This is a genomic window from Streptomyces sp. Root1310 (assembly GCF_001426425.1).
Lineage (GTDB): Bacteria > Actinomycetota > Actinomycetes > Streptomycetales > Streptomycetaceae > Streptomyces.
Window position 1 is genome coordinate 46741 of the sequence record NZ_LMEQ01000009.1, and the last position, 55654, is coordinate 102394.

At 72.4% G+C, this 55654-nt stretch carries 56 protein-coding genes and 3 pseudogenes (1 of these 59 cut by a window edge); 22 read left to right on the forward strand and 37 right to left on the reverse strand.

Annotated elements, in window-relative coordinates:
• The 4 genes and pseudogenes from ASD48_RS45195 to ASD48_RS16830 all read left to right on the forward strand — a co-directional run.
• Positions 1–386: glycoside hydrolase family 48 protein (locus tag ASD48_RS45195; protein ID WP_282438193.1), on the forward strand; the 386-nt coding region annotated here is incomplete at both ends.
• Between the two features lies 1 nt (position 387).
• A pseudogene (locus ASD48_RS45200) lies at positions 388–1733 on the forward strand (glycoside hydrolase family 48 protein); the annotation flags it as partial.
• 214 nt (positions 1734–1947) lie between these two features.
• Positions 1948–4620: a cellulose binding domain-containing protein gene (locus ASD48_RS16825; RefSeq protein ID WP_057602468.1), complete on the forward strand. Its 2673-nt coding sequence runs from the start codon at positions 1948–1950 to the stop codon at positions 4618–4620.
• A 111-nt stretch (positions 4621–4731) separates the two neighbouring features.
• Positions 4732–5079 carry a hypothetical protein gene (locus ASD48_RS16830; protein ID WP_057602469.1) on the forward strand — a complete coding sequence of 116 codons (348 nt, stop codon included), beginning with the start codon at positions 4732–4734 and terminating at the stop codon, positions 5077–5079.
• 60 nt (positions 5080–5139) lie between these two features.
• Here ASD48_RS16830 and ASD48_RS16835 read toward each other — a convergent pair whose 3' ends face one another.
• Both ASD48_RS16835 and ASD48_RS16840 read right to left on the reverse strand, forming a co-directional pair.
• A complete protein-coding gene (locus tag ASD48_RS16835) occupies positions 5140–7071 on the reverse strand; it encodes a rhamnogalacturonan lyase (RefSeq protein WP_079073804.1) in 1932 nt (643 codons plus the stop codon).
• Between the two features lie 39 nt (positions 7072–7110).
• Positions 7111–8079 (reverse strand): YafY family protein, encoded by a 969-nt coding sequence (locus ASD48_RS16840; RefSeq protein WP_057602470.1) that lies wholly within the window; start codon positions 8077–8079, stop codon positions 7111–7113.
• A 40-nt stretch (positions 8080–8119) separates the two neighbouring features.
• Between ASD48_RS16840 and ASD48_RS16845 the strand changes: the two genes are divergently transcribed.
• Together ASD48_RS16845 and ASD48_RS16850 are read left to right on the forward strand one after the other, a co-directional pair.
• Positions 8120–8704: a hypothetical protein gene (locus ASD48_RS16845; protein ID WP_242432621.1), complete on the forward strand. Its 585-nt coding sequence runs from the start codon at positions 8120–8122 to the stop codon at positions 8702–8704.
• Positions 8701–9225, forward strand: a complete 525-nt coding sequence (locus tag ASD48_RS16850) for a hypothetical protein (protein ID WP_057602471.1) — start codon at positions 8701–8703, stop codon at positions 9223–9225. Before ASD48_RS16845 ends, ASD48_RS16850 begins: the two co-directional genes overlap by 4 nt.
• Here ASD48_RS16850 and ASD48_RS16855 read toward each other — a convergent pair.
• The 3 genes from ASD48_RS16855 to ASD48_RS16865 form a co-directional block, all read right to left on the reverse strand.
• On the reverse strand, positions 9173–9937 hold the full coding sequence (locus tag ASD48_RS16855; RefSeq protein WP_057602472.1) for a class I SAM-dependent methyltransferase: 765 nt from the start codon (positions 9935–9937) through the stop codon (positions 9173–9175). The genes ASD48_RS16850 and ASD48_RS16855 overlap by 53 nt on opposite strands.
• A gap of 145 nt (positions 9938–10082) precedes the next feature.
• Positions 10083–10388, reverse strand: coding sequence for a 4a-hydroxytetrahydrobiopterin dehydratase (locus tag ASD48_RS16860; protein WP_057602473.1), 306 nt, complete (start codon positions 10386–10388; stop codon positions 10083–10085).
• An 87-nt stretch (positions 10389–10475) separates the two neighbouring features.
• Positions 10476–11546 carry an ADP-ribosylglycohydrolase family protein gene (locus ASD48_RS16865; protein ID WP_057602474.1) on the reverse strand — a complete coding sequence of 357 codons (1071 nt, stop codon included), beginning with the start codon at positions 11544–11546 and terminating at the stop codon, positions 10476–10478.
• A 29-nt stretch (positions 11547–11575) separates the two neighbouring features.
• Between ASD48_RS16865 and ASD48_RS16870 the strand changes: the two genes are divergently transcribed.
• The 5 genes from ASD48_RS16870 (at position 11576) to ASD48_RS16890 (ending at position 16688) form a co-directional block, all read left to right on the forward strand.
• Positions 11576–12424 carry a helix-turn-helix transcriptional regulator gene (locus tag ASD48_RS16870; protein ID WP_057602475.1) on the forward strand — a complete coding sequence of 283 codons (849 nt, stop codon included), beginning with the start codon at positions 11576–11578 and terminating at the stop codon, positions 12422–12424.
• Positions 12425–12533: 109 nt separating this feature from the next.
• On the forward strand, positions 12534–13397 hold the full coding sequence (locus ASD48_RS16875; protein ID WP_057602476.1) for a helix-turn-helix transcriptional regulator: 864 nt from the start codon (positions 12534–12536) through the stop codon (positions 13395–13397).
• Positions 13398–13550: 153 nt separating this feature from the next.
• Positions 13551–14372 carry an SAM-dependent methyltransferase gene (locus ASD48_RS16880; RefSeq protein WP_057602477.1) on the forward strand — a complete coding sequence of 274 codons (822 nt, stop codon included), beginning with the start codon at positions 13551–13553 and terminating at the stop codon, positions 14370–14372.
• A gap of 142 nt (positions 14373–14514) precedes the next feature.
• Positions 14515–16284, forward strand: coding sequence for a right-handed parallel beta-helix repeat-containing protein (locus ASD48_RS16885; RefSeq protein ID WP_057602478.1), 1770 nt, complete (start codon positions 14515–14517; stop codon positions 16282–16284).
• Positions 16281–16688: a hypothetical protein gene (locus ASD48_RS16890; protein ID WP_057602479.1), complete on the forward strand. Its 408-nt coding sequence runs from the start codon at positions 16281–16283 to the stop codon at positions 16686–16688. The genes ASD48_RS16885 and ASD48_RS16890 overlap by 4 nt, the downstream gene beginning before the upstream one ends.
• A gap of 89 nt (positions 16689–16777) precedes the next feature.
• On the opposite strand, the gene ASD48_RS16895 is transcribed toward ASD48_RS16890, so the two are convergent.
• The 5 genes from ASD48_RS16895 to ASD48_RS16915 all read right to left on the reverse strand — a co-directional run bounded on the left by ASD48_RS16895 (position 16778) and on the right by ASD48_RS16915 (position 22837).
• Positions 16778–17203, reverse strand: a complete 426-nt coding sequence (locus ASD48_RS16895) for an OsmC family peroxiredoxin (RefSeq protein WP_020125610.1) — start codon at positions 17201–17203, stop codon at positions 16778–16780.
• Between the two features lie 77 nt (positions 17204–17280).
• Positions 17281–19077 (reverse strand): hypothetical protein, encoded by a 1797-nt coding sequence (locus ASD48_RS16900; RefSeq protein WP_057602480.1) that lies wholly within the window; start codon positions 19075–19077, stop codon positions 17281–17283.
• Positions 19074–20135, reverse strand: coding sequence for a MoxR family ATPase (locus tag ASD48_RS16905; protein ID WP_057602481.1), 1062 nt, complete (start codon positions 20133–20135; stop codon positions 19074–19076). Before ASD48_RS16905 ends, ASD48_RS16900 begins: the two co-directional genes overlap by 4 nt.
• Before the next feature lie 107 nt (positions 20136–20242).
• The gene (locus ASD48_RS16910; RefSeq protein ID WP_057602482.1) at positions 20243–22354 is read right to left on the reverse strand and encodes a phage holin family protein; all 2112 of its coding nucleotides are present in this window, start codon (positions 22352–22354) and stop codon (positions 20243–20245) included.
• Positions 22355–22435: 81 nt separating this feature from the next.
• Complete coding sequence (locus ASD48_RS16915; RefSeq protein WP_057602483.1) at positions 22436–22837, reverse strand: hypothetical protein; 402 nt, start codon at positions 22835–22837, stop codon at positions 22436–22438.
• An 83-nt stretch (positions 22838–22920) separates the two neighbouring features.
• Here ASD48_RS16915 and ASD48_RS16920 point away from each other — a divergent pair, with 83 nt between their 5' ends.
• Positions 22921–23694 (forward strand): MBL fold metallo-hydrolase, encoded by a 774-nt coding sequence (locus ASD48_RS16920; RefSeq protein WP_057602484.1) that lies wholly within the window; start codon positions 22921–22923, stop codon positions 23692–23694.
• On the forward strand, positions 23691–24320 hold the full coding sequence (locus tag ASD48_RS16925) for a VTT domain-containing protein (protein ID WP_057602485.1): 630 nt from the start codon (positions 23691–23693) through the stop codon (positions 24318–24320). Before ASD48_RS16920 ends, ASD48_RS16925 begins: the two co-directional genes overlap by 4 nt.
• Positions 24321–24625: 305 nt before the next feature.
• Here ASD48_RS16925 and ASD48_RS16930 read toward each other — a convergent pair whose 3' ends face one another.
• The 4 genes from ASD48_RS16930 to ASD48_RS16945 all read right to left on the reverse strand — a co-directional run bounded on the left by ASD48_RS16930 (position 24626) and on the right by ASD48_RS16945 (position 29010).
• Positions 24626–25687, reverse strand: coding sequence for an MBL fold metallo-hydrolase (locus ASD48_RS16930; protein ID WP_057602532.1), 1062 nt, complete (start codon positions 25685–25687; stop codon positions 24626–24628).
• On the reverse strand, positions 25684–26931 hold the full coding sequence (locus ASD48_RS16935) for an aminotransferase class I/II-fold pyridoxal phosphate-dependent enzyme (protein WP_057602486.1): 1248 nt from the start codon (positions 26929–26931) through the stop codon (positions 25684–25686). Before ASD48_RS16935 ends, ASD48_RS16930 begins: the two co-directional genes overlap by 4 nt.
• Before the next feature lie 379 nt (positions 26932–27310).
• Positions 27311–28054: a hypothetical protein gene (locus ASD48_RS16940; protein ID WP_057602487.1), complete on the reverse strand. Its 744-nt coding sequence runs from the start codon at positions 28052–28054 to the stop codon at positions 27311–27313.
• Positions 28055–28215: 161 nt separating this feature from the next.
• Entirely contained in the window at positions 28216–29010 is a 795-nt protein-coding gene (locus tag ASD48_RS16945; RefSeq protein WP_057602488.1) for an RNA polymerase sigma factor SigF, read from the reverse strand.
• A 260-nt stretch (positions 29011–29270) separates the two neighbouring features.
• On the opposite strand from ASD48_RS16945, the gene ASD48_RS16950 reads away from it, so the two are divergent.
• The 3 genes from ASD48_RS16950 (at position 29271) to ASD48_RS16960 (ending at position 32145) form a co-directional block, all read left to right on the forward strand.
• Positions 29271–31067, forward strand: a complete 1797-nt coding sequence (locus ASD48_RS16950) for a thiamine pyrophosphate-requiring protein (RefSeq protein ID WP_057602489.1) — start codon at positions 29271–29273, stop codon at positions 31065–31067.
• A gap of 78 nt (positions 31068–31145) precedes the next feature.
• On the forward strand, positions 31146–31526 hold the full coding sequence (locus ASD48_RS16955; RefSeq protein ID WP_020125596.1) for a DUF2795 domain-containing protein: 381 nt from the start codon (positions 31146–31148) through the stop codon (positions 31524–31526).
• Positions 31527–31602: 76 nt separating this feature from the next.
• Positions 31603–32145 (forward strand): type 1 glutamine amidotransferase domain-containing protein, encoded by a 543-nt coding sequence (locus tag ASD48_RS16960; RefSeq protein WP_057602490.1) that lies wholly within the window; start codon positions 31603–31605, stop codon positions 32143–32145.
• Positions 32146–32458: 313 nt separating this feature from the next.
• Here the strand turns inward: ASD48_RS16960 and ASD48_RS16965 are convergent.
• The 3 genes and pseudogenes from ASD48_RS16965 to ASD48_RS16975 form a co-directional block, all read right to left on the reverse strand.
• A pseudogene (locus tag ASD48_RS16965) lies at positions 32459–32704 on the reverse strand (DUF6158 family protein); the annotation flags it as partial.
• 86 nt (positions 32705–32790) lie between these two features.
• Entirely contained in the window at positions 32791–34410 is a 1620-nt protein-coding gene (locus ASD48_RS16970) for an ATP-binding cassette domain-containing protein (protein WP_057602491.1), read from the reverse strand.
• A 71-nt stretch (positions 34411–34481) separates the two neighbouring features.
• Entirely contained in the window at positions 34482–35141 is a 660-nt protein-coding gene (locus tag ASD48_RS16975; RefSeq protein ID WP_057602492.1) for a histidine phosphatase family protein, read from the reverse strand.
• A 66-nt stretch (positions 35142–35207) separates the two neighbouring features.
• On the opposite strand from ASD48_RS16975, the pseudogene ASD48_RS16980 reads away from it, so the two are divergent.
• The 3 genes and pseudogenes from ASD48_RS16980 to ASD48_RS16990 all read left to right on the forward strand — a co-directional run.
• Positions 35208–35765, forward strand: a pseudogene (locus ASD48_RS16980) (phosphatase PAP2 family protein); the annotation flags it as partial.
• 152 nt (positions 35766–35917) lie between these two features.
• Entirely contained in the window at positions 35918–36739 is an 822-nt protein-coding gene (locus ASD48_RS16985; RefSeq protein ID WP_057602493.1) for a class I SAM-dependent methyltransferase, read from the forward strand.
• A 302-nt stretch (positions 36740–37041) separates the two neighbouring features.
• Positions 37042–37212, forward strand: coding sequence for a hypothetical protein (locus ASD48_RS16990; protein WP_057602533.1), 171 nt, complete (start codon positions 37042–37044; stop codon positions 37210–37212).
• Positions 37213–37272: 60 nt separating this feature from the next.
• Here the strand turns inward: ASD48_RS16990 and ASD48_RS16995 are convergent, their stop codons facing one another.
• The 14 genes from ASD48_RS16995 to ASD48_RS17060 all read right to left on the reverse strand — a co-directional run bounded on the left by ASD48_RS16995 (position 37273) and on the right by ASD48_RS17060 (position 48326).
• A complete protein-coding gene (locus tag ASD48_RS16995) occupies positions 37273–37557 on the reverse strand; it encodes a gas vesicle protein K (protein ID WP_020125588.1) in 285 nt (94 codons plus the stop codon).
• The gene (locus ASD48_RS17000) at positions 37554–37742 is read right to left on the reverse strand and encodes a gas vesicle protein (protein WP_057602494.1); all 189 of its coding nucleotides are present in this window, start codon (positions 37740–37742) and stop codon (positions 37554–37556) included. Before ASD48_RS17000 ends, ASD48_RS16995 begins: the two co-directional genes overlap by 4 nt.
• On the reverse strand, positions 37739–38512 hold the full coding sequence (locus ASD48_RS17005; RefSeq protein ID WP_057602495.1) for a GvpL/GvpF family gas vesicle protein: 774 nt from the start codon (positions 38510–38512) through the stop codon (positions 37739–37741). Before ASD48_RS17005 ends, ASD48_RS17000 begins: the two co-directional genes overlap by 4 nt.
• Positions 38509–38910, reverse strand: a complete 402-nt coding sequence (locus ASD48_RS17010; RefSeq protein WP_057602496.1) for a gas vesicle protein — start codon at positions 38908–38910, stop codon at positions 38509–38511. Before ASD48_RS17010 ends, ASD48_RS17005 begins: the two co-directional genes overlap by 4 nt.
• Positions 38907–40112, reverse strand: coding sequence for an SRPBCC family protein (locus ASD48_RS17015; RefSeq protein ID WP_057602497.1), 1206 nt, complete (start codon positions 40110–40112; stop codon positions 38907–38909). The genes ASD48_RS17010 and ASD48_RS17015 overlap by 4 nt, the downstream gene beginning before the upstream one ends.
• Complete coding sequence (locus ASD48_RS44215) at positions 40109–40885, reverse strand: hypothetical protein (RefSeq protein WP_057602498.1); 777 nt, start codon at positions 40883–40885, stop codon at positions 40109–40111. Before ASD48_RS44215 ends, ASD48_RS17015 begins: the two co-directional genes overlap by 4 nt.
• Complete coding sequence (locus ASD48_RS17025) at positions 40882–41145, reverse strand: gas vesicle protein GvpG (RefSeq protein ID WP_057602499.1); 264 nt, start codon at positions 41143–41145, stop codon at positions 40882–40884. The genes ASD48_RS44215 and ASD48_RS17025 overlap by 4 nt, the downstream gene beginning before the upstream one ends.
• Positions 41146–41152: 7 nt before the next feature.
• Positions 41153–41905: a GvpL/GvpF family gas vesicle protein gene (locus ASD48_RS17030; RefSeq protein WP_057602500.1), complete on the reverse strand. Its 753-nt coding sequence runs from the start codon at positions 41903–41905 to the stop codon at positions 41153–41155.
• Positions 41902–42339, reverse strand: a complete 438-nt coding sequence (locus ASD48_RS17035; protein WP_054241599.1) for a gas vesicle structural protein GvpA — start codon at positions 42337–42339, stop codon at positions 41902–41904. Before ASD48_RS17035 ends, ASD48_RS17030 begins: the two co-directional genes overlap by 4 nt.
• A gap of 58 nt (positions 42340–42397) precedes the next feature.
• A complete protein-coding gene (locus ASD48_RS17040) occupies positions 42398–42682 on the reverse strand; it encodes a gas vesicle protein (protein WP_079073805.1) in 285 nt (94 codons plus the stop codon).
• Positions 42683–42973: 291 nt separating this feature from the next.
• Positions 42974–43906: a non-homologous end-joining DNA ligase gene (ligD, locus tag ASD48_RS17045; protein ID WP_057602502.1), complete on the reverse strand. Its 933-nt coding sequence runs from the start codon at positions 43904–43906 to the stop codon at positions 42974–42976.
• The gene (locus tag ASD48_RS17050; RefSeq protein ID WP_057602503.1) at positions 43903–45759 is read right to left on the reverse strand and encodes a transketolase; all 1857 of its coding nucleotides are present in this window, start codon (positions 45757–45759) and stop codon (positions 43903–43905) included. The genes ligD and ASD48_RS17050 overlap by 4 nt, the downstream gene beginning before the upstream one ends.
• A gap of 4 nt (positions 45760–45763) precedes the next feature.
• Positions 45764–47554, reverse strand: coding sequence for an NAD(P)/FAD-dependent oxidoreductase (locus tag ASD48_RS17055; protein WP_057602504.1), 1791 nt, complete (start codon positions 47552–47554; stop codon positions 45764–45766).
• A gap of 271 nt (positions 47555–47825) precedes the next feature.
• The gene (locus ASD48_RS17060; RefSeq protein WP_057602505.1) at positions 47826–48326 is read right to left on the reverse strand and encodes a phage holin family protein; all 501 of its coding nucleotides are present in this window, start codon (positions 48324–48326) and stop codon (positions 47826–47828) included.
• A gap of 121 nt (positions 48327–48447) precedes the next feature.
• On the opposite strand from ASD48_RS17060, the gene ASD48_RS17065 reads away from it, so the two are divergent.
• Both ASD48_RS17065 and ASD48_RS17070 read left to right on the forward strand, forming a co-directional pair.
• Positions 48448–48798, forward strand: a complete 351-nt coding sequence (locus tag ASD48_RS17065) for a VOC family protein (protein ID WP_057602506.1) — start codon at positions 48448–48450, stop codon at positions 48796–48798.
• Positions 48799–48884: 86 nt separating this feature from the next.
• Complete coding sequence (locus tag ASD48_RS17070; protein WP_057602507.1) at positions 48885–49232, forward strand: DUF6204 family protein; 348 nt, start codon at positions 48885–48887, stop codon at positions 49230–49232.
• On the opposite strand, the gene ASD48_RS17075 is transcribed toward ASD48_RS17070, so the two are convergent.
• The 6 genes from ASD48_RS17075 to ASD48_RS17100 all read right to left on the reverse strand — a co-directional run bounded on the left by ASD48_RS17075 (position 49204) and on the right by ASD48_RS17100 (position 55281).
• The gene (locus ASD48_RS17075) at positions 49204–49755 is read right to left on the reverse strand and encodes a GNAT family protein (protein WP_057602508.1); all 552 of its coding nucleotides are present in this window, start codon (positions 49753–49755) and stop codon (positions 49204–49206) included. The two genes, ASD48_RS17070 and ASD48_RS17075, sit on opposite strands and share 29 nt — an antisense overlap.
• 20 nt (positions 49756–49775) lie before the next feature.
• Positions 49776–50024 (reverse strand): LapA family protein, encoded by a 249-nt coding sequence (locus ASD48_RS17080; protein WP_057602509.1) that lies wholly within the window; start codon positions 50022–50024, stop codon positions 49776–49778.
• Between the two features lie 71 nt (positions 50025–50095).
• The gene (locus ASD48_RS17085) at positions 50096–51019 is read right to left on the reverse strand and encodes an LD-carboxypeptidase (protein WP_057602510.1); all 924 of its coding nucleotides are present in this window, start codon (positions 51017–51019) and stop codon (positions 50096–50098) included.
• Positions 51016–53061 (reverse strand): prolyl oligopeptidase family serine peptidase, encoded by a 2046-nt coding sequence (locus ASD48_RS17090; RefSeq protein ID WP_057602511.1) that lies wholly within the window; start codon positions 53059–53061, stop codon positions 51016–51018. The genes ASD48_RS17085 and ASD48_RS17090 overlap by 4 nt, the downstream gene beginning before the upstream one ends.
• A 13-nt stretch (positions 53062–53074) precedes the next feature.
• On the reverse strand, positions 53075–54379 hold the full coding sequence (locus ASD48_RS17095; protein WP_057602512.1) for a M20/M25/M40 family metallo-hydrolase: 1305 nt from the start codon (positions 54377–54379) through the stop codon (positions 53075–53077).
• Positions 54380–54447: 68 nt separating this feature from the next.
• Positions 54448–55281 (reverse strand): M55 family metallopeptidase, encoded by an 834-nt coding sequence (locus ASD48_RS17100; protein ID WP_057602513.1) that lies wholly within the window; start codon positions 55279–55281, stop codon positions 54448–54450.
• 240 nt (positions 55282–55521) lie between these two features.
• On the opposite strand from ASD48_RS17100, the gene ASD48_RS17105 reads away from it, so the two are divergent.
• Positions 55522–55654, forward strand: the 5' portion of a protein-coding gene (locus ASD48_RS17105; RefSeq protein WP_057602514.1) for a sigma-70 family RNA polymerase sigma factor. It continues 842 nt past the right edge of the window; only the first 133 of its 975 coding nucleotides appear in the window; the start codon lies at positions 55522–55524; its stop codon lies beyond the right edge, outside the window.

A 55654-nucleotide genomic window follows, 5' to 3' on the forward strand; every position in this document is an offset into this window, starting at 1 on the left:
GCCTGGGACATCATGGAGAAGTACATGATCCCCACCCACGCCGACCAGCCGACCAACTCGTTCTACAACGCCTCCAAGCCGGCGACGTACGCACCCGAGCTGGACACTCCGAACGAGTACCCGGCGAAGCTGGACACGGGTGTGTCCGTGGGATCGGATCCGATAGCCGGTGAACTGAAGACCGCATACGGTACGGACGACGTCTACGGTATGCACTGGCTCCAGGACGTCGACAACGTCTACGGCTACGGCAACGCGCCCGGCAAGTGCGAGGCCGGCCCGACCGACACCGGCCCGTCGTACATCAACACCTTCCAGCGCGGCTCGCAGGAGTCGGTGTGGGAGACGGTGCCGCAGCCGACCTGCGACGCCTTCAAGTACGGCGGNACCGGCCCGTCGTACATCAACACCTTCCAGCGCGGCTCGCAGGAGTCGGTGTGGGAGACGGTGCCGCAGCCGACCTGCGACGCCTTCAAGTACGGCGGCACGAACGGGTATCTGGACCTGTTCACCGGCGACGCCTCCTACGCCAAGCAGTGGAAGTTCACCAACGCCCCGGACGCCGACGCGCGGGCCGTGCAGGCCGCGTACTGGGCGGACGTCTGGGCCGAGGCGCAGGGCAAGGGCAGTGATGTCTCCGCGACCGTCGGCAAGGCCGCGAAGATGGGCGACTACCTGCGCTACTCGATGTACGACAAGTACTTCAAGAAGATCGGCAACTGCGTCGGACCGACCGCCTGCGCGGCCGGCACCGGCAAGGACGCCTCGCACTACCTGATGTCCTGGTACTACGCCTGGGGCGGCGCCACGGACACCAGCGCCGGCTGGGCCTGGCGCATCGGGTCCAGTCACACCCACGGCGGCTACCAGAACCCGCTGGCCGCCTACGCGCTCAGCAGTTACGCCGATCTGAAGCCCAAGTCGGCGACGGGCCAGGCGGACTGGGCGAAGTCGCTGTCCCGGCAGCTGGAGTTCTACCGCTGGCTGCAGTCCAGCGAAGGCGCGATCGCGGGCGGGGCGACGAACAGCTGGGCGGGCCGCTACGCGACTCCCCCGACCGGTACGTCGACCTTCTACGGCATGTACTACGACCACAGGCGTGGTCCATGGAGCGGGTCGCCGAGTACTACCAGCAGACGGGGAACGCGAGCGCCAAGGCGGTCCTCGACAAGTGGGTCGACTGGGCGCTGTCCAAGACCACGATCAACCCGGACGGCAGCTTCCTGATCCCCTCCACGCTCCAGTGGTCGGGCCAGCCCGACACCTGGAACGCCTCAAGTCCCGGCGCCAACACGGGACTTCACGTCACCGTCGCCGACTACACCAACGACGTCGGCGTGGCCGCCGCCTACGCCAAGACCCTGACGTACTACGCCGCCAAGTCCGGTGACACGGAGGCGAAGACGACGGCGAAGGCCCTCCTGGACGGTATGTGGGCCAACAACCAGGACGCTCTCGGCATCGCGGTGCCGGAGACCCGCGCCGACTACAACCGCTTCGACGACGGCGTGTACGTCCCGAGCACCTTCAGCGGCAAGATGCCGAACGGCGACGCGATCAACTCCTCCTCGACCTTCGCCTCGCTGCGGTCCTTCTACAAGAACGACCCGGCCTGGTCGAAGATCCAGAGCTACCTCGCGGGCGGAGCCGCGCCCGTGTTCACGTACCACCGCTTCTGGGCCCAGGCGGACATCGCCCTGGCCATGGGCTCGTACGCGGAGCTTCTCGAATAGTCACGCGGCTCCCCGCCCCCTGGCCGCCCCTTCGGGGCCCGGGGGCGCGGGGTGGCACCGGCCGACGACGCGGGCGCTCGAGGTTTCGCGTACGTGGCCCCGTCACCGGACGGCGGGGCCCAGGCCGGGCGGCCCCCTCCGCACAGGGGGCCGCCCGGCAGTCGCACGTCCCGTATCCCCCGCACACATGGTTTCGCGAGGAAGGACCCCCACCGTGCGAAGAACCGGCATCCTCATGGCCCTGTCGGCGCTCGCCGCCGGCCTGATCGCGGGCAGTCCGCCCGTACTGGCAGCGGACGGCAGCTCGCGTACGACGCTGGCCGCAGAGTCGTACACCTGGAAGAACGCCCGGATCGACGGCGGCGGCTTCGTGCCGGGCATCGTCTTCAACCGCAAGGAGAAGAACCTCGCCTACGCCCGTACCGACATCGGCGGCGCGTACCGCTGGCAGGAGTCGAGCAAGACCTGGACGCCGCTGCTGGACTCGGTCGGCTGGGCGGACTGGGGGCACACGGGCGTGGTGAGCCTGGCCTCCGACTCCGTCGACCCGAACAAGGTGTACGCGGCGGTCGGCACGTACACCAACAGCTGGGATCCCGGCAACGGGGCCGTGCTGCGCTCCGCCGACCGGGGCGCGAGCTGGCAGAAGACGGATCTGCCCTACAAGCTGGGCGGCAACATGCCCGGCCGCGGCATGGGTGAGCGCCTGGCGGTCGACCCGAACCGCAACAGCGTGCTGTATCTGGGCGCGCCGAGCGGCAAGGGCCTGTGGCGGTCGACGGACTCGGGGGTCACCTGGTCGCAGGTGACGAACTTCCCCAACGTCGGCAACTACCAGCAGGATCCGACCGACACCAGCGGGTACGCCTCCGACAACCAGGGCATCGTCTGGGTCACCTTCGACGAGTCCACGGGGTCGTCCGGCACCGCGACGAAGACGATCTACGTCGGCGTGGCGGACAAGGACAACGCGGTGTACCGGTCGACGGACGCGGGCGCGACCTGGACACGGCTGGCCGGGCAGCCGACGGGCTACCTGGCGCACAAGGGCGTACTGGATACCGTCAACGGATATCTGTACATCGCATACAGCGACAAGGGAGGACCGTACGACGGCGGCAAGGGCCGGCTGTGGAGGTACGCGACGGCGACCGGGACCTGGACGGACATCAGCCCGGTGGCGGAGGCCGACACGTACTACGGCTTCAGCGGACTGACGATCGACCGGCAGAAGCCCGGCACCGTCATGGCCACCGCCTACAGTTCCTGGTGGCCGGACACCCAGATCTTCCGCTCGACGGACAGCGGTGGCACCTGGACGAAGGCGTGGGACTACACGTCGTATCCCAACCGCGCGAACCGGTACACGATGGATGTCGCGTCGTCGCCCTGGCTGACCTGGGGCGCCAACCCGTCACCGCCGGAACAGTCGCCCAAACTCGGCTGGATGACCGAGGCGCTGGAGATCGACCCGTTCAACTCCAGCCGCATGATGTACGGCACGGGCGCGACGGTGTACGGCACGGAGAACCTGGCCAACTGGGACAGCGGGGGCCAGTTCACCATCAAGCCGATGGTGCAGGGGCTGGAGGAGACGGCGGTCCTGGACATCGCCTCGCCGCCGTCCGGCGCTCCGCTGCTCAGCGCGCTGGGCGACATCGGCGGCTTCCGCCACACGGACCTGACGAAGGTGCCGTCGATGATGTACACCTCCCCGAACTTCACGTCGACGACGAGCCTGGACTACGCCGAGACGAACCCGAACACCGTGGTGCGGGTCGGCAACCTGGACTCGGGTCCGCATGTGGCGTTCTCGACGGACAACGGCGCCAACTGGTTCGCGGGGACGGACCCTTCGGGGGTCAGCGGGGGCGGGACGGTCGCCGCGGCGGCGGACGGCAGCCGCTTCGTCTGGAGCCCGGCGGGCGCCGGTGTGCAGTACACCGCCGGTTTCGGCACCTCGTGGCAGGCGTCGAGCGGGATCCCGGCCGACGCGATCGTCGAGTCCGACCGGGTCGACCCCAAGACCTTCTACGGCTTCAAGTCGGGCAAGTTCTACGTGAGTTCGGACGGCGGGGCTACCTTCACCGGGTCCGCGGCGACCGGCCTGCCCAGTGGGGACAGCGTGCGATTCAAGGCGCTGCCGGGCGCGAAGGGCGATGTCTGGCTGGCGGGCGGGGCGAGCGACGGGGCGTACGGGCTGTGGCATTCCACGGACTCCGGCGCGACCTTCACCAAGCTGTCCGGCGTCGAGCAGGCCGACACGATCGGGTTCGGCAAGGCGGCGACGGGCGCCTCGTACCAGACCCTCTACACGAGCGCGAAGATAGCCGGAGTGCGTGGCATCTTCCGCTCGACGGACAGGGGCGTGACCTGGACCCGTGTCAACGACGATGCCCACCAGTGGGGTTGGACGGGCGCGGCGATCACGGGTGACCCGCGGGTGTACGGACGCGTCTACGTCTCGACGAACGGCCGGGGTGTCCTCTACGGCGACACCTCCGACACCGGCGGCGGGGGTACGGATCCCACGGACCCGACGGACCCCACCGACCCGCCGCCGACCGGCGCCTGCGCGGTGACGTACACCATCACCAACCAGTGGTCGGGGGGCTTCCAGGCGGACGTCAGGCTCGCCAACACGGGCACGAGCGCCTGGTCCGGCTGGAACCTCAACTGGGCTTTCCCGAACGGCCAGACCGTCTCGCAGCTGTGGAACGCCGACTACACGCAGTCGGGTTCGGCGGTGACGGCGAGGAACGTCGGCTGGAACGCCAACGTGGCGGCCGGTTCGTCCGTGAGCTTCGGCTTCACGGGCAGCTGGTCGGGGTCGAACACGAAACCGGCGGCGTTCAAGCTGGGTGAACAGAGCTGCACGGTGAGCTGACCGGTACCGGCCAACCGGATGATCTCGTTCAGCCCACGCCCCGGGTTCTCGCTCATACGATCGATCCGGCCTCCAGGCCGGAGGCAGAAGAGCTGGGAGGGAACCATGGGAGTGTCCAGACGAGCCCTACTGGGTTATTCGAGTTCGGCGGCGGCCGGCGCGGTCCTCGCGTCCGCCGGCCCGGCCCAGGCCGAGGCCGAGGAGGGCGCGGTCGCGGAGCAGGCGGCCGGGTCGACGACGGAATGGCCGTGGGGCGCGGGCATCGAGTTCAGCGGTGTCACCCCGCCGGGCCCGGAGGAGGGGAGCCTTCGGGTGACCTTCAGCCTCACCGCGTTCTCCTCGCCGACGGCGCAGGCCGTCAACGAACGTGACATCGCCGACGCCATCAACGAGCTGCTCATTTCTCGTGGCTGGCCCTCCATCCCGTTCTACGGGGCGTTGACCACACCTCTGAACTGACCAAGCGACACAAGGGGCGAGGCCCCGTCCGATCCCGGGCGGGGCCTCGTCACGCAGCCGTCAGGGGTTGTACACCGTCGGCCTGGGCGCCGTCGCCATGCCGCTGCCCAGGAAGAAGCTCGGGTGCGGGGGCTGGTTGTAGGCCGTGTTCTGCCAGGCGAGCCCGGTGCGGTACATCGTGTCGTGGAGCAGGGTCGTGATGCGCGTCGTCGTCTCGTACGGCGTCGAGTAGATGCGCAGGGCCGTGTTGTCGCTGGTCGGCCAGACGACCTCCTCGCGCCAGTCGCCGAGGATGTCGCCGGACAGCGACGGGGTCGCCTTGGTGCTGTTGTTGGAGTGGACGCCCGAGCCGGTCAGCAGGCGGGTGTCCGAGGACGTGCCGTACTTGTCGATGTGGGTGCCGTCGAGGAGTTCGCGGACGGGGTCGGCGTCCCACCAGGACAGGAAGTTGACGGAGGACGGCTCCCGGCCCTTGGTCGCGCCCGCCTCGTCGCGGATCGAGGTGTCGGAGGCCGACCAGACCTCGGCACCGTCGTTGCCCGCCCAGATGTCACCGGCCACTCCGCGGCCGTTGTCGCAGCAGGCGGCCAGCTTCCAGTTGACGGTGCCGTTCGCCGGGTCGATGTACAGCTCGGCGGGCTGGCCGGTCGACTCCGAGACCTTGAAGTACTCGAGGCCGGCGTGCGAGGGGTCGAGGTCGCCGAGGTGCTGGGCGTCGCCGTGTCCCGTCTTCGTGGTCCACAGGCCGTTTCCGTTGTCGTCGACGGCCATCGCGCCGTAGACGATCTCGTCCTTGCCGTCACCGTCGACGTCCCCGACGGAGAGGCTGTGCGAGCCCTGGCCGTCGTACCCCTTGCCGGTGTTGGTGGAGGAACTGGTGTCGAAGGTCCAGCGCCGGGTGAAGGCGCCGTTGCGCCAGTCCCAGGCGGCGATCACGGTACGCGTGTAGTAACCGCGTGCCATGATCAGCGAGGGACGGGAACCGTCCAGGTAAGCGGTTCCCGCGAGGAAGCGGTCGACGCGGTTGCCGTACGAGTCGCCCCAGGACGAGACCGTGCCGCGGGCCGGGACGTAGTCGACGGAACTCATCGCCTTGCCCGTCTGTCCGTTGAACATGGTCAGGTACTCGGGGCCGGACAGCACATAGCCGCCGGAGTTGCGGTGGTCGGCGGAGGAACTGCCGATCACCGCGCCCGTGCCGTCCACCGTCGCGTCGGCGGTCTTCATGGCGATCTCGGCCTTGCCGTCACCGTCGTAGTCGTACACCTGGAACTGTGTGTAGTGGGCGCCGGAGCGGATGTTGCGGCCCAGGTCGACGCGCCACAGGCGGGTGCCGTCGAGCTTGACGCCGTCGACGATCGTGTTGCCGGTGTAGCCCGACTGGGAGTTGTCCTTCGCGTTGGTCGGCTGCCACTTCAGGACGATGTCCAGGGCCCCGTCGCCGTCGAGGTCGCCGACGGAGGCGTCGTTGGCCTCGTAGGTGTAGGCGACGCCGTCGGGAGTCGTGCCGCCGGCCGGCGGGGTGATGGGGACGTCCTTGTAGCCGGTGCGGAACTGGATCGCGTGGACGGAGTCGGCCTGTTCGACGCCGTTCACGACGGCACGGACCGTGTAGTCGGCCTGGGACGGGGCGCCGGAGTGGAAGTAGTTCGTGGAGCCGGTGACCGGGGACGCGTTGACCTTGGTGCCGGCCCGGTAGACGTTGAAGGAGACGCTGTCGGGGTCGGTGCCGAGCCAGCGCCAGCTGACCAGGTTGCCGCTGTCGGTGTGCACGCTGACGACGCCCCGGTCGAGGGCCTCCACCTGGCGGGCCGTGGCGGCCTCGGCGGTGCCGGCGCCGAGTGCGGTCAGTCCGGCGCCGACCAGGGCCGTGACGGCGGCCAGCGCGGATAGGACGACCCTTCGTCTGCGGTGCCCGCGCGAAGGGGGCTCCGCGTGCGGAAGGGGCTCGGGGTGCGGCCGGGGATGCGGGTGCGGATGCGGGTGCTGCACGAGACGTACCTCCCGGGAGGGACGGACGGGTTCCGTCTCTCAGTCGCCGCCACCCGCAGGCGAGTTGCCGTACACCGCGGCCAGTTCTGTCACCGTCCGGGCGATCCGCCCGCGCAGCTCCGGCGGCTGGAGCACCTCGATGCCCGCGCCCAGACGCAGGAACGCGGCGTGGGCGTGCTCGACGGACTCGATCGGGACCCTGGCCACCGTCCAGCCGTCCGCCCCGGCGGGGCCGTCCAGTCGCACCGCACGGGCGAGGGTCACTCCCGGGGCCAGTCGCACCACCGCCTCCGCCCCGTCGCTGTACAACCGCTCGTGGAAGCCCCGCTGGTACGCCGTCCAGTGGGCGGCCAGGTCGAAGTCGTCCGGCCGGGTGAACACCTCGTCGGAGGAGGTGAGTTCGAGGATCTGGTCGACACGGAAGGTGCGTGGTCCCGGGCCGGCGACGACGTACCAGCGTCCCGCCTTCAGGACCAGGCCGTAGGGCTCGAGCCGGCGTTCGACGTCGGTGGGCTCACGCCAGCGACGGTAGACGGTGTGCAGGATCCTGTTGTTCCACACCGCGTCGGCGACCGCCGCCAGATACGGCGTCTCGTCCGCTTCCGTGTCCGTGTACCAGCCGGGAGCGTCCAGATGGAAGCGGCCGCTGATCCGGTCCGCGTGCGCCCGCAGCTCCGGCGGCAGCGCGGCCCGGACCTTCAGCTGCGCGGCGGCCAGGACCGGACCGAGGCCCAGCTGCGCGGCGGGACCGGGGACGCCCGCCAGGAAGAGCGCCTCCGCCTCGTCGGCGGTCAGTCCGGTCAGACGAGTGCGGTAACCGTCGAGCAGGCGGTAGCCGCCGGCATGACCGGCGTCGCCGTACAGCGGGACACCCGCCGCGCCCAGCGCCTCCACGTCCCGGTAGACGGTACGCACCGACACCTCCAGCTCCTCCGCGAGCTGGGCGGCGGTCATCCGGCCCCGGGTCTGGAGGAGCAGCAGGATCGACACGAGTCGGCTGGACTTCACTGACACATGGTGTCAGTGAAGCGGGCCTAGCGTCCTGCCCATGACCTCTGTTTCCGATGTTTCCGACGCTTCCCACGATCTCCGCCCCCTCGTCCCCTCCCCCGCTCCCTCTCCCGTCCCCTCCCCATCCCCCGCACTCCCCTTCGCGGAGAAACTGCTCACGGTGCCCCCGCCGATCGAGGTGGCGGGGCGGTGGATCAAGCGCTACCACGTCACCTCCGACCCGGCGGGCATCGCGCCCGAGGTGGAGAGAGCGGCGTACGCGATCCTTCCCGAGCTGCTGCCGGCGCCGGACGGGACGCCACCCGCCGGGTTCGTCGTACTGCACCGGGGCGGCGACAACGGCGCCTATCTCAACGTCTACAGCTGGGTGTGGGACAACGTCCTGCACTTCCGGGGCGCGGCCGCGGGCCAGCCGGTGCTCGGTTGCCCGGACGACGACCCGAGCCACTTCGTCGCGACCGACCGGCCCTGGATCGGCTGCGTCTGGGAGCTGCCGCCGATCCTGCACGAACGGGACGCGTGGGTACGGCACCTGCTCATCCCCCGCGCGCCCGAAGTCCCCGATCTCGACGCCTACTTGACCGATTCCCTGCCCGAGGGAACGACGGGGGACCGCTCATGAGCAGCCCGCACGACTTCGACTTCCTGCACGGCGCGTGGGAGGTCCGGCACCGCCGGCGCACCGACTTCCTCGACCCCGGAAGCGACTGGGAGGAGTTCCCGTCCACGGCGCACTGCCGACCGCTGTTCGACGGGGCCGCGAACATCGACGAGATCGACATGCCGCACCTCGGCGCGAAGGGACTGACCCTGAGGCTCTACGACCGGGAGAGCGGCCAGTGGTCGCTGAACTGGTCGTCCAGCCGGAGCGGCAGGCTGTTCCCGCCGATGACCGGCGGCTTCGGCGACGCCGACGGACCCCGCGGCGGCCGTCGCGACCGCGGTGAGTTCTACGGCGACGACACGCACGAGGGCAAGGACGTGCGGGCCCGGTTCGTCTGGTCCGGGGTGTGCGAGACCTCCGCCCGCTGGGAGCAGGCCTTCTCGCTGGACGGCGGGGAGACCTGGCTGACCAACTGGATCATGGACTTCACCCGTCCGGAAGCGAACCGGGAACCGGTTTCCGAAACGCCCTCAGCGTGAACGCGGGGTCCGGGCGGGGCCGGTCCTGGTCGGGCAGCGCCGCGAGGCGGGCGGCGAACCCGTCGGCCAGGGGGTGACCGGGCGGCAGGGTGACGAACCAGCCGCGGCGCAGATCCGCGATGGCCCGGCGTGGGCTGCGGCCCTGCCCCCGCCCGGGGAAACGGGCCTGCCCGGCCGGGACCAGGCCGGCTTCGCCGGCGTACGACGCCACCAGCGCCGCGGTGTCGGAGGCCGGGCGTTGCGGGCGCGAGGACAGCACGACATCGATGTCGCTGCCCACGTTGTGGGAGGCCCCCTTGTCGACGGTGGTGACGTACACCCCGCCGGGCCGCAGCACCCGGGCGCACTCGGCGACGATCCGCCGCGCGTCCGTGGCGTCCTCGACGAGATGCAGCAGCCACACGCTGCTGACGGCGTCGAACTCCCCGTCCCGGAAGGGGAGTCGGCGGCCGTCGGCGAGGACGACCGCTCCGGGCAACCGGGCGGCGGCATGACCGACCATGGCCGGCGCCCGGTCCAGACCCGTCACCCGCAGGCCGGGGCGCCCGGCCGCGAGGCGCCGGGTGACGATGCCCGTGCCGCAGGCCACGTCCAGCAGGCTGCGCGCCCGGGCGGGCACGAGACCGAGGACGCCTTCCGCGGCGGCCGCCGCCCTGGGTTCGCCGCCGCGCCAGGCGTCGTAGCGTTCGGCTTCCTCGTCGTAGTCCAGCACCGCGCCCCCCGTTCCGTGCCACCGTCCAACCGACCACCGACCACCGACCACCGCAGCCCTGCTCGTACGGTCCCGCAGCGCCCGTCCCGCCCGCACCATCCCGTCCGTCGCACAGGTCAGCGCGGATCGGTGCGGTCCGCGCGGGTCAGCGTGCTCCGTGCGCGGGCGCCACGGCCTCCACCCGGCGGGCGAGTTCGAAGTCCAGGTCGGTGACGGCGCCGCCCGCGCTGTGGGTGTTCACGGCGAGGGACACCGTGTGGTAGCCGAGGGTGAGCTCGGAGTGGTGGTCGAGCTCGTCCTGGATCCGCGCGACCTGGACGACCAGGGCGGCCGCGGCGAAGTGGGAGCCGAGCCGGTAGGCGCGGGTGAGGCGGTCGCCGTCCAGGGACCAGCCGGGCAGCTCGGACAGCCGGTCCTCGATCTCCTTCTGCGACAGCGGTTCGACGGCCATGGCACGGCTCCCTTCCTGATGTCGCGTACCTGTCCAGCGTGCCACAGGACGGCCGTGACGGCCCTGGTCACCAGGACGCCTCTCGGCTCAGTCGCGCAGGCATTCCGCCGCCAGGTCGTCCGCCAGCGCGGCGATCACGGCCCGGCCCTCCACCTGCTCCAGCCACTCGTGCGGCAGTCCGCCGTCGCCGTGCCGCGCGCCCAGGATGTTGCCGCAGACCGACCCCGTGGAATCGCTGTCGCCGGAGTGGTTCACGGACAGGAGCAGGGCGTCCTCCACCCGGTGGGTGACCAGCGCCGCGTAGACGCCGATGGCGAGGGCCTCCTCGGCGACCCAGCCGGCGCCCAGCCGCTCCACCTTCTCGGCGCTCGGATCGCCCTCGGCGGCCAGGTCGAGGGCCTGGTTCAGGGCGGCCGAGGTCTCCTCGTGGCCGGGGTGGCGGCCGAGCAGCCGCAGGGCGCGCAGGGTGGCGCCCTCGACGGACTCCCCCCGCGTCAGGTACGCCACGATCGCGGCCAGCGCCCCGGCCGCGTAGTAGCCGGTGGGGTGGCCGTGGGTCGTCTGGGCGCAGCGGGCGGCCATGCCGAAGGCGTGGTCGGCGGAGGGGTGGGCGAGACCGAAGGGCGCCGAGCGCATCACGGTGCCGCAGCCCTTGGATCCGGGGTTGACCGGCCCGGGCGCGCCGCTCAGCTCGGCCCACGGGTCGGGGACGTGGCTCTGGGCGAGCCCGGACAGACAGGCGTTGCCCGGGGCGCGGCGGGCGTACAGCCAGCGTTCGGCGAGGAGGCCGCCCGTGACCCCGTCGGCCGGTGCCGGCCGCTGCTGGGTCTCGAGCCAGCGGCCGTACGCCTGGCGCACCAGCGCGGTCTCCGCCCCGCCGATCCCCTTGAGCCGGGACCTCCTGGCCGCCGTACGGAGGCCCTCGACGGTGAACAGGGTCATCTGGGTGTCGTCGCTGACGCGGCCGACCACACCCTCGCCGTCGGGCACGAGCCCGGTCAGGCCCCGGGGTCCATGGGCCGCGCGGATCCGGTCGAGGGAGGAGAACTCGACCGCGTAGCCGAGGGCGTCGCCGAGGGCCCCGCCGAGGAGGCAGCCCCGCACCCGGGCGCGGTACACCGCCGTCGACTCCAGGGAAGACTTCCGCCAGTCGTTCATCCAAGCGCTCCTCAACTACGGTCTTACGTATGACCATTGTCCCGCCCCTTACGAACGCCGCCTCCGACGCCCCGGCCGGCCGCGGCGTCGGCCCGCTGCTGCGGGGCTGGCGGGAGCGGCGGCGGATGAGTCAGCTGGAGCTGGCCCTGCGCGCCGACTCCTCGGCCCGGCACATCAGTTTCGTCGAGACGGGCCGGTCCCGGCCCAGCGAGGAGATGGTGCTGCGGCTCGCCGAGCACCTCGACGTACCCGTGCGTGAGCGCAACGCCCTGCTGTTGGCGGCCGGTTACGCCCCGCACTACCCGCAGACCCCGCTGGACGACCCCGCGCTGGACGCGCTGCGTGCGGGTCTGGAGCGGCTGCTGCAGGGCTACGAGCCGTATCCGGCGCTGGTGATGGACGCGCGGTACGACGTGGTGGCGGCCAACCGCGGGATCACGATGCTGCTGGAGGGCGTCCCGGAGTCGTTGCTCGCGCCCCCGCTCAACGCGATGCGTCTCACCCTCCACCCGCGGGGTCTCGCACCGCGCATCCGCAACCTGCGTGAGTGGCGCGGTCATCTGCTGGCGCAGATGGAGCGGCAGATCGCCCTGTACCGCTCGGCACCGCTGCGGGAGCTGTACGAGGAGGTCGCCGCGTACCCCGTGGCGGACGGCGGGCCAACGACGGCGGGCGGTCCGGTGGACGAACCGGCGGGTCCCGTGCAGCACTTCGCGCTGCCGATGCGGATCGAGCACGAGGGGCGGGTGCTCTCCTTCATCTCGTCCGTCGCCACCTTCAACACCCCCATGGACGTGACGGTCGCCGAGCTGGCCGTCGAGACGTTCCTCCCGGCGGATCCCGCCACGGTCAAGTACCTCCACGCACTCGTCGTCTGACGGCACCTCGGGCAGACATACAGTTGAATGTTCGACTCCGTTCCCGTGAGAGTGACGCCGGAACGTGGCACACTGGCCCGCGTGCCTCGAGGCGTAGGGGAGACGTGGGGTGAGTGAACGACGGCCCGCACCCACGGTGGGCCAGGTGGTACTGGGCAGGCGGCTCCAGGAGTTGCGTGAGGCGGCCGGCCTCGGCCGCGAGGAGGCGGCCCGCGCCCTGCGCGTGGCCCCGGCGACCGTGCGGCGCATGGAGACGGCCGACGTCGCCCTGAAGGTCCCCTATGTGCAGGTGCTGCTGGAGGCCTACGGTGTCGGCGAGGAGGAGGCCGAGGCCTTCGTCTCGCTGACCGAGGAGGCGAACCGGCCCGGCTGGTGGCAGCGCTACCACGACGTGCTGCCGGAGTGGTTCAGCCTGTACGTGAGCCTGGAGGGCGCGGCCCGGCTGATCCGTTCCTACGAGCCGCACTTCGTACCCGGGCTGCTGCAGACGGAAGGCTACGCGCGCGCCGTACTGGAGGCCGGGACCGTCGGACAGACGACCCCGGAGTCGATCGAACGCCATGTGTCGCTGCGCCTCGCCCGCCAGCGGCTGCTGGAGAGCGACGACCCGCCCCATCTGTGGGTGGTGATGGACGAGACGGTGCTGCGCCGTCCGGTGAGCGTGGACGCCGCCGTGATGTCCGAACAGCTCGACCGGCTGGTGGAGTTCGCGGAGCGCGACCGGGTCACCCTGCAGGTCTCCGAGTTCGCGTCCGGCCCGCATCCGGGGACCTCCGCGCCGTTCTCGCTGTTCCGTTTCGCCGAGCCCGAACTGCCCGACATGGTCGTCACCGAGTACCTGACCGGCGCGCTGTACCTCGACGATCGCAAGGAGGTCTCCGCGCACCTGGAGGTCCTCGACCACATGACGACCCACGCCGCGTCCGCGCACCACACCAAGAAGATCCTGCGGGACGCCCGCGAAAGCCTCTGAACGCGTCCCGTCGCCCCGGGCTGGTGCTGACGTCCGGCCTCTGACCCCTGATCGCTGACCCCTGCTCCCCTACCCCTCACCCACCCCTCACTCCCGACCCTGGCTCCTGACTTCCGACCCCTGGCTCCCCACTCTCCTGGAGGCGAGACCCGCATGACCGGATCCGAGGCCGAGCAGGCACCCGCCCGCATCGACACCAGCAGGCCGCACCCGGCCCGCGTCTACGACTGGTGGCTGGGCGGCAAGGACAACTACCCCGTCGACGAGGAGCTGGCCCGCCGGATCCTCGCGGTGGACGGCACGGTGCTGCGCGGGGCGCGGGCCAACCGACGGTTCATGCAGCGGGCCGTCCGCACGGCCGCCGAGGCCGGGATACGCCAGTTCCTGGACATCGGCACCGGCATCCCCACCGAGCCCAACCTGCATCAGGTGGCGCAGGGGGTCGCCCCGGAGTCCAAGGTCGTGTACGCGGACAACGACCCGATCGTGCTGCGGCACGCGGAGGCCCTGCTGCACGGTTCGGCGGAGGGCTCCACCCGCTACGCGCACGCCGACGTCCGCGACCTCGACACGCTGCTGCACCGGGCCGCCGAAACCCTGGACTTCACGCGGCCGGTCGCGCTGTCGCTGGTGGCGCTCACCCACTACCTGGGCGACGACCCGGCAGGCGACGACGTGCACGGCCTGCTGAAGAAGTACGTCGCCGCGCTCGCACCGGGCAGCTGGCTGATCCTCTCGCAGGTCACGCCCGACCTGAACCCTGTGGCCATCGAGAAGGCCGCCGAGAACTTCCGGCGCAGCGGAACGCCTTTCCACCCGCGTTCCCTGGCCGAGTTCACCCGCTTCTTCGAGGGCCTGGAACTGCTCGGACCGGGCGTGATCCCGGTCTCCGGCTGGCGCCCGGAGCCGGAGGACGTGGCGGTCCAGGCGGAGGGCATCGTGCCGGTGTACGCGGGGGTCGCCCGCAAGCCCTGAGCCGTTACCGGGGCGCGTTCCCGGCCCGGGGAGGTCGGGTGAAGGCCCCCGCCCGCACCCCCTGCGCCGCCGGCCCCTCCGGTAGCATCGGTGACCGGGAGTCGACGATTCGTCACGGGCGGGCGCTGCGGGGGACGCGGGCATGGTCAAGAGGTACGTGGTCGCGCCGCACGGGGGCCGCGGCTCCTACCCCGACATCGGGTCCGCGCTGCGCGCCGCGGCCGCGCGGGGCCGGGCCGCCCGGGTGGAGATCACTCCCGGCCACTACGAGGAACGGCTCTCCGTCCGGGGCGAGATCGAGCTGGCCGCGCTCGGTGAGGCCGGCTCCGTGGTGGTGGGCGTTCCGCGCGGAACCGTGCTCGATGTCTCGGGTTCGGTCGTGGTCCGGGGGCTGACGCTGGTCGGCCGGGACGCCGACGCCGGCGTCGTCGACTGCCACGCGGGAATTCTCACCCTGGACCGGGTGGCGATCCGTGCGCACGACGGGGTCTGTGCGCACGCCCGGCCGGGCACGTCCCTGACGCTGACGGACAGTGAGTTCCGCTACGGCCGGACCGTCTTCGCCGGCGCCGCCGGACACGTCGAGCGGTGCCGGTTCACCGACGCCGCCGACAACGCGGTCGCGGTGATCGAGAACGCCCGGGTGCTGGTCCGGGACAGCCGGTTCGACGGCAGCCGGATCCACGGGGTGCGCGTCAGCGACGCCCGGGCCCACCTCGTCGGGTGCGAGGTCACCGGCGCCGAGCAGGCGGCCGTCATGGCGGACACCCGGGCGGAGTTGACCGTCGAGGGGTGCACGGTCGTCGCCACGCACATGGCGGGTCTGGCCTTCATCGAGCAGTCCCGGGGCTCCGTCCGGGGCACCCGCGTCACCGACGCCGAGAACGGCGTCCTGGTGGCGAGCGGTGCCGACCCGACGGTCCGCGGCTGTGTGTTCGCCGACTGCCGCGACACCGGCATCCATGTCCAGGACTCGGGCCGTGGCACGTTCGAGGACTGCGAAATCACCGGTGCGGGAAACGTCGCGGTGCTGTCGACCCGGGGCGGGGCCCCGCGGGTGACCGGCTGCCGCGTCTCGGCCGGCAACGTCGGCATCGCCGTCACCGACAAGGCCAGAGGCCACTTCACCGACGTCGACGTGCACGACCTGACCGGCGTCGCGCTGCGGGTCTGGGACGAGAGCAAGGCCGTGTTCGCCCAAGTGCGCGTCGAGCGCTGCCCGTTCGGCCTGGAGACGCGGGGCAACGGCGGTACGACGGCCGAGCTCACCGACGTGAGGATCCGCGACTTCGACATGGCCGCCGTGGCCGCCGTCGGTCAGTCCCGGGTGACGCTGAGAAGGGTGTCGGCGGAGCGCGGGCTGCTGGGGTTCGGGGCCGGCGAGGAGGCGCAGCTGCACGTGCACGACAGCGAGGTCACCGCCGTGAGCACCGGTGGGGCCCTGGCGTTCGGCACGGCGCGGCTAGTCGCGCGGAACCTGACCGTCACCGGCGCGGAGTCGTACGGCCTGTGCGGCACGGGCTCGGCGTATCTGGACGTCGCCGACAGCCGTTTCGAGGACTGCGCGGCCACCGGACTGCTCTGTGACGACGCCTGCGGCGGCCGGTTCGCGGGCTGCGCCGTGACCGGGGCGACGGGGGTGGCCGTGCAGCACAACGGCCGCGTCAAACTGGTCGGACTCCGCACCTCGCTGCCGGTCAGGGAGATCACGGAGCCGCCCGCGCCGCCGACGATCGTGAACCACTACCACGGGCCGGTCTTCGTCGAGGCGGTCCACAGCGCCCAGTTGGCGTGGAACAACACCAACGTCATCCAGCAGCAGACCGGCTGGAGCAACCAGCACAACGAGAACAACCAGAGCGACCAGAGCGACCAGAGCCACGAGAGCGATCAGGACGGAGTCGGCCGATGAACGACCCGCAGCAGGTGCACCACTACGACGGTCCGGTGTTCAACGGGGGTGTGTCGAACTCCCAGTTCGCCTGGAACAACGAGACGGCCACCCAGAACCAACAGCTCAACAGCACGGTCGCCCCGGGACACGAGGCGCTCGCGACGCTGGTGACCGAGCTGCTGCGGCAGCTGCCCGCGGCCGGGCTCGGCGACCGCGAGCGCGAGGACGCCGAGAGCGCGGCCCAGGACGTCCTCGCCGAGATCAGCGGCCCGGACTCGCCCGAGCCGGGCCGGCTCCGCCGCTCGGTGACCATGCTCAAGGGGGCCCTGGCCCCCGTCGCGACCGGCCTCGCGGCCGGGACGGCGGTCGGGGCGCAGGAGTGGGCGCAGTCCGCGATCAGGGGGCTGACGGGACTCGTCTGAGCCGGCCGGGACCTGCCGGGCGAGGCCGGACGGCACGACGGGGCGCGGGGGCCTCGTACGGCTCCCGCGCCCCGGACCCGGGCGGCGGCTCAGGCGAGCTTGGCCGACAGGGTGATGGTCGTACCGGTGAGCGCCTGGCTGACCGGGCAGTTCTTCTTGGCGTCCTCGGCGGCGGCGGCGAACGCGTCGTCGTCGAGGCCGGGGACGGTGCCCTCCACGGTCAGGTGGATGCCGGTGATGCCCTCTCCCGGCTGGAAGGTGACGTCGGCGGACGTGACGAGCTTGGTGGGCGGGGTTCCGGCACCGGCCAGGCCGTGCGACAGCGCCATGGAGAAGCAGCTGGAGTGGGCGGCGGCGATCAGCTCCTCCGGGCTGGTCTTGCCGTTCGCCTGCTCGGCGCGCGAGGGCCACGACACCGGCTGCTGGCCGATGCCGGAGGAGTCGAAGGTCACGACCCCGTTGCCCTCGAGCAGGTTGCCTTCCCAGACCGTGTGTGCGGAGCGCGTGGTAGCCACGGTTCTTCCTTTCGCATGAGGTTGTGCAGGGGTTCCCGTTGCACGGGTGTCCGTGCCCCATCCGATCACACTCCGCGTCACCGCACCCGGAACACCGGCCCCCGCGCGGTGAACGGCAGTCGACTGCCCTGCGGGATCAGGTAGGCGTGCTCGCGCCGTACCCGCAGCACGTCGCACCAGCCGTCGGTGATGACGAGCAGCGGCGCGCCCGGCGGGAAGTCGTCGGCGCGCTGCAGCAGGTCGATGCCGGGCTGGAGGACCGTACCGCCGCGGCCGTGCACCCGGACCCGGCCGGCGATCTCGGTGACCGGGAGATAGCCCGCGTCGTGCGGGGCCGCGTCGCAGAACACGACCCGGGCGGCCGGGACGTCACGGGCCTCGGCGTACGAGGCGATGGCGCCGAGCGCCTTGCCGAGCAGGGTGCGGTCCATGGAGCCGGAGGTGTCCAGGACGACGCCGAAGGTGCAGCGGGCGATCTCCTCGGGCGGGAACCAGCGGCCGGCGCGCGGGATGTCGGGCGTGGAGGCCTGCCGCCGCGCGGGACGGGCGTAGGTCCGCACCGGCTCGGGGCGCGGCACGAACTCGTCGAACCAGCGGGCCAGTCGGGCGTCCCAGGGCAGCGGCGGGTGGCTGAGGGCACGGATCTCCTCCACCAACCCGCCGGGCAGGAAGCCGCGTTCCTGTCGCTGGTGCAGCTCGAGGCCCTGCGCCAGACCGCGCCGGTAGAAGCCGTCGAGGTCGACGTGGTCGCAGGGCGGGCCGAGCGGGGCGCCGAGGATGTCGCCGAGGCCCTTGCCGCGCAGGGTGGCCAGGCGTCGCATGCGGCGCAGGTCCACCGTGATGCGGTCGTAGACCTCCTCGGCGGACAGCCCCGTCAACTCCTCGTCGTACAGCAGCCCTTCGGGCATGGTGCCGACCTGCATCTCGCGCAGCCAGCCGTTGATGACGTAGTCGCAGGCGACGTTGAAGAGATAGGGGTCGCGGGTGCCGCAGCGGTCGCCGTGGCGCAGCGCGGCGTGCAGCATCTCGTGGGCGAGGACGAACCGCCACTCCTCGTCCTCGTAGCGGCGCAGCGGGTTGATGTAGATCTCCCCCGCCTCCGCGTTCACGGCGGCGATCGAGATGCCGTGCGCGCGGGCGAGTTCGGCGTCGGCGACGAGCTCGATGCCCGCCGCGAGCCCGCCCAGCAGCGGGTAGGACGAGACGAACCAGCTGAGCGCCCGCTCCCAGGGACGCAGAGGGGTCACCTCGCCGTGGAGGGACGCACGGCGGCCGCCCGCCATGTCCATCGCGGCGGACACGGTCCGGGTCAGGGCGGTGGCGAAGGCCAGCGGCCAGTCCGGCATCTGGCGTCCTGACCAGGTCCATCGCACGAGCACCTGGTCGGCGGCCGTCCCCGCGGTGCCGCAGTGCTCGTAGGCGGCCGGGAGTCCGGTCCGCCGCCAGCGGGCGGCCAGCTGCTCCTCGTCACCGCCCGGGTACGACAGCGGCAGCTCGTCGGGGGCCCGGCCGACCGGAAACGTCAGCAGAAAACGGTTGACGACCAGGCAGCGCGCGGCGAGGTCGTACCGGTCGGGCTGGGCGCGCTCGCCCGGGGACGCCGGGAGGTGTCCGAAGCCGAGGTGGAGGGCGGCGTGCGCGAGGGACCAGGACCAGGCCTCGGGGTCGGCGATCCGGGTGGGGTGGGCGTGCAGGGTGCCGTTGGAGTCGGCGCGGACGAGTCCGTCGCGGGGAGCCATGGTGCACTCCTCACGGCGGCAGGTGTCGAAGTCGACCGCGGCCAGCGCCGGGTTGCCGCGCAGCGCCAGCCGCCCGGCCTCGAACGCCTCCGCGGCGAGGTCCCGCTTCTTCTTGTCGCGGTCCTCCCGTTTCACCGGCGTGCCTCCACCAGGCGGGGCATGTCCCGGGCCGCCTCGACCAGGAACCAGGCGGGCAGCACCGGGTTGCCGTCGGCGTCCGAGGCGATGACGGTCTGGGCGACCTCGACGGATATCTCGGCGAGCTGCACGAGCAGGGACTTGGCGCGGTACGCGGTCTGCCGGCCCTTCGCCGACATGTGCTCCCGGACGGCGGGGAGTTCCTTGACGAGCCGGCCGCGGAACGAGTCGGCGAGGTAGTAGAGCAGGTCACGGTCCTCGACCCGGCGCGGCCAGGGGGCCTCGCCCTTGAGGATGGCCTCGATGCCGTACCGACTGCGCACGATCTTGACGTAGCCGCGGAAGGCGGTGGCGTGCGTGGGCGTCAGCGTGCCGTGCGCCAGCACCGTGAGGGTGTCCTCGTCGAGGTCGGGCCCGAAGGAGTGCAGCGCGTCGGAGAGCATGTGCCAGGAACGGGGGGTGGAAAACGGTTCCTCGGTTTTCGGCGGCTTGGACCACAGGTGGTCGGGCCGGTCGGTGAGGTGGTCGAGGATCCACGGGTGGATGTCGTTGTCCGCGGCCCACGTCAGCCAGTCCTTCGCGGACGCCTCGAGGTGGACATGGGTGAGGCGGTTGACGAGCGCGGACGCGATGGGCCGGGCGAGCGCGTTGTCCGTGGCCCGGTTTCCGGCGCCGATGACGATCGAGCCCGCGGGAAGCTCGTAGTTGCCGATCCGCCGGTCGAGGATGAGGGAGTAGAACGCCTTCTGGACATCGGGCGTCGCCGCGTTCAGCTCGTCCAGGAACAGACAGTACGGCTCGTCACGGGCGATGGCCTCCGGCGGGCAGAACACCGACCGCCCGTCCCGGATCTGGGGGACGCCGATCAGGTCCTCGGGCGCGAGCTGGGTACCGAGCAGGCTCACGCACTCCAGCCCCAGCGACTCGGCGAAGTCCCTGACCAGGGAGGACTTTCCGATACCGGGGGCGCCCCAGAGGAACACCGGCCGCACGGTGGCGAGACCGAGGAGCAGTTCGGGGATACGGGAGGGCGTGACGGTGACGGCAGCCTGCAAAGCGAAGGCTCCTCAAGGGATGCGGAAGGGGCGCGAGCGCGCGGGATCCGGACGACCGGACCGGTACGGACAGTGTGTGCGTACGGCTCCCCGGGCGCAGCCCAATTTCAGGCGGCGCTCTCCTCCGGTGCCGTCCGCAGCGGTACCTGGGGCCCGTTGGACTCGCGCAGCCAGCGGCGCAGGACGCGGTGCACATGCTCCGCGCCGGTCAGCTCCTCGCCGTCCCCGACGGGTGCGGACAGCGCGAGCGGGGACAGCAGGAACGGCCTGGCCTGGGCGCCGCCGAGGCCGCCGTGGGAGCCGATCTGTTCCTCGAAGGCGAGGACCTCGCCGTCGGCCGGGTCGTGGAAGGAGTTGACCATGATGTCGGCGGTGTGCGGGAAGGCGTGGGTGCGGCGCACGGCGTCGGCGGCTCCGGGCCCGAAGGCGGCCAGCGGGCCGGGCGTCCGGTCGAGTTGGTCCAGCGGTATCTCCGCCCCGTACGCGCCGAGGACGACCCCGCCGTGCTCCTCGCTGCGGACGAGGAGAAAGCCGATGCCGGGATGGTTGGCGAGGGTGGTCAGCAGCGCGGGGTGGCGGGCGTCGATCTCCTCCTTGCTCATCCGGTGCGGCACGTCCGGGAACGAGATCAGGCCGAGGTTGCCCGAGGCCAGCACGATCGGTTCCGAGCGGCGGCCGGTCGGGCGGTGGCGTTCGCCGCCCTCCTCGACGGGCCGGCGCAGCGCCGCGCGGACGGCCGCACGGGCCTCGGCGCCGCTGTGGGTGCGTTCGGCCTTGCGGGACACGGCCAGCCCGCAGCCGGCCCGCACCAGGTCGCCGAGGGTGAGGCCGTAGCGGGCACGAAACGTTTCGCCGGGGCTCTGGCCGTGGTCGGACAGGACGACGATCCGATAGGGGCGGGGGGCGTGCTCGGCGACGTTCTCGATGAGCGCGAGCGAGCGGTCGAGGCGGCCGAGGACCTGCTCGGTGTCCCGGCCGAGCGGCCCGGAGTGATGCGCGACCTCGTCGTACGCGACCAGGTCGGCGTAGACGGCGGTGCGGCCGGCGAGCATGTCGCCCATCACGGCGGCCACCACGACGTCACGTTCGACGACGGTCGCGAAGGCGCGGACGAGCGGGTAGAGGCCGCCGCGCCCGACGCGTGGGCGCTCCTTGCGCAGCCGGGCGCGGGTGGACTGGCCCGTCTCGCGGCCGACCTCGGCGACGAACGACAGCGCGGTGCGCACGGCGTTGGCCGGGTCGGAGAAGTAGGCGAAGTAGCCGGCCCGGGACCGCGTCTCCCGGCTGCGTCGGCGGGCGGCGATGGACAGCACGAGGGCCTGCTCGTCCGCGCCGCCGCCGAAGAGGTTGCCGCGGCTCGCGCCGTCGGCGGACAGCAGTCCGCCGTCACCGGTGCGCTCGACCGCGCGGCGCTGGAGCTCGGCGGCGCTGGTAGGACGGTTGCAGACCATCACCTCCCCGGTGTTCTTCTCGTACCAGCGGAAGGCGGGCACGTCGTGGTTGCTGCCGTGCAGGATGCCGAGCTGGCTGGCGCCGGTCTGGCTGGACCAGTCGGTGTGCCACCGGGTGAGCCGGTGGCTGGGGCGGGGCGCACTGCCCGCGCGGCCCTGCCCACGGCCCTCTCGCGGGGCGCTGCCCAGCCATCTGGCGACGGTCGGCATCAGCCCCTTGCGCACCGCGGCGGCCAGCACGTCGTGACCGACGCCGTCGAGCTGGAGGAAGACGGTGCCGTGCGTGGCGGGGCAGGCGGCGCCGTCCCGTCGGCGGCGGTCGGCGAGCCGGTACAGGCGGCGGCGGTAGGCGTCGTCGTCGCGTACGGCGAGGGCGCCGCCCGTCGCGGAGGCGACGGCGGACATCACGGCGGCGACGATCACGGCGGTCTCCGGGGCCGCCTCGCTCTGCCCGGAGGGGTTCAGGCGCAGGGCGAGCAGCAGCAGCGAGCCGTTGAGGAAGAACACCAGCAGGCCGAGGACCAGCGCCGGTACGAGCAGCAGCAGACGCACCAGCAGGGGCCAGGCCAGGGCCGACAGCACGCCGAACACCCCGGCGCCGACGGCGGCGGTCACGGCGATGGTGGTGGCGCTGTCGCCGTCGGCGGACTGGAGCCGGAAGTCGGGCAGGATCCCCGCGAGCACCAGCATCGTGAGCGTGGAGACGCCCCACACCGCGACGCTCCGCCCGGCCTGACTGACGGCCCGCCGCCACCGCACCCCACGCACGCCCCGTACACCTCACGTTCCGGCCCCGACGCCCGGGGGCCGCCCTCCACCCTGTCATATCGCGGTGACAGGCACCCGGCGCTACCGCCCGTCGTAGCCGGCCGTCGGCATCGACAGCCGCCGGTGCACCCGGGCCTTCATCTGCGCGTCGTAGGCGGGTTCGGCGCTGCCGACCGTCTCCACCCGCACACCGCGCCGCGCGCACTCCGCGGAGAACTCCTCCACGGACGACAGCGCGCTCTCCAGCACCCGGCGGCTGGGCGCGACGAACAGGTCGACGCCGGCCCGGATGCCGTCCCACAGCACGCAGTGGTCGGCGCGCAGCCCGCGGACCAGCAGTTCCCGGCTGACGACGTAGCCGCGCTCCGAGGCCCACCGCGCGCACATCGCGTGCTGGCTGCGGGAGTCCACCAGGAAGGGATCGGCGTCCAGTTCCTCGAGCGGCGTCAGACTCGCGATCGCCGTGACCCGCACCGGTCCCATGGCGTCCCCCTCACCTCCGGGTTTCGCCGCCGACCCTACTCCTGCCCGTAGGCTTCGGGGAGTCGCGCGAAGGAGGCAAAGAGGTGCCGGTGGAGATCACGTGGTGGGGGCACGCCACCTGCACGGTCGAGGATTCGCACGTGCGTGTCCTGACCGATCCCCTGTTCGCGCGCCGCCTCGCGCATCTGCGCCGCCGCCGGGGTGCGCTGCCCCCGCCCGGCGCCTGGCGCGCGGACGTGGCGCTCGTCTCCCACCTGCACGCCGATCATCTGCACGTGCCCTCGCTGGCGCGCCTTGCGCCGGGCACGCGCCTGCTGGTGCCCCGGGGCGCGCCGCGCGCCGTCCCCGGGCTGCGCCGCCTGCGGCATCTGCGGCTGAGCGAGATGGCGCCGGGGGACGAGACCACCGTCGGCGACGTGCGGATACGGGCCGTGCCCGCGCGCCACGACGGGCGGCGGCTGCCGGTCGGACGGCACCGCTCCCCCGCGCTCGGGTACGTGGTCGAGGGCGAGGCCCGGACGTACTTCGCCGGGGACACCGGGCTGTTCGACGACATGGCCGAGCAGGTCGGGCCGGTCGACGTGGCGCTGCTCCCGGTGGGCGGCTGGGGGCCGCACCTCGGCGAGGGGCATCTGGACGCGGGGCGCGCGGCCGAGGCACTGGTCCGGCTGGCGCCGCGCATCGCGGTACCGGTGCACTACGGCACCTACTGGCCGATCGGCATGGACGCCGTGCGCCCCCATGAATTCCATGCTCCCGGCGAGGAGTTCGTGCGGCTCGCGGCGCAACGCGCGCCGGGGGTCGTGGTGCACCGGCTCGGGCACGGCGAGAGCGTGCGGCCGGAGGTCTCCCGGTGAAGTGGTGGCTCGCCGCGACCGTCACGGTCGTGCCGACGGAGGCCACGCAGCAGGCCCTCGGCTATCCGTCGTTGTTCCTGCTGGTGCTGATCGGGGCGCTGGTGCCGGTGGTGCCGACGGGGGCGCTGGTGAGTACGGCGGCGGCGGTCGCCGTCCATCAGACGGTGCCGTTCGCGCTGCTGATGGTGTTCCTGACGGCGTCGCTCGCGGCGTTCTGCGGGGACGCGGCGCTGTACTGGCTGGGGCGGCGCGGGATGCGGTCGAAGAACGGCTCGCGCTGGCTGGAGGCGATCCGCTCGCGGGCTCCCGAGGAGCGGCTCGAGCAGGCGCAGGACAAGCTCGCCCACCACGGCACGGCCGTGCTGGTGCTGTCCCGACTGGTGCCGGCGGGGCGGATACCGGTGATGCTGGCCTGTCTGATGGCGGAGTGGCCGCTGCGCCGCTTCGCGCGGGGCAACCTCCCGGCCTGTCTGGCCTGGGCGGTGACCTACCAGCTGATCGGGATCCTCGGCGGCTCGTTGTTCCCCGAGCCCTGGGAGGGCGTGGTCGCGGCGGTCGCGCTGACCGTGGTGATCAGCGCGGCCCCGAGCCTGTGGCGCCGGGCCCGGGGCACCAGGGCCGCCTAGCCCGGGAACCCACCGGTCCGGCGACCGTGCCGGTACGGCAGCGGCGGTGCTGCAGCGGCGGTGCGCCGCCCGTGGCACACCGGTACCCGAGGTGCTCCGGTACGCGGGCCTCCCCTCGACCTGTACGACCCGTACGACGTCGGGACCCGAGTGCCCGAGTGCCCGAGTACCCGTACGGCCGGGCGGCCGGGCGGCCGGGCGGCCGGGCGGCCGTGGCACTTCGTCACCTGTAGGACGCAGGTGCCTGCAGAGCCAGAACTCCGGTACCGGTGTCATCCGGTACCCGTGTCACTGCGGTACCCGTGTCACTCCAGTACCCGTGCGCCTCCCACCGGCAGGTCCCACAGGTCGTCCCGGTCCAGGCCCGCCTTCTCCCAGGCCGCACGCACACGCGTGAGGGGCTCGAGGACGGGCTCGGCGGACAGCACGAACGTGGCCCAGTGCATCGGGGCCATCCGCCGCGCCCCCAGGTCGAGGGTGGCGCGGACCGCCTCCTCCGGATCGCAGTGGACGTCGCTGAGCCACCAGCGGGGGTCGTAGGCGCCGATGGGCAGCAGGGCGAGGTCGATGTCCGGGTAGCGCTGTCCGATCCGTGAGAACCAGTGGCCGTAGCCGGTGTCACCGGCGAAGTAGACGCGCCGGCCGTCGGGGGCGGTGAGCACCCAGCCGCCCCAGAGGGAGTGGCAGGTGTCGGTGAGGGACCGCTTGGACCAGTGGTGGGACGGCACGAAGTCGAAGCGCACGCCGGAGAGTTCGGCCGCCTCCCACCAGTCCAGCTCGGTGACCCGGGTGAACCGGCGGCGCAGGAACCAGCGTCCGAGCCCGGCCGGCACGAACACGGGTGTGTCGCGCGGGAGCCGGCGCAGCGTGGGGGCGTCGAGATGGTCGTAGTGGTTGTGGCTGATGACGACGGCGTCGACGCGCGGGAGCGCCTCCCAGGGGACCCCGACGGGAGTGATCCGGGCCGGGGTGCCGAGGATACGGCGGGACCAGACCGGGTCGGTCAGGACGGTGAGGCCGCCGACGCTCACCACCCAACTGGCGTGCCCCGCCCAGGAGACGGCGACCGTACGGGCGTCCACCCGGGGCAGCGGGGCGGGTGCGAAGGGCAGCCGGGGAACGTCGGCGAGGCCGTCCCTGCCGGGCCGCACGGAACCCTCGCGGGCGAACCGGGCGAGAGCCTTGAGGTTGGGCAGGGGTGAGGTCAGCCGGTCGTGGAAGGTCCGCGGCCACACCCGCCGCTCTCCCAGGGGGCGGGGCTCGGCGAGCGGCGGGGCGGGGAGCGCGAGCGGGGCCAGGGGGGCCGGGGCGTCGGCGTTCTCGGTGGTCACCGTGCCGGTGGTGGTCGACTCGGACTGCTGCGTCATCGAGGAGGCTCCCATCGCTGAGCGTCGTCACGGAGATCGTCGAAGACCGACCTCAAGAGCACCAACGCGCGTTGCACGTGTGGCAGTTCCAACGGTTCCGGTGACGTGAGGCATTCCGTGCGCTGCGCGTCCGTACCGTTCAGCAGCATGCCGGTGGACAGCCGGACGCGCAGGGCACCGAGTTCGTCCCCGAAGCGGTGTCCGCCCGGCGCGGGCATCCCGAGCCGGGCGGCGAGGAAGTCCTCCAGGTCCTGTGCGTCGCCGACGCCGTGCGCGGCGAGCGCGGTGCGCAGCGGGCCGAGATCGGCGTACAGGTGACGGCCGGCCCGGGGCGGGAGGGCGAGGCCGCCCGCCCCGACCACGACGGCGTGCACGGCGTCCGCCACGCGCGCGTGCAGGTGTACGGCGGCGGCGACCCGGGCGATGACCGGTTCGGGCTCGGTCAGGGCGTACGCGGCCGCGGCGGCGACCGGAGCGGCCACGCGCGCGCCGAGCGCGGTGAGGACGTCGAGCACGCGCGCGTGCAGGTCGTCGCCGAGGGCCGAGGCGGGGAACCGGGCGACGGCCGCCGGCCAGCCGGTGGGCAGCAGCGCACCGGCGAGGTCGCTGACGACGGTGACCCGCTCGGGCAGCATCTCGGAGGGGCTGACCAGCACGGTGTCCTGCGGGGTGTGCAGCGTGTCGCGCCAGGTCTCGTCGCTGACCAGGTGCAGGCCCTCGCCCGCGGCGGCCTCCACCGCCTCGTGCAGCACCTCGGGCGGCGCCACGGTCCCGGTGGGGTCGTCGGCGACGGACAGCACCAGCAGTCGCGGGTCGCCGCCCTCGTCACGCACCCGGCGCACGGTCTCCAGCAGGGCGTAGGGGTCCGGGACGCCGCCGCACTCGGCGGGTGTCGCCACGTGGAAGACGGGTCTGCCCAGCAGGCGGGCGTACGGCGCCCACCAGGCCGCGCAGGGCCGGGGCACCAGGACGTCGCCGCCGAGGGCGGCGGTCAGCGCGAGCAGCAGGGCCGGGGCGCCTGGCCCGGCCACGATGCGCCCCGGCTCGGCGGGGGTCCCGCGCCGCTCCCAGTAGCCGCGGGCGGCTTCGAGCAGGGCGGGGCCGCCGCCGACCGGCTCCGCGTCGGCGCGGTCGGCGGCCCGGGCGAGCTCCGAGACGAGTTCCGGCAGCACCGGCAGGCCGTCCAGGGGCAGCGGCGGGCCGTAGCGGACGGGCCCGTGGTCCTCCACCGCCGTCCTCCGCATGCCGTCCTCCGCGCAGTCCGTCCCCGATGCCTTGCCTGTCCTGATGCCTTGCCTGGTTCTGAGCCTTGCCTGGTTCTGAGCCTTGCCTGGTTCTGAGCCTTGCCTGGTCCCGGGTGTCCTGCCTGGTCACGGTGTCCAGCCGGGGTGGTGCCGTGCCCGGTGCGGTGCCCGCGGCGCGGTGCCGTGCCCGGCCGCCGGACGTCGGCGTGGGCCGGGCGGGGCGTCGCGTCCCGTGCGGGGTCCGGCGGCCCTGCGGGGCCGGGCGCTCGTACGGGGCCGGTCGTGCCCCTGGGCTCTGAGTACCCCGTGGGACGGCACCCCATGGCCGCCGGACACGTTGCGCCGGTCACAGCGCGGGCCGGACCGGCTCACCGGCGGGTCAGACGCGGCCCTCGGGGTCCCGGCGGCGCAGCCGGTGGACGGCGGCGCCGAGCGCGCCGGCGATCAGCAGGCCGCCGGCGGCGAGCGCGGGGACGGAGTCGGTGAAGGCACCGCCCTCCCCGGCCTGCACACCGTGCCCGGCGGTGGCGGGGGCGCAGCCCGGCTCGTGGGACGCGGCGGCACGGGGCCGGGGCTCGGGCGGGCACGGTTCGACGGTGCGGCAGGTGTCCGCGTGTCCCGGGGAGGTGACCTGCGCCGGCGGACACGGCCGGCCGGTCGCGCAGGACGCGGCGGGCGCCGACCCGCACGGCGGTGGGGCGCCCCGCGCGACGTCCAGCGTCGCGCTCCACGGCTTGCCCTGTCCGCCGGGCGCCGCCGGACAGCTGCCGTCGACGGTCCAGGCGGCGTCGGGTCCGACCGCCTCGGGGCTCACCTCCAGGTCGGCGGCGGGCGCGATACGGGCGGTGCCGCGGTAGGCGGGCCCGGACTGCGCGCCGTCGGCGCCGGGGATCCTGCTCAGTTTGACGGTGCCCTCGGCGAAGGCCTGCGAGGTGGCGTCGAGACTCTCGGGCGCGGTGGCGCCGAGGGGGCCGCAGGAGACGGACACGGTGACGCTGCCGCCCGGCGCGACGCTGCCCGGGCTGACCTCGGCCGCCGGGTCCGCGAACGCCGCCGGACCGACGGCCACCAGGACGGCTCCGGCCACGGCGAGGGTGGAGAGGAGGTGAGCGGTGCGACGCATGGGACGGTTCCTTCGGCCGACGGCTGCGGGCGGGGCGTTGCCGCCCCACAGCCATCAGAGCCCGAGGACCCGCCGGCCGCGCGCGGCCGGACGCCATTGGCGGGACACGGGCCACCAACCGGGTGACCGCCGACCGCCCCGCACCCCGGTGCGCGTTCCGGCTACGCCACGTCGTTCAGGACTTGTTCCCGCAACCGGTTGCAGCACCGGTTGATCAGCCGCGACACATGCATCTGGGAGATGCCCAGCCGCTCCGCGATCCGACTCTGCGTCATGTCCTCGAAGAACCGCATGTACAAGATCGCCCGCTCCCGCTCGGGAAGCGCGGCGAGCCGTGTCCTGACGGCCTCCCGGTCGACGACCGTGCCCAGCGCCGGGTCCGCCGCCCCCAGCATGTCACTGAGCGAGTAGCCGTCCTCGCCGCCCGACAGCTCGGCGTCCAGCGACAGCGCGGTGAAGCTCTCCAGCGCTCCCATCCCGGTGCGCACGTCCTCCTCGCTGAGCTGCGCGCGCTCGGCGATCTCGGCGACTGTGGGCCGCCGCCCGGAGACGGTCTGGGCCAGTTCCTGGTCGGCGAAGCGCACCCGGTTGCGCAGCTCCTGGACGCGGCGCGGCACGTGCAGGGTCCACATGTGGTCGCGGAAGTGCCGCTTGATCTCCCCGGTGACGGTGGGGACGGCGTAGCTCTCGAAAGCGCTTCCGAGTTCGGGGTCGTAGCGGTCGACGGCCTTGACCAGGCCGAGAGCGGCGACCTGACGCAGGTCGTCGAAGGACTCCCCGCGGCTGCGGAAACGGCCGGCGAGACGGTCGGCCATGGGCAGCCAGGCCTCGACGATCTGGGAACGGAGCGTGTCGCGCTGGGGCCCCGGGGGCAGGGCGGCGAGCCTGCGGAAGGCTTCGGCGGTGTCGGGGGCGTCGTCGTGCGGATGGCGCTTCGCGTGCGTTCTGTTCGGCATGGGGTGTGGCAACTCCCTTGGAAGTGCTTTGGGTTGGCCGGTCACCGGGGAAGCGCGACAGCGGCCCGACCGGGCCGTCGCGGGGCGCGAAGTCGCTGCCTCCCACGGACGTGCCTCCGGTCCGAAGCACTGTGGCGCGCCTGCCCCGGAGTCCCCCCGCCAAACACCCGCCCAGGTTTTCCGGCGGCCCCTGGGGTCACACGGAACGGGACACGACCTTCACATCGTGTCCATGTCCCCTGCCCAGGAGGTCACTTTCCATGAGCGTCAAGGTCTCCGACCACGTCCTTCAGCGGCTGCGGGAGTGGGGGGTGGAGCAGGTCTTCGGATATCCCGGCGACGGCATCAACGGCCTGCTCGCCGCCTGGGGCCGGGCCGGGGACGAACCGCGGTTCGTGCAGTCGCGGCACGAGGAGATGTCCGCGTTCCAGGCGGTCGGCTACGCCAAGTTCAGCGGTCGCCTCGGGGTGTGCGTCGCGACCTCGGGGCCGGGTGCGATCCACCTGCTCAACGGCCTGTACGACGCGAAACTCGACCATGTACCGGTCCTCGCGATCGTCGGCCAGACGCACCGCTCGGCGATGGGCGGCTCGTACCAGCAGGAGGTGGACCTGCACACGCTGTTCAAGGACGTCGCCTCGGAGTTCGTGGAGACGGTGACGGTCCCCGAGCAGTTGCCGAACGTCCTGGACCGGGCGATCCGCACCGCGTACGCCCGCCGCTGCCCGACCGCGGTCATCATCCCCGGCGACGTGCAGGAGCTGGCCTACGCGGCGCCCACCCACGAGTTCAAGATGGTGCCGTCCAGTCTCGGCATGAGCGGTGGGACGACGATCCCGTCAGAGGAGTCCCTGCGCTCGGCCGCCGACATCCTCAACTCCGGCGACAAGGTGGCGATCCTGATCGGCCAGGGCGCCGCCGGGGCCCGGACCGAGGTCGAGCGGATCGCCGAGCTGCTCGGCGCCGGCGTCGCGAAGGCGCTGCTCGGCAAGGACGCGCTGAGCGACGAACTCCCCTACGTCACCGGCTCGGTCGGCCTCCTCGGCACCCGGCCTTCGTACGAGCTGATGCGCGACTGCGACACCCTGCTGACCATCGGCTCGTCCTTCCCGTACACGCAGTTCCTGCCGGAGTTCGGCAAGGCGCGGGGCGTGCAGATCGACATCGACCCGCACATGATCGGGATGCGGTACCCGTACGAGGTCAACCTCGTCGGCGACGCGCGGGAGACCCTGCGCCGGCTGATCCCGATGATCAGGGGCGAGGAACGCGGCCGGGAGTGGTTCGAAACCGTTTGCGACAACGTGCGGCGCTGGGACGACGTGCTGGACCGGCGGGCGCGGCTGTCGGCCGACCCGATCAACCCGGAGTACGTGGCCCGCGCGCTGTCCCCGCTGCTCCCGCCGGACGCGATCGTCACCTCGGACTCGGGCTCGGTGGCGAACTGGTACGCCCGCCACCTCACCCTGCGCCCCGGCATGCGCGGTTCCCTCTCCGGCACGCTGGCGACGATGGGCTGCGGCGTGCCGTATGCGATCGGCGCGAAGTTCGCCCATCCGGACCGGCCGGTGATCGCGCTGGTCGGGGACGGGGCGATGCAGATGAACGGACTCGCGGAGCTGATCACCGCCGCCAAGTACCGGGACCGCTGGCCGGACCCGCGGCTGGTCGTCGCGGTGTGGAACAACCGCGACCTGAACCAGGTGACGTGGGAGATGCGCGCCATGGGCGGCGCCCCGTCGTTCCTGCCCTCGCAGGAGCTGCCGGACGTGCCGTACGCGGCGTTCGCCCGCTCCCTCGGGCTGACCGGGGTGCGGGTGGAGAGGCCGGAGGACGTGGAGGCGGGTTGGCGTACGGCCCTGGAGGCGGACGGCCCCGCGGTCGTCGAGTTCCTCACCGATCCTGCCGTGCCCCCGGTCCCGCCGCACGCCACCTGGGAGCAGATCGAGGCCACGGTCGCCTCGGCCCTCAAGGGCGACGCCGACCGCGGCTCCATGATCAAACAGGGCTTCATGGCGAAGGTGCAGGAGTTCCTGCCGGGGCGGCAGGAGAAGTAGCGTGGCGACCCCGTGTCGGCTCCTCGTCCTCGGGTACGCGGTGGCCACCGACACCGACGAAGACCCGGAGGGAGAGACATGCAGCGAGGCAGCGACCGGCTGAGCGTGCACCGGGACGACGAGATGAAGCACGAATTGCAGGGTCTGCTCAGGTCCGGACACCCCACGCGGGTGGAGGAGTGGCACGACCCCGAGCCGTCCGCCGAGGACGACCCCGAGATCTGGGGCGGGCCGGTGGTGCCCGGGAGCTCCCGGGCGACGCTGGAGACCGTGCGACTGGAACTGGCACGGACCCTGGGACGGAGTTCCTTCCCCGCGGGCGCGGGCGCGCTGGCCGTGGGCCTGCGGCGCAAGAACGCGCCGGACGCGCTGGTGGACGCGGTCCGGCAGCTGCCGGGCAAGGACCGCTACACCAATGTCCAGGAGCTGGCCGAGGCCCTGGTCGGGAGCGGCCGGTGACGGCGCGGGACCCGGCCGACGCGGCCGGGCCCGCTGACGCAGGCGCCGCAACGACACGGAAAGGACGTTGACCCTCATGCGCATCGCGTTTCTGACGGCACCCGAGGGCGTCGAGCAGGTCGAGCTCACCGACCCCTGGCAGGCGGCGGTCGACGCGGGCCACGAGCCCGTCCTGGTCTCGACCGCGTCCGGTGAGATCCAGGCGTTCCACCATCTCGACAAGGCGGACACGTTCCGGGTGGACGAGGTCGTCGGTGAGGCGTCCGCGGAGTCCTTCGGCGGGCTGGTCCTGCCGGGCGGCGTCGCGAACCCCGACTTCCTGCGCACTCACGGCAAGGCCGTGGCGTTCGTCAAGGACTTCTTCGATCAGGGCCGACCGGTCGCCGCGATCTGCCACGCCCCGTGGACCCTGATCGAGGCGGACGTCGTACGGGGCCGGGTCCTGACCTCGTGGCCGAGCCTCGCGACAGACCTGCGCAACGCGGGCGCCACCTGGGTCGACGAGCAGGTGAAGGTCTGCGACCACGGCCCGGCCAAGCTCGTCACCAGTCGCAAGCCGGACGATCTGAAGGCCTTCTGCGAGGCATTCCTGGACGTGTTCACCCAGGAAGCGCGCTGACCGACGACCGCTAGCCGACGACCGATGGCCGACGACCAACCGTCTGCGGTCTGCGGTCTGCGGTCTGCGGTCTGCGGTCTGCGGTCTGCGGTCTGCGGTCTGCGACAGACTGTAGACAATCCGTGAAGGACCCCGAGAGACCGCAAGCGGTCGGACGGCTCCGGTGGGCTCAGGCCCCGCCGGGGCCGCTCGTCGTTCCGGGGCGTCCCGGACCCCACTTGCCGACCGGGGTGCCCGCCGGGCCGCCGCCCTCCCCGGACGCCCTGCTCCCGGCCGGGGCCCGGCGCGAGCGGACGTCGTCGACTCCGGCGGCCCGTTCCCTCGCCCCGTCCCGGGTGCGGCCCGGCGAGACGAAGCGGCGCGGGTTACGGCGCAGGTACTCGCCCTCCAGCTGGGCCATGCGGCCGTTGTGGGCGCGCAGGGCGTCGTTCGAGCCGTACAGCAGGGTGTCGTGGCGCGTGCGGTGGATCGTCTCCAGCTCTTTCATCAGCTGCTGGTCGTCCAGCCGGTCCGGGTCGACTCCGGTCATGGTCATGCCCCGCTCGTCGTGTTCGTCCATGCGGTTCGGGTACCCCACCCGGGAGCACGTCTCCGCCTCCACTGTACGAACATTTGGGCCCCCGGGCCCTCCGTGCGGGCCTCGGACTACCTGGCCCGCTCCACGCGCCGCTCGTCCCACACCGGCTCCGGCGTCTCCCGGACCCGGCCGTCGCTGCCGAAGACCAGGTAGCGGTCGAAGGAACGGGCGAACCAGCGGTCGTGGGTGACGGCGAGGACCGTGCCGTCGAAGGCCTCGAGGCCCTCCTGGAGGGCCTCGGCGGACTCCAGGTCGAGGTTGTCGGTCGGCTCGTCGAGGAGCAGGGCCGTGACGCCCTGCAGTTCCAGCAGCAGGATCTGGAAACGGGCCTGCTGGCCGCCGGAGAGCCGGTCGAAGGCCTGTTCGGCCTGCTGGGTCAGCTCGTAGCGGCGCAGCCGGGACATGGCCGCGCCGCGGTCCTGGGCGTGTTCGCTCCACAGGATGTCCAGGAGGGTCCGGCCCAGCAGCTCGGGGTGGGCGTGGGTCTGGGCGAAGTGCCCGGGCACGACGCGCGCGCCGAGCTTCCACTCCCCCGTGTGCGCCACGGTGTCGCCGGCCAGCAGCCGCAGGAAGTGCGACTTGCCCGAGCCGTTGGAGCCGAGGACGGCGACCCGCTCGCCGTAGAAGACCTCCAGGTCGAAGGGCTTCATCAGCCCGGTGAGCTCGAGCCCCTTGCAGGTGACGGCCCTTACGCCGGTGCGGCCGCCCTTGAGGCGCATCGTGATGTCCTGCTCGCGGGGCGGCTCCGGCGGCGGGCCGGCCTCCTCGAACTTGCGCAGCCGGGTCTGGGCCGCCGCGTAGCGGGAGGCCAACTCATGGCTGATGGAGGCTGCCTGACGGAGGCTCAGGACCAGCTTCTTCAGCTGGGCGTGCTTCTCGTCCCAGCGGCGGCGCAGCTCCTCGAAGCGGGCGAAGCGTTCGCGGCGGGCCTCGTGGTAGGTGGCGAAACCGCCGCCGTGCACCCAGGCGTCGGCACCGGCCGGGCCGGGCTCCACGGAGACGATCTTCTCGGCGGCGCGGGAGAGGAGTTCACGGTCGTGGGAGACGAAGAGGACCGTCTTGCGGGTCTCCTTCAGCCGTTCCTCCAGCCACCGCTTGCCGGGCACGTCGAGGTAGTTGTCCGGCTCGTCGAGCAGCAGCACCTCGTCGGTCCCGCGCAGCAGCGCCTCCAGCACGAGCCGCTTCTGCTCGCCGCCGGACAGGGTGCGGACGAGGCGGAACTGGGCCTTGTCGTAGGGGACGCCGAGCGCGGCCGTGGTGCACATGTCCCAGAGCGTCTCGGCCTCGTACCCGCGCACCTCGGCCCAGTCGGAGAGGGCCTGCGCGTACTGGAGCTGCGCGGCCTCGTCGTCGACGGTCATGATCGCGTGCTCGGCCTTGTCGACGGCCCGCGCGACCTCCTGGATGCGGGGTGAGGCCACGGACACCAGCAGGTCGCGGACGGTCGTCTCGTCCCGTACGGACCCCACGAACTGGCGCATCACGCCGAGGCCGCCGGACACGGTGACGGTGCCGCCGTGCGGTTTCAGCTCGGCCGAGATCAGCCGCAGCAGGGTCGTCTTGCCTGCGCCGTTGGGTCCGACCAGCGCCACCACGGCCCCTTCACCCACCCGGAAGGACACGTCGCCGAGCAACGTCCTCCCGTCGGGGAGGTAGTACTCGAGGTGCGCGGCTTCCAGGTGTCCCATGGGGACGCATTCTGCGGTCCGTCCACGGGATGCGGCAAACCGTTATGCGCGGCGGGCCGGGCAGGCGCCCGTCAGCCGCCGGTACCCGCCACCGGCTGCCCCGCCGGGCCGCCCTCCCCTGAGGGCACGACGGTGGTTCCCGCCCAGGACAGGGCCTTCCAGCCGTCGGCCGGGGAGCCTTCGAGGACGACGGTGCCGGTGTTGGCGAGGCGGTTGGCCGCGGCGAAGGGAACGTCGACGTTGTCGGCGCGGGTGGCCGCCCAGGCGCGGATCGCGGCGCCGTGGCTGACCATCGCGACGGTCCCGGCGCCGCTCGCCGCGGCCTCGGCGACCACGGCGTCGTACCGCGCGAGGAACTCGGTGCCGCTCTCGCCGCCCGGCATGCGCAGCCCGACGTCGCCCGCAGCCCAGGCGAACACCCTGCGCATGTAGAGCTCGCCGCGCTCCGAGTTGCCGGGCACCATCTCCAGGTCGCCCGCGGAGATCTCCCGGATGCCGTCGCGGACCAGGACGTCGAGACCGCGCGCGGCGGCCAGCGGAGCGGCGGTCAGCCGGGTGCGCACGAGGGTGGAGGCGTAGAGAGCCTCGATGTCCTCGTCGGCGAGGGCCTGCGGCAGGGCGGCGGCCTGCTGTGCGCCGAGTTCGGTGAGGCCGGGGCCGGGAACGGCGGTGTCGAGCAGGTAGTCCACGTTCGTGGGGGTCTGGCCGTGACGGACGAGCAGCAGTCGCATGCAGTGACCCTCCGATGTCGAGCCGCCCCCGCACAAGAAACGGCCACTTCAGGGTACCCGCAGCGCATGATGCCCGACGTCGATCTCACCGTCCTGAAGCCCGGCCGGCACGGCCTGCGCGATCTGTTCCTCACCCTGGACGACCGGGTGTTCGCGTTCGCCGCCGAGCGGCACTGGCCGGCCGCCGAACCGATCCTGCCGCGCCTGAGCCGCAGCGCGAACCACGGCGTGCTCTGGTTCGCGACGGCGGCGGCCCTCGCCGTGTCCGGCACCCCCCGGGCACGCCGCGCCGCCGCGCGCGGGCTGACCTCCCTCGGTCTGGCGTCCCTCACGATCAACACCCTCGGCAAGCGCTCGGTGCGCCGGTCCCGGCCGGTGCTGGACGCGGTGCCGCGGGGGCGGCGCCTGAAGCGGCAGCCGATCACCACCTCGTTCCCGTCCGGTCACTCCGCGTCGGCGGCGGCCTTCGCGGCCGGAATCGCCCTGGAGTCGCCGGTCTGGGGCGCGGTGGTGGCTCCGGTCGCCTTCTCGGTGGCGATGTCCCGCGTGTACACCGGCGTCCATTTCCCGAGCGACGTGCTCGCGGGCGCGGCGCTCGGCGTCGGCGCCGCGTTCGCCGTCCGGCACGCCGCGCGCCTGCGACGGCGAAGTCATCCGGGCACGGAGGACGAGTGACGGACCGTCAGCCCACATTACAAGACGATCAGTCTCACCATCCGAGCGGCGGCGTACCGTGAGGGGACCGGGGATCCGGTTCGTCGAGAAGGGGTAGAGCCATGCCGAAAGCGCAGGAGACGGCCGTCTACACGCACGGACACCACGAGTCGGTGCTGCGTTCGCACACCTGGCGGACCGCCGCCAACTCCGCTGCCTACCTGCTCGGTTCGCTGAAACCCCACATGAGGATCCTGGACATCGGCTGCGGTCCCGGCACCATCACCGCCGACCTGGCCGCCCTGGTGCCCGACGGGCACGTCACCGGCGTCGATCAGGCACCGGCGATCCTGGAGCAGGCGCGGGCCACGGCCGCCGAGCGGGGTCTGACCAACCTCGACTTCGCGGTCGCCGACGTGCACGCCCTGCCCTACCCGGACGACACCTTCTGCGTCGTCCACGCCCATCAGGTGCTCCAGCACGTGGGCGACCCGGTGCAGGCGCTGCGTGAGATGCTGCGGGTGACGAAGCCCGGCGGGTACGTCGCCGTCCGCGACTCGGACTACGCGGCGATGACCTGGTACCCCGCCTCGTCCGGGATGGACGACTGGCTGGACCTGTACCGCCGGGTGGCCCGGGCCATCGGCGGCGAACCGGACGCCGGACGCCGGCTGAAGTCCTGGGCGCTGACCGCGGGGTTCACCGACATCACGACCACCTCCGCCACCTGGACCTTCAGCACCGCCGAGGAGCGGGCCTGGTGGAGCGGCCTGTGGGCCGACCGCACCGTGGCCTCGGCGTACGCCGAGCGGGCCACCGGTGGCGGACACGCCACGGTGGAGGAACTGCACGCCGTGTCGGAGGCCTGGCGGGAGTGGGGGCGGCGGGAGGACGGCTGGTTCAGCGTCCTGCACGCGGAGATCCTGTGCCGGAAGGCCGGCTGATCCACGGCCCGGGCACAAGGAATCACCAATGAGTCACGTGGGAATCACGCATGATCACGTAGGACTCACGTGGGAATCACGCGCGGGGGGATCACGGATTCCCCAGGTATCGCGGATTCCCGCAGGCATCACGGATTCCGCTGACATCGCCGACGCGCGCCCGCATCACGGATGTGCACCCGCATCACGGGGAATCGTTGGGCGACTCGCGAATGACTCGCGGACGGCTTGCGGACGGCTCGTAAACGGCGCGCGAATGATTTCCGCAATCCGGGAAACCCGCATTGCAGGAGGTTGACACTATGGTTCCCGTTCTGCTGGTTCTGCTGCTGGTGCTGATTCTTTTCGGTGCCGGATTCGCGGTGAAGTTGCTCTGGTGGATCGCGCTCGCGGTCCTCGTCCTCTGGCTGCTCGGCTTCCTGGCTCGCGGAACCACTTCCGCGGGAGGCAGGGGTCGCTGGTACAGGTGGTGAACCGAGGCGCCGAAGCAATCAGGAAATAAAGCACCACCCGCTTCCCCGGGCGTGAGCGACTCACTCCCGGGGAAGCAGCGGTCCCAGCGGCCCGAGGTCCAGATTGAGGTCCTCGGGCCGCAGTCCGTAGCGTTCGCGCAGCTCGGTCATGCGGTCGTCGAGCAGCATCAGGGTGAGCCCGATCCGCTCTTCCTGCTCCTCGTTCAGGTCACCCGTGTCGAAGCGGCGCAGCGCCTGCCGTTCCATCAGCTGGCGCAGCAACTCCACGACGGTCAGCACGAGTTTCACCAGATCGCGCTCGACGGTGTCGGGTTCGAGGTCGAGATGGTTGCGGCGTTCGGTCACAGCGACTCCCCCCATGGCGACGGTACTTGCTCATTGACGGAGCTGATCAGCGCGTTGAGGTCGATGCGGACGAGGTCGACGTCCGCGATGCGCAGCGTGATGTCCCCCGTGATGACGACCCCGCCGGCCAGCAGCCGGTCGAGCAGGTCGACGAGGGCGACCTCACGGCGCTCCACCACGGTCATGCGCCCTCCCCCGGCTCACCGGCGGACTCCACGAAGGAATAGGCGGCCCATGGCCCCGTGAGTTCGACACGCATTCCGGCTTCCTCCCCCTTGGTGCGGTCCACCATTTCCACGAATTCCTCGGAATCCGCACGCGGAACGAGATAGGCGGCGTTCAGCACATTCTGTCCTGCCGCCTTGGAAAGGGCGGAGTTCTGCGGCGGGTGGAGGCGGGCGTCCTCGGCGTGCGCGGACAGCCTCTCGTGGAGATTTCCGGCGAATCGCTCGGCACGCTGCCAGGTGTCGTCGTGGGCCCGGGCCTTCGTCCGCCGCTGCATCAGGTAGTCGCGGCCCGAAGCAGGCTTCTTCACGGCCTGCTCGGCCTCCTGCGCCTCGGGCTCGACGTACACCTTCACCCCCCACTCGACCCGCCCCGCGAGCCGCTCCAGGACGCGCCGGAAGTCCTCCTCGCGCTCCTCCATCATCACGCGGACGCCGCTGTCGTCCCGGAACACCGTGGCCAGCCGGAGCGGCAGCGGGGTGGTGACGGCCGTGAGGGCGTCGATCACCTGCTGATGGGCGCGGGCGGTCTCCGTCAGCCAGTCCAGGTCCTCCAGACGGCGCCGGAGCGGCTCCTCGGCGAAGTCCCGCTCCGGCACATGGCTGACCACGGCGATCAGGCCGCGGTGGGTGAGCAGTCGGGGCGGATCGCCCGCCACCCCCGGCAGGTCGGCCTGGAGAGGCGCGCCGAGGGGGTGGCAGACGGCGTACACGTACCGCAGTCCTGTCATGGTGACTCCTCTCGGACGTCCTTCGGGGCCCGGCTCTCACCCGGGGACCGCCCCCTGTTCACCGCGCGGCTCTCCTCCGGGGCGCGGCCCAGCTCCAGCTCCTCCAGCCGGGCCAGCCGCTCTCGCAGATCGGCGTTCTCACGCGCCAGCTCGTTGCGGCGTGCGCCGGAGGAAAGGGCCGGGTCGTCCTCCCACCAGTCGATGCCCATCTCCTTGGCCTTGTCGACCGAGGCGACGATGAGGCGGAGCTTGATGGTGAGCAGTTCGATGTCGAGCAGATTGATCCGGATGTCGCCGGCGATGACGATGCCCTTGTCGAGGACGCGTTCCAGGATGTCCGCGAGGTTGGCTCCGCCGCCCTGACCGTACGGCTCCGGCATCCGGCTCGACATGCTCATCGCCGGGTCCCGGCCTTCTCACGCGTGCCCTTTGCCCGGGACTCCTCCTCGGGCTCCTCCTCGGGCTCCTCCTCGTCGTACTCGTCGTACTCGTCCTCGGCGGCCTCCGGCTCGCCCTCCTCGTCTTCTTCCTCCTCGTCGTACTCGCCCTCGGGCTCCGCCTCCTCGTCCTCCACTTCCTCGTCCTCGGCGTACGGGCCCTCGTCCTCGTCCTCGTACTCCTCATCGTCCTCCGGGGCGGTGTCCTCGGCATCCCGCGCCTCGGCACCCTCCTCGGGCTCGCCGTTCTCCTCGTTCTCCTCGTTCTCCTCTTCCTCCTGGGCGACCGCGTCCTCGTGGGACGTGACGACCTCGCCGTCGCGGATCTCGCCGCGCCAGCTGTCCTGCGCCTCACCCTTGATGGTGATGAAGCGGGCGAAGTTCTTCAGGTCGAGGCGGGCGCGGCGGCCCTGGGCGCGCCAGATGTTGCCGGTCTTCTCGAACAGACCCGTCGGGTAGTACTCGATGACCAGCAGGATCCGGGTGAGGTTCTCGGCGAGCTCGTGGAAGGAGACGACACCCTTCGTCGTGCCCTTGGCGCCCTCCGACGTCCAGGCGATCCGGTCGTCCGGCACCTGTTCGGTGGTCTTCGCCTTCCAGCTGCGGTTGGACCAGAAGACCTTCGCCTGCCAGTCGCTGGTGGTGTCGTCGGCGCGGTTCGCGCTCTTGACGCCCTTGGCGAAGGTGCTGAAGTCCTGGTACTGCGTCCACTGGTCGTAGGCGGTGCGCAGCGGCACGCCGACGTCGATCGTCTCCATGATCACGGTCGGCTTCTTGCCGGCGCTCTTCTTGCCCTTGCCGCCCTTGCCACCGAGGTTCTTGAACGCGCCGGTCACCTTGTCCTTGATCCGCGAGCCGCCGAGCTCCATCGCGGTGCGCAGCGGTCCCTTGCCCTCGGCGACCTTGCGGCCGCCTTCGAGGGCGAGCTTGGCGAAGCCCGGGCTGTTGCCCTCGGCGATGTCGTTGAGTTTGGCGGTGGTGTCCCCGAGCTTGTGGCCGACGCCGGTCAGCAGGCGCGTGACCTGCGCGGTGAGGTACTCCTGCACCTCTGCCTTGAGCCGGTCGGCGGCTTCGCTGTGGGCCACTTCGGAGATCGGGTTGCCGCCCGCCGCCTTGCCGGCCGCGGAGGTCGCGGACTTGGCGGATCCGAGGGTCTCGGTCATCGGTCACCGCCTCCCTTCGGCCGCCGGGACCGGGATGCGGTACCCGAGGCGGTCTTCTTTGCGGTGCTCGTGCCCGTCTTCCGGGCCGATGTGGTCTTCTTCGCGGCCGGCGTGCGGGCCGCGGCCTTCTTGGCGGGCGCCTTCTTCGCGGGCGCCTTCTTCGCGGGGGCCCTCTTCGCCGGGGCCTTCTTGGCCGCCTTCTTCGCCGGCGCCTTCCTGGCCGCCGTCTTCTTGGGCTGTTCCTCCTCTTCCTCTTCCTCTTCCTCTTCCTCCTCGTCCTCGTCCTCGTCCTCTTCCTCCGCGGTGGCGTCCTGAGGCTCCTCTTCCTCGTCCTCTTCCTCGTCCTCCGCGGTGGCGTCCTGAGGCTCCTCGTCCTCCTCGGCGTCCTGAGGTTCCTCCTCGTACTCCTCGTCCGCCTCGTCCTCGGCCTCGTCGTCCGCGTCCTGACCCGGCACGACGCCCTCGAGCTGGTCGCGCACCTCGGCGGTGCGGCCGTGCAGCCGGTCCGCGAGCGCGTCGATCTGCCGCTCGACCATGGCGCCGGAGGCGGCCTTGCCGACCCCGCGCAGGTCCTGGCGCAGCTGGTCCCCGATCTCCTTGAACTGCGGATTGTCCCGCAGCTGCTGGGAGACGAGGTCCGCGATGCCCTTGGGGGTCAGGTTCAGCCGCTTGCCGGCCACCAAGGAGCCGACGGCGAACGCCAGCTTCAGTTTCTTGGTACGTCCGAGGAAATACCCGGCCCCCACCGCGAGGCCCAATGCCGTTCGGTTCATCCTGTCCACCCGTCGTCCGTTCTCGCGCTTCTGCGCGTCGCGCTCTCCAGCCGGTCGAGGAGCTCGTCCTCCTGCTGGTCGAACTCCTCCTCCGTGATCTCGCCGGCGTCCAACCGCTCTTCCAGACGCGCGAGTTCGGCCCGGACCGTAGCGGGGTCGTAGTAGATCCGCTCGGCCTCCTTGACCACCTGTTCGATCACCCAGCCGCTGCCGCGCACCGGGGCGAACGGCAACAGCAGCACCTCTGAGATGAGTCCCATGGCGCACCTACTCCGGGCTGGTGCCCGCCGGTTCGGCCGGGCCGGGTTCGACGAAGCTGTACGGCGGCAGCGGCCCGTTGACGCGCAGTTCGAGGTGCGGACGGCCCTTGCGGAGCTCCTCCGCGGCCTCCAGGAACCGGGCCGCCGAGTCGCGGTCCACCAGGAACGAGACGTTGACCAGCCAGCCGGTGGACTCGGGGCCCACACTGGTGGCCGCGGCCAGCGGCTCGAGGTTCTGCTGCACGTCGGCCGCGTCCTCGGCCTCCTTGGCCTTGACCGCGGCGGCCACCATCTCGCCGAGCTGGAGCTTCTGCTCGTAACTGCCGCCGCCCGACTGCCGGTTGGCCTCCGCGAGGCTCCGCAGTTCGGGACTCTCGGCCATCACCTGGTGCAGGACGGCCTCCTCGACGTGCGAGGCCTTGATGTTGTACTCGACCCTGCCTTCGAGGGCCCGCAGGCGCTCCTCGTAGTGCTCGGTGCGCTCGGCGAGGACCCCGGTGACGGAACTGTCGTCGGGGGCGACACTGCCGAACCGCATGGGCAGCACGCAGCCCTCGGCGCCCGCCTCGGCGAGGACGGTCTGGTGGGCGAGCAGCTCCCTGCGTTTGGGCCGCAGTCCCTCGGGCGCGTCGCTCACGACCGCCGCCAGCGCCCCCTCTTTCAGGACGCGCACCGGCAGAGCCGGGTCGCCGACACCGGCCAGGCCGTCCGGAAGGTCGGGGTGCGAGCTGGCGACGATGCCGTACACGTATGTGCTCACTCCTGCTCCTCCTTCCTGCGCGCGGTCGTGCTCTTGCGCGCCCGCGGCCTGGAGGTCCGCTCCTCCTGCTCGGAGCCCTCGTCACGGGCCTGCTTGAAGGCACCGGAGATGGTCTCCGCGGCGCCGGACAGCGCGCCCTTCGACTTCCCGCGCGCGCCGGACTCGGTGATCTCGCCGACCAGGTCGGGCAGGCCCGGGCTCTTGCGGGGCCCCGCCTCCAGGTCCAGCCGGTTGCACGCCTCGGCGAAGCGCAGATAGGTGTCGACGCTGGCCACCACGACCCGTACGTCGATCTTGAGGATCTCGATTCCGACCAGGGAGACCCGTATGAACGCGTCAATGACGAGACCCCTGTCGAGGACGAGCTCCAGCACGTCGTAGAGGCCGCTTGAGCCGCCTCCACCGCCGGACTGTTGTGCCGGGACAACGGTCATGTCGACCGCGCCTCCTTGTCTGGGATTGGATGATCGGGAACGACTGCGGGCCGGCGGCCTAGCGGCCGCCCGGCCGATGTGCGTCGGAGCGCCCGCGCTCGTAGCGGCGCACGCGCCGGTAGCCGGTGAGCTGTCCACCGGGGTCGAGCTCGACCTGGTAGCTCGCCATGAGGCTCATCGTGTCGGGCACGCGGGACAGCTCCAGGACCTCGACCTCCAGGGACCACCCGTCCTCCGTCTGCTCGAAGGACGAGACGCTCTCGGCGGTCATCCCCGTGAGCTCCGTGAGCTGGGCGCGCGCCTCGCGCAGCACCTCCATGGGGCTCGGCCGGTCGTCCGCCACGTCGTCCTTGCCTTTCTCGCTCGTCGGAGTCCGCGAACTCTCCGGGCCCTGCGAACGTGGTGATCTCTTCGGTCTCTTCGGTCTCTGTGCCGGTCCCTGTGAACCCTGTGGAGTCCGCGAGGTCCCTGAGGTCTCCGCGGTCCGTGAGGTTCGCGAACTTTGCGAGTTGTCTGATTCAGGTGATTCATGTGCGTTACGTGCACGACGTGACGCATGTGACTGTGCTGTGCTTTTTGTGTTCACCATGGCCACCTCTCCTTCCGGGTGGCCCAAAGGCTCTTGGCCAAACCTTCACGCCGAACGGAGTGCGTCGAGTCGGCGCCGGGCCGGGCCCAGGGCGCGCCCGCGGCCCGTCAGCGACGACCAGGGCCGGGCCCGGGCCTGCTCGGCGGCGTCCGCGATGGTCCAGCGGCGCGGGCCGAGCTCCGGGTCGTGCAGCTGCTCCCAGGTGATGGGCATGGCGACGGGCGCCCCGGGCAGCGCGCGCACCGTGAAGGGGGCGACGGCGGTCTGCGCGTAGCCGTTGCGCTGCACGTCCAGGTAGAGCCGGTCGCCGCGGTCCTTCTTGCGGGCGGCCGTGGTCAGCCGGTCGGGGTGCTCGGCGACGAGCAGTTCGGCGGCGTCCCGGGCGAAGCCGCGCACCTCGTCGAAGTCGTCGTGTCCGTCGACCGGGACGACGACGTGCAGTCCGCGCGAGCCCGTCGTCATCAGGGCCGACGGCAGCCGCAGCTGGTCGAGGAGTTCGCCGAGCCATTCCGCGGCCTCGCGGACGGCGGCGAAGCCGGAGCCCTCGGCCGGGTCGAGGTCGAAGACCATCAGGTCCGGCCGCTCCGCCCGGCCGGCCCGCGACAGCCAGCGGTGCAGGGTGACGCACGCCTGGTCGGCGAGGTAGGCGAGGGTGGCGGACTCGTCGCAGACGGTGTGGCGGACGGTGCCGTCCTCCTTGGCCACCTCGGCCCGCGGGATCCACTCCGGGTAGTGCTCGGGGGTGTTCTTCTGCATGAAGCGGGGCCCGTCGATCCCGTCCGGGTGCCGTTCCAGCATCAGCGGACGGCCGCGCAGCTGCGGAACCATGAACGCGGCGACCGACCGGTAGTAGGCGACCAGGTCGCCCTTCGTGTACTGCTTCGCCTCCGCGCCGCCCGGAAAGAGCACCTTGTCCGGGCGGTGGACCTCGACGCTGCGGCGGCCCACCCGCACCTTCCGTACGGCGTCACCGCTCACGGCGCGATCGCCTGCTCCACCAGCAGCCGGGCGGACGCGGCGATCGACTCGGCGTCGATGCCCGCGGCGTGCAGCTGCTCGGCCGGGCTCGCCGAGCCGGGCATCGTGCGGACGGCGAGCCGCACCAGCCGGGGCACCGGCCGCCCGTCGAGGAAGGCGTCGAGGACCGCGTCCCCGAGGCCGCCCTGCTCGTGGTGGTCCTCCACGCTCAGCAGCAGGCCGGTCTCCTCGGCGGCCCGGCGCAGCGTGGCCTGGTCGACGGGCTTGACCGAGTACAGGTCGATCACCCGGGCCGCGATGCCCTCGCCGTCGAGCGCCTCGGCGGCCTTCAGCGCCTCGTGCACGGTGACGCCGGCCGCGACGATCGTCAGCCGGTCCCGGCCGGAGGAGCGCAGCACCTTGCTGCCGCCGACGGGGAACTCCTCGTCCGGCCCGTAGAGCACCGGGTCGGCGCCGCGCGAGGTGCGCAGATAGCGGACGCCGTCCAGGCCGGCCATGGCGGCGACGAGCCGGGCGGTCTGGTGGGGGTCGCACGGGTACAGCACGGTCGAGCCGTGCACGGCCCGGAACATCGCGAGGTCCTCCAGACCCATCTGCGAAGGCCCGTCCTGTCCGATGGCGACCCCGGCGTGCGAGCCGACGAGGTTGATGCCGACGCCGCTGACCGCGGCCATCCGGACGAAGTCGTGGGCCCGGGTCAGGAACGCCGCGAACGTCGAGGCGTACGGCACCCAGCCGCGCGTCGCGAGGCCGACGGCGGCGGCGACGAGCTGCTGTTCCGCGATGTAGCACTCGAAGAACCGGTCCGGATGCTCCTTGGCGAAGGCCTCGGCGCGGGTGGAGTCGCTCACCTCGCCGTCGAGGGCGACGATGTCCTCGCGGGCGGCGCCGAGAGCGGCGAGGGACTTGCCGTAGGCGTCACGGGTCGCCACGCCCTTCTCGCGGTCCTCGCCCTCCCAGCGGGGCAGCACGAGGGGCCCGGTCGGAACGGAGTGCAGCATGCGGGCGTCGGCCGGCTCGCGCACCTGGACCCGCAGGTCACGGACGCCGCCCAGTTCCTCGATCGCCTCGTCGGCGTCGGGCAGCGGCTTGCCGTGCAGGCCTTCGCGGTCCTCGACGGAGGCCACGCCCTTTCCCTTGAGGGTGCGGGCGAGGATCGCGGTGGGCTGCCCCAGGGTGGAGGCCGCCTCGCCGTAGGCGCGGTCGACGGCGTCCACGTCGTGTCCGTCGATCTCGATCGTGTGCCAGCCGAAGGCCTGGAAACGTCGGGCGTAGGCGCCCAGGTCGTGGCCGTGCCGGGTGGGTCCGCGCTGGCCGAGCCGGTTGACGTCGACGATCACCGTGAGGTTGTCGAGGTGTTCGTGGCCCGCGTGCTCGGCCGCCTCCCACACCGAGCCCTCGGCGAGCTCGCTGTCCCCGCACACCACCCACACGCGGTAGCCGATGCGGTCCAGCCGCTTCCCGGCCAGCGCGATGCCGACGCCCACCGGAAGCCCCTGGCCGAGCGAGCCGGTGGCCGTCTCGACCCACGGCAGCCGTTGCGGGGTGGGATGCCCCTCGAGCCGGCTGCCGAGTGCGCGGAAGGTCAGCAGTTCCTCGTCGTCGATGGCCCCGGCTGCCTTGTAGGCCGAGTACAGCAGGGGGGAGGCATGGCCCTTCGAGAGGACGAAGCGGTCGTTGCCCGGGTGCGCCGGGCGGTCGAAGTCGTAGCGGAAGTGGTTCGCGAGCAGTACGGCCATCAGGTCCGCGGCCGACATCGAGGACGTCGGATGCCCGGACCCCGCGGCGGCGGAGGCCCGCACACTGTCGACCCGCAACTGCTGTCCGAGTTCGGTGAGTTCGGCGGTGTCCATCTGGCTACCGGTCCCCTTTCGCATCGCGGGCGTCGGCGCGCTCGACGGGGCCGGGGGCGGGCTCGTCCCCGGCGGTCCCGTCCTTCCGCATGGTCGCCGGTCCGGAACTGTGCTGCCCCACCTCGGGTGTCGGCGAGTCGATCGACTGGGAGCCCTCCTCCGGCGACGACTGCCCCACCCGGGACCCGCTCCCCCCGCCCGAATGCCGTCCCACCTCGGGTGTCGGCGAGGTGATCGACTGGGAGTCGTCCTCCGGGGAGGGGTGATGCTCGCCGGACCCGTCGGTCGCCTTGTTCACGTCCTTCACGTCGTTCACGTCCTTCACGTCGATCCTGTCGTTGCGGTCGTTGCGGTCGTTCCTGCCGACCGCACTCGTGCCGTACGCGTCGGTGCCGCCGGTGCCGTCCGCGTCGTTCCCGGCGTTCACGTCCTCCTCGGTGGCCGCGCCGGGGCCGGAGGCCGCGGGCTCGGACCGGTGGCCCCCGGGTACCCGCGCCAGTTCCGGCGACGCGGTGTCCAGCGGTACCGCCCAGGACCGGACCAGGCCCAACTGGACGTCCTGACGCGGGAGTACGGCGTCCAGCAGCCAGTCGGCGGCGACGCGAACCCGGTTGCCGGGCATGGCCGCGAGATGGTAGCCACGGGCGACGGCGCCGGCCACGGGGCCGGACAGGTGGACGCCGAGCGGATTGGCGGCGGCCTGCACCCCGCCCAGATCCACGACGAATCCCATGTCCTTGTGCCGGTACGGCCGCAGACCGGCCGCACCGCCGCCCTCGACGAAGGAGGCGGCGACGTTCTGCCCGGCCACCTTGCCCTGCCGCCAGGCGTGCTGCGCGGTCATCGGCGTGTACTCCCCGGGCCTCTCCAGATCCGGTACCGCGGCCGCGTCACCGCACGCGAACACCTCGGGTCTGCCCGGCACCTGAAGCGTCGGCTCGACGAGCAGCCGCCCGCGCTCCATGGGCAGCCCGAGCGACTCGGCGAGCGGATCGGGCCGCACCCCCACGCACCACGCCAGGGTGCGGGTCTCGACGAACTCGCCGTCGGTCAGCAGGACTCCGTCACGGGTGGCCTCCTTGACGGAGGTCCCCGTGCGCACCTCGACTCCCCGTTCGCGCAGCACCCGGTCGGCGGTGCGGGAGAGCCGTTCGTCCAGCTCGGGCAGGACGCGCGACGCGAGGTCGAGGAGCAGCCAGCGCGGCCGTACGGTTCGCCGCAGGGGGTGGGCGCGGACCAGCGCGTCGGTGAACAGCTTGCCCTGCGCCGCGACTTCGGTGCCGGTGTAGCCCGCGCCGACCACGACGAACGTACAACGCGCCGCACACTCCTCGGCGTTCCTGGCGGAGGCCGCCAACTCCACCTGCCGGGTGAGGTGATCACGCAGGTAGAGGGCTTCGGGCAGGCCGCGGAACCCGTGCGCGTGCTCGGCGATCCCGGGGATCGGCAGCAGCTTGTTGACGCTGCCGGCGGCCAGCACGAGCCGGTCGTAGCCGAGCGTGCCCTCGTCCCCTTCGGGGTTCGTGTAGTGGACGGTGCGCGCGTCGAGGTCGACGCGCTCGGCCTCGCCGAGCACCGGCCGCACCTCGCGCAGGGTCCCCGACAGCGAGACGGTGACCCGGCGCGGCTCGAGGATGCCCGCCGCCACCTGGGGCAGCAGGGGCAGGTACAGGAAGTAGTCGGTCGGGTTGAGCAGAGTGATGTCGGCCCTGCCCCCGGCCGCCCGCGCCAGGGTCCGGGCCGTCCGGTACCCGGCGAAGCCGGCTCCGACGATCACGATGCGGGGACGCCTCACGGTGGGCCTCCGAAGGGGTTCGGCCGGTTGTCGTACGAAGGTTTCCGCGTCCCCCCGGCAGGAGCCGCCAAACGTGCGCCGGTGTGCCCTCGGGGCGCCCGGTGTCCGCGGCGCGACGGCCCCGGAGGAACCGGGAACACCCCGCACGCACCGGGCGGCCCCGCGGCAGCGTGTGCCGCGGGGCCGCCCGGACGCCGAACACGTGACGCGGATACGTCACTTCGGCGGACGCACACCGTCCGTCAGGCCCGGTGCGGGCTCTCGGGCCCCGTCAGGCCCGGTGCGGACCCTCGGGATCGATGTCGTCGGCCCGCGGCGCCCCGCCCTGCTCCGGCACCTGGGCGCCGGGCGCGGTCGGCGGCATCGGCGGGTACGGCAGCCCGGTGCCTCCGGGCGGTCCGGCCGGCGGCGTACCGCCGATGACCCGGCCGGGGCCCTTGTCCGGTGCGGCGTCGAGCCCGGCCGCGGGCGGGGACGACGCGTGCGGCCTGGCGGCGCCGCGCAGCAGGTACGCCACGACCGCGAGGATCGCGGCGGTGATCAGCGCCGCGGCCCAGTCCGGCAGACCGATGCCGAGGGCGAGCCCCACCGCGAGTGCGACGGCCGCGCCCGCGTAGAGGGCGACGGCGCCGGACGCCGCGTAGAGCATGGCCGTACGGCGCTGCTTGCGGGTCTGCTCGCGCAGCTCCTCGCGGATCGTCTCGCGCGCCACCTGCGCCAGCTCGTCGACCAGATGCTTGTCCAGATGCTCCAGGTGATCCATGCGCTCCATGGACCTCGGGTACCCGCTGTCATGGACGCTTAACTCCACGGACAGGGGGCCGGGGAGGGGCCGGGCGGGGATCGGGTGAAGGGATCACCTCACCTCGGCCGCCCCAACTAGGCTCGTCCGCATGGACATTCTGGGAGCCACACTGCGTGTCTGTGTCGACGATCTGGAGAGCTCGGTCTCCTTCTACGAGCGGCTGGCGGGCACCGGCGCGCTCCGCTTCGAGCGGGGCGGTGTACAAGTGGCCGCGGTCGGCTGCTTCCTGCTGATGAGCGGGCCTCCGGCCGAGCTGGAGCTGTTGCGCAAGGTGGCCGCGACGATCGCCGTCGCGGACGTGGAGGAGGCCCACCGGACCCTCACCGAGCTGGGCGCGGACGTCATCGCCGGACCGGTGCCGACCCCGGTGGGCCGCAACCTGATCGCCCGGCACCCGGACGGGGCGGTGTACGAGTACGTCGACCGGCGCGGGTCGTGAGGCGCCGGACGCGGCGAAATTCCGTGGGCGGCCGGTCGTCGCGGACGTAGAGTCGGGCGTTCGACGGCAGGCACGAAGGAGCGGCAGTGAGTGAGCAGCACACCTACCGGGTGATCGTCCGGGGCACCTGGGACGGCCTCACCGACGAGGGCCGGACCCGCCTCCTCGCCGAGGCGGCCGACCACGGCCTGACGAGCATGCGGTTCACCGAGGAGGGCACGCTGTCGTACGAGCCGTCGCCGCTGAAGCACTTCTCGATGCGCTACGTGGTGGTGTCGGACGCGGCGGACGGCAAGGAGATGGCGGGCGCGCTCGCCGAGGAGCGCGCCGAGGCGACGCTGCGGGAGCTCGGCCACGGCTTCACCGGGCTGCGGTCGACGGTCACCGACCTCGACACGATGAAGATCAACTACAAGTCCGCATCTCGGCGGTGATCGCCCACCGCTCGTGGTCCCGCCACTCCCCGTCGATGTAGATCATCTTCGGGGAGAAGCCCTCCCGGCGGAAGCCGCAGCCGCGGGCCAGCGCGATCGAGGCGGCATTGCCGGGCTGCGCGTTGATCTCCAGCCGGTGCAGCCGCATCGGTCCGAACGCGTGGCCCACCACCAGGTCGAGCGCCTCGCGCATCAGCCCGCGCCCGGCCGCGTGCGCGAAGGCGCCGTAGCCCAGCGCGCCGCACTGGAAGCCGCCCTCGACGATGTTGTTGATGTTGACGAACCCGGCGACCGCCCCGTCCTCCAGGGTGCACACGAGGAAACCCGCCTTCGACGGGTCCTCGATCAGGCGGCCCGCGTAGGCCGTGTACGCGGTGGCGGTGACCGGCGGGAACAGCCACGGGTGGTGCAGATCCTTGCTCTCCCGCGCGCGGGCGGTGAACTCCGGCCCGTCCTCGTGGGTGAAGTGGCGTATGCCCACGCGGGGGCCCTCGGCGAGGTATCGGGATGCGGTGTGCGGCATCGGCACAGCCTACGACGAGGTCACTTGCGCCGTTTCCTGAAATACGCGAAGGAGGCGCCGCACAGGACGCCGATGACCCACATCGCCAGGAGCGCCGTCCACAGCGGCACCGTCACCTCGGGGATCAGCAGCCTGATCTTCGTGGGGCGGGTGTTCTGGAAGATGAAGACCAGGGTGAGGACGGCGAGCGCCAGGACGACGATCCGGCCCGGCGTCATCGCTTCGTTCCTGCCACCGATCCGGGACGCCTTCGAGGTCTTCGGGCTCATACGACCAGCGTGAGCCCTGCGCCGCGCTCACGCACGGTGAGGCGCGCCCCCGGGTGCGGTCGGCCGCGAGGTCAGCGCAGGGCGGGAAGGTCGAGGGTCAGTGTGCCCTCGTCGGCGTCGAGCACGGCGGGCACCCCGAAGGGCACGGTGAGCGCCCCCTCGCAGTGACCGAACCCGAGCTCCTCGACGACGGGGACGCCGAGGCCGCCGAGCCGGTCCACGAGGACCGGGCGCAGCTCCTCGTAGGGGCCGCAGCCCTCCCAGGAGCCGAGCGCGACACCCGCGACGCCGTCCAGCCAGCCGGTGCGCAGGAGCTGGGTGAGGTCCCGGTCGACGCTGTACGGCCGCTCCCCGACGTCCTCGATCAGCAGCAGCCCGCCGCGCGCACCGGCCCGGGTGTGCGGGGTGCCGTAGCCGGTGGCCAGCAGTGCCAGGCAGCCGCCCAGGGTGACACCCCGCGCCCGGCCCGCAGCGATGGCCGTACCGGTGGAGGCGAGCGTGCGGACGGTCTCCGGGGCGAACAGGGCGGCCCTGAGGTGCTCCTGCCCCCGGGCGCTCTTGATGAAGTCGATGCCCGCGGCCGCGGGCCCGTACAGCGTCACCAGGCCCAGGCGGAGGGCGAACGCCTCGTGCAGGGTGGTGCTGTCGCTGAAGCCGACGAACACCTTCGGTCCGGCCGCCCGCATCGCGTCCCAGTCGAGCAGGTCGACGATCCGCTGGGCACCGTAGCCGCCGCGTGCGCACAGCACGGCGTCGACGCCCGGGTCGCACCAGGCCCGCTGGAGGTCGGCGGCCCGGTCGGCGTCGGTGCCCGCGAGGTGCGGCAGCAGGTCGTGCCGGTCCAGCACATGGGGGGCGACCACCGGGTCGAGGTCCCAGCCGCGCAACAGGTCGAGGCCGGCCTCCAGCCGCTCCTCCGCCACCGGCCCGCTGGGCGCCACGACCGCGACCCGGGCGCCGGGAGCGAGCCGGGACGGCCGCACGAGTTCCTTCACCGCACAAGCTCCAACCTGGGGATTCCGGGCGGGCACAGCCCGAATGCCTGAGCGTACAGCGACAGCTCGGCCTCCAGGGCGCGCACCATCGTGGCCGCCCCGCGGAACCCGTGCCCCTCCCCCTCGAACGCCAGATAGGCGTGCGGTACCGGCCGTCCGGCCAGCCGGGCCAGGAACCGCTCGCACTGTGCGGGCGGGCAGATCACGTCGTCCAGCCCCTGGAGAAGCAGGAACGGCACGGTGATCCGGTCGGCGTGCTCGATCGGCGAGCGTTCCCCGTACCGGGCGGGCACCTGCGCGAGGGGCCCGACGAGACTGTCCGGGTAGCGCGACTCGAAGTCGTGGGTCCCGCCCGACGCCCAGCCCACCAGGTCCAGCACGGGGTAGCGGATCGTGCCGCAGGCGTAGACGTCGGTGACGGCCAGCGAGACCGCGGCGGTCCAGCCGCCCGCGCTGCCGCCCCGGACGGCCAGCCGCCGGCGGTCGGCGGTGCCCTCGTCGGCGAGCGCCAGGGCGACGGCCGCGCAGTCCTCGACGTCGACCACGCCCCACTGCTCGCGCAGCCGCTCCCGGTACTCCCGCCCGTATCCGGTGGAGCCGCCGTAGTCGACCTCGGCGACCCCGATGCCCCGGGAGGTGAAGTAGGCGATCTCCAGATCGAGGACGAGCGGGGCGCGATCGGTGGGACCGCCGTGCGCCCACACGACGTAGGGCGGCAGTTCGTGGCCGGGCGCCACGTGGCCGGGGTGGTGGGGCGGGTAGACGTGGGCGTGGATGTCACGGCCGTCCGGGCCGGTGAACGTGCGGATCCGGGGCTCGGGGTAGTAGGCAGGGTCCACCGCGTCGTCGTGCGCGGCTCCGACCACCCGGGCCCGGCCGGTCCTGGCGTCCAGCTCCACCACCTCGTACGCGCTGCGCGGGCTGGCCGCGACGCCGACGACGCGTTCCCCCTGCACCGCGAGGGTGGGCGCGAACTCCGTCCACGGTCCGGCCGCGTCGACGAGTTCGCCGGTCTCCGGGTCGAGGATCCCGAGCACGGTGGCCCCCCGGCCGTGCACGACCGCGACGAGCCCGTTCTCCAGCGGCGCGAACCAGCGCTGCCCGAGCTTCCACAGGGCCCCGCCGAACTCCTCCTCGCGGGGGCAGACGGGCTGGTGGTCGCGGTACAGGTTCCACCAGCCGGTGCGGTCGCTTGTATACAGTAGGCAGTCTTCTGTGGACTGTCGGCCGCCGTCCGGCAACTGTCGCCCGCCGTTGGGCAACTGTCGCCCGTATCCCGTCGACGGCATCCAGTCGACCTGTGCGATCGACTCCCCCGGCCCGCCCGCCACCACCCGGGCACCGCTCAGGGTGCCGTCACCCGTGACATCGGCGACGACCACCTCCGTGCCCTCCCACGGCATCAAGGGATGGTCCCAGGCCAGCCAGGCGGCCCGGCGGCCGTCGGACGACAGGCGGGCCCCGGTGACGAACCGGCGCCGGTCGTCGGTGAGTTCACGCACGGCGCAGCGATCGTCGGCGGCCGAGCCGTCCAGCGGCACCGCGGCCAGCAGCCGGCGCACATCGGTCGGCCCCTCGCCCGTGAACTCCTCCAGCACGCACCACACTTCGCCCCGCTCCGGCAGCAACCGCGGCTCCACCCAGCGCAGTCCGCCACCCACGGACGAGACGGGCGTGAGCGGGCGCGGCCCACCGCCCGACGCGGGATCGGACGCGGACCCGGGCTCGTACACATACAGCCGCTGGTCGGCGAAGTGCACGAACACCACGAGGAGCCGCCCGTCGTGCACCACACCGGCCCACGGCTGCCCGCCGTACTCGACGACGCGGCTGCGGACGTTCCACGGGGCGGGCAGGAGGGACACCTCCGTGCCGTCGGGCCGGCGCCGGACGAGGGTGCGGCGGCCGTGCTCGGCCGGCCGGGGCGCGGTCCACCACACCTCGTCGCCGACGAAGCCGACGTACTCGGGGCGCCCGTCGTGCGTGGCCGCGAGGACCGCGTCGATGGGCGAGGGCCAGGAACCGTACGGCAGGACCTGCACATTCTCCCCGTTCTTAGGCCGTTCGCAGGAACCGGTCGAGTACCCGGACGCCGAAGTGCAGCGCCTCCACCGGGACCCGTTCGTCGACACCGTGGAAAAGGGCCTGATAGTCGAAGCCCTCCGGGAGCTTCAGCGGTGCGAAGCCGTATCCGGTGATGCCGAGCCGCGAGAACTGCTTGGCGTCCGTACCCCCGGACATGCAGTACGGCACCACGTGCCCCTCGGGCGCGAACTCCTCGACGGCGGCCCGCATACGGGCGTAGAGCGGGGCGTCCACGGGCGCCTGGAGGGCGACTTCGCGGTGCTGGAACTCCCAGTCGACGTCGGGCCCGGTCAGCCGGTCGAGCGTCGCGCGGAACTCGTCCTCGCCGCCCGGGAGATAACGGCCGTCCACGTGGGCGACGGCCTCCCCGGGGATCACGTTGACCTTGTAACCGGCGCCCAGCATGGTCGGGTTGGCGCTGTTGCGGACGGTCGCCTCCACCAGGGAGGCCGCCGGGCCGAGCTTCGCCAGCAGACCGTCCACGTCATGGAGGTCCGCGTCGACGCCGTACAGCGCGGCGAGTTCGGTGAGGGCGGCGCGGACGGTCGGCGTGAGCCGCAGCGGCCATTCGTGCTCGCCGATGCGCGTGACGGCGGCGGCCAGGCGGGTCACCGCGTTCTCCCGGTTGACCTTGGAGCCGTGTCCGGCACGCCCGCGCGCCGTGAGCTTCAGCCAGGCGGTGCCGCGCTCACCCGCGGCGATGGGGTAGATCTCGCGTCCGGCGCCGTCGTGGAAGGTGAACGCCCCGGATTCGCCGATGGCCTCGGTGCAGCCCTCGAACAGTGCAGGATGCCGGTCGGCGAGGAACCCGGAGCCGTCCTCGGCGCTGGCCTCCTCGTCGGCGGTGAAGGCGATGACGAGGTCGCGCCGGGGCCGGACGCCCTGCCGGGCCCAGGCCCGCAGCACGGCCAGGATCATCGCGTCCATGTTCTTCATGTCGACGGCGCCGCGCCCCCACACGACCCCGTCACGCACCTCCCCGGAGAAGGGGTGGACGCTCCAGTCGGCGGCTTCCGCGGGCACCACGTCCAGGTGACCGTGGACGAGCAGGGCGTCCGCGGCCGGGTCGGTGCCCTCGATCCGGCCGACGACGTTGGTCCGCCCCGGCGTTCGTTCGAGGAGCGCCGGCTCGATGCCCGCCTCGGCGAGCAGCGCGGCGGCGTACTCGGCGGCGGGCCGTTCCCGGCAGTCGCCGCCGCCACGGTTGGCGGTGTCGATGCGGATGAGATCGGAGGTGAACCGGACGACCTCGTCCCGTGCCTGCGCGTCAGCCATGCCGCTCCCGTCTCCGCCGCCGCCCCGGCCCCTGCCACCGCTCCCGCCGCCACCGCGGATGCCGCTCCTCAGCCATACTGCTCCTCGATCGCGGCCGAGACGATCGTGGTGACCGCCTTGAAGGTACGGATACCTTCGTACATGGTGCCGCTGGTGTACGCGATCTTCCGCTCGCCGGCCCGGGCCACGCCGGGCACGACGGTGGCCGCCATCGCGAGATGCTCGGCGTCGAACTCCACGGCGACCGTGAACGGACCGCCGCTCACCGGTTCCTGACGGACCGCCAGCTGAGTCGCCTCCTTCGCCGCCGCCCGGATGTCGGCGGCGGTGCGGGCCGGGGTGCGGCACACGGCCGCGTACCGGGAGACGTGGTCCTTGACCGCGACCTTCAACGCCTCGGGCGCGTACCCGAGCGCGTCCTCGCAGGCCACGTCGTCACCGGTGACGAGGACGACCGGCACCCCGTACTCGGCGACCACCTGCGCGTTGAGCAGCCCCTCGCTGGCCCGTACGTCGTTCAGCCAGACACCGGTGAGGGAGTTGGCCAGGTAGGTGTGCGCGAGGACGCCCTCCATGCCGGCGCCCGCGTGGTAGCCGACGAAGGCGATGCCGTCGACGTCCCCGTGCTGGACGCCCTCCACCATGGAGAGGGACTTGTGCCGGCCGGTGAGCATCTGCGCCCGGTCGTCGAGCTGCTCGAGGAGCAGGTTGCGCATGGTCGAGTGGGCCTCGTTGATCAGGACCTCGTCCGCCCCGCCGTCGAAGAAGCCGAGCACGGCGGCGTTGACGTCCGAGGTGAACATCGACCGGCACCGCTCCCACTCCGGCGCGCCGGGCAGTACGTCGGCCGGCCAGGTGACGCCCGTGGCGCCCTCCATGTCGGCACTGATGAGGATCTTCACGTCCGGCCCCCGTCCGCTCAAGGAGACCCGAGCCTATCGGGCCGCGCCCCGGATTTCCGGGCAGCGACTCCCCCGCACGGGAGCTTCCCCACGGCGCCACCGCCTCCTCCCGCCCCCGCCCTCGTGCTGTCGCCCGGGGACGCCCCGTCGTTCGGGGAGACATGGGTGCGCCCCACCCCGGACGTGTGGTGATCTGGGCACACACGCCCGCATCGCAGTGACACGAACGGGGACCCCGGAATGACCACGTGCACCACCCTGCCACCGGAGCGCTTCGAGGCCGACCGGCCCCAACTGCGTGCCGTCGCCTACCGCATGCTCGGCTCGCTCGGCGAGGCGGAGGACGCCGTCCAGGAGACATGGCTCAGGGCGG

Excerpts from the sequence above, each read along its gene's own strand:
- ASD48_RS16960 (WP_057602490.1), top strand. The coding sequence starts at position 31,603 with ATGCGCATCGCGTTTCTGACGGCACCCGAGGGCGTCGAGCAGGTCGAG.
- ASD48_RS16870 (WP_057602475.1), top strand. The coding sequence starts at position 11,576 with ATGACCATTGTCCCGCCCCTTACGAACGCCGCCTCCGACGCCCCGGCC.
- ASD48_RS16880 (WP_057602477.1), top strand. The coding sequence starts at position 13,551 with ATGACCGGATCCGAGGCCGAGCAGGCACCCGCCCGCATCGACACCAGC.
- ASD48_RS16970 (WP_057602491.1), bottom strand. The coding sequence starts at position 34,410 with ATGGGACACCTGGAAGCCGCGCACCTCGAGTACTACCTCCCCGACGGG.
- ASD48_RS16865 (WP_057602474.1), bottom strand. The coding sequence starts at position 11,546 with ATGAACGACTGGCGGAAGTCTTCCCTGGAGTCGACGGCGGTGTACCGC.
- ASD48_RS16850 (WP_057602471.1), top strand. The coding sequence starts at position 8,701 with ATGAGCAGCCCGCACGACTTCGACTTCCTGCACGGCGCGTGGGAGGTC.
- ASD48_RS17080 (WP_057602509.1), bottom strand. The coding sequence starts at position 50,024 with ATGAGCCCGAAGACCTCGAAGGCGTCCCGGATCGGTGGCAGGAACGAA.
- ASD48_RS44215 (WP_057602498.1), bottom strand. The coding sequence starts at position 40,885 with ATGAACCGAACGGCATTGGGCCTCGCGGTGGGGGCCGGGTATTTCCTC.
- ASD48_RS17005 (WP_057602495.1), bottom strand. The coding sequence starts at position 38,512 with ATGACAGGACTGCGGTACGTGTACGCCGTCTGCCACCCCCTCGGCGCG.
- ASD48_RS16890 (WP_057602479.1), top strand. The coding sequence starts at position 16,281 with ATGAACGACCCGCAGCAGGTGCACCACTACGACGGTCCGGTGTTCAAC.
- ASD48_RS16990 (WP_057602533.1), top strand. The coding sequence starts at position 37,042 with ATGGTTCCCGTTCTGCTGGTTCTGCTGCTGGTGCTGATTCTTTTCGGT.
- ASD48_RS17000 (WP_057602494.1), bottom strand. The coding sequence starts at position 37,742 with ATGACCGTGGTGGAGCGCCGTGAGGTCGCCCTCGTCGACCTGCTCGAC.
- ASD48_RS17060 (WP_057602505.1), bottom strand. The coding sequence starts at position 48,326 with ATGGAGCGCATGGATCACCTGGAGCATCTGGACAAGCATCTGGTCGAC.
- ASD48_RS16930 (WP_057602532.1), bottom strand. The coding sequence starts at position 25,687 with ATGACGCAGCAGTCCGAGTCGACCACCACCGGCACGGTGACCACCGAG.
- ASD48_RS16950 (WP_057602489.1), top strand. The coding sequence starts at position 29,271 with ATGAGCGTCAAGGTCTCCGACCACGTCCTTCAGCGGCTGCGGGAGTGG.
- ASD48_RS17025 (WP_057602499.1), bottom strand. The coding sequence starts at position 41,145 with ATGGGACTCATCTCAGAGGTGCTGCTGTTGCCGTTCGCCCCGGTGCGC.
- ASD48_RS16955 (WP_020125596.1), top strand. The coding sequence starts at position 31,146 with ATGCAGCGAGGCAGCGACCGGCTGAGCGTGCACCGGGACGACGAGATG.
- ASD48_RS16975 (WP_057602492.1), bottom strand. The coding sequence starts at position 35,141 with ATGCGACTGCTGCTCGTCCGTCACGGCCAGACCCCCACGAACGTGGAC.
- ASD48_RS17050 (WP_057602503.1), bottom strand. The coding sequence starts at position 45,759 with ATGGACACCGCCGAACTCACCGAACTCGGACAGCAGTTGCGGGTCGAC.
- ASD48_RS16885 (WP_057602478.1), top strand. The coding sequence starts at position 14,515 with ATGGTCAAGAGGTACGTGGTCGCGCCGCACGGGGGCCGCGGCTCCTAC.
- ASD48_RS16945 (WP_057602488.1), bottom strand. The coding sequence starts at position 29,010 with ATGCCGAACAGAACGCACGCGAAGCGCCATCCGCACGACGACGCCCCC.
- ASD48_RS17095 (WP_057602512.1), bottom strand. The coding sequence starts at position 54,379 with ATGGCTGACGCGCAGGCACGGGACGAGGTCGTCCGGTTCACCTCCGAT.
- ASD48_RS16860 (WP_057602473.1), bottom strand. The coding sequence starts at position 10,388 with ATGGCCGTCGAACCGCTGTCGCAGAAGGAGATCGAGGACCGGCTGTCC.
- ASD48_RS17065 (WP_057602506.1), top strand. The coding sequence starts at position 48,448 with ATGGACATTCTGGGAGCCACACTGCGTGTCTGTGTCGACGATCTGGAG.
- ASD48_RS16935 (WP_057602486.1), bottom strand. The coding sequence starts at position 26,931 with ATGCGGAGGACGGCGGTGGAGGACCACGGGCCCGTCCGCTACGGCCCG.
- ASD48_RS17075 (WP_057602508.1), bottom strand. The coding sequence starts at position 49,755 with ATGCCGCACACCGCATCCCGATACCTCGCCGAGGGCCCCCGCGTGGGC.
- ASD48_RS16915 (WP_057602483.1), bottom strand. The coding sequence starts at position 22,837 with ATGGGACCGGTGCGGGTCACGGCGATCGCGAGTCTGACGCCGCTCGAG.
- ASD48_RS16845 (WP_242432621.1), top strand. The coding sequence starts at position 8,120 with ATGACCTCTGTTTCCGATGTTTCCGACGCTTCCCACGATCTCCGCCCC.
- ASD48_RS17010 (WP_057602496.1), bottom strand. The coding sequence starts at position 38,910 with ATGAGCATGTCGAGCCGGATGCCGGAGCCGTACGGTCAGGGCGGCGGA.
- ASD48_RS16985 (WP_057602493.1), top strand. The coding sequence starts at position 35,918 with ATGCCGAAAGCGCAGGAGACGGCCGTCTACACGCACGGACACCACGAG.
- ASD48_RS16940 (WP_057602487.1), bottom strand. The coding sequence starts at position 28,054 with ATGCGTCGCACCGCTCACCTCCTCTCCACCCTCGCCGTGGCCGGAGCC.
- ASD48_RS17035 (WP_054241599.1), bottom strand. The coding sequence starts at position 42,339 with ATGACCGTTGTCCCGGCACAACAGTCCGGCGGTGGAGGCGGCTCAAGC.
- ASD48_RS17015 (WP_057602497.1), bottom strand. The coding sequence starts at position 40,112 with ATGACCGAGACCCTCGGATCCGCCAAGTCCGCGACCTCCGCGGCCGGC.